The organism is Streptomyces sp. NPDC029152 (assembly GCF_055564355.1).
Window position 1 is genome coordinate 1 of record NZ_JBVHWR010000008.1, and the last position, 55251, is coordinate 55251.

At 70.6% G+C, this 55251-nt stretch carries 55 protein-coding genes, 4 tRNA genes and 1 pseudogene; 35 read left to right on the plus strand and 25 right to left on the minus strand.

Annotated elements, in window-relative coordinates:
- The 4 genes and pseudogenes from ACZ4V6_RS18160 to ACZ4V6_RS18175 all read right to left on the minus strand — a co-directional run.
- Positions 1–368: pseudogene (locus ACZ4V6_RS18160) on the minus strand (2-oxoacid:acceptor oxidoreductase subunit alpha); the annotation flags it as partial.
- 239 nt (positions 369–607) lie between these two features.
- Entirely contained in the window at positions 608–1267 is a 660-nt protein-coding gene (locus ACZ4V6_RS18165; RefSeq protein ID WP_467828964.1) for a LuxR C-terminal-related transcriptional regulator, read from the minus strand.
- 289 nt (positions 1268–1556) lie between these two features.
- Positions 1557–2924, minus strand: a complete 1368-nt coding sequence (locus ACZ4V6_RS18170; protein ID WP_467828265.1) for a sensor histidine kinase — start codon at positions 2922–2924, stop codon at positions 1557–1559.
- 179 nt (positions 2925–3103) lie between these two features.
- Positions 3104–4336, minus strand: a complete 1233-nt coding sequence (locus tag ACZ4V6_RS18175) for a sensor histidine kinase (RefSeq protein ID WP_467828267.1) — start codon at positions 4334–4336, stop codon at positions 3104–3106.
- Between the two features lie 199 nt (positions 4337–4535).
- Between ACZ4V6_RS18175 and ACZ4V6_RS18180 the strand changes: the two genes are divergently transcribed.
- From ACZ4V6_RS18180 to ACZ4V6_RS18235, 12 genes are all read left to right on the plus strand, one after another.
- Positions 4536–4931, plus strand: coding sequence for an NADH-quinone oxidoreductase subunit A (locus ACZ4V6_RS18180; RefSeq protein ID WP_467828270.1), 396 nt, complete (start codon positions 4536–4538; stop codon positions 4929–4931).
- Positions 4922–5536 carry an NADH-quinone oxidoreductase subunit B gene (locus ACZ4V6_RS18185; RefSeq protein ID WP_467828272.1) on the plus strand — a complete coding sequence of 205 codons (615 nt, stop codon included), beginning with the start codon at positions 4922–4924 and terminating at the stop codon, positions 5534–5536. Before ACZ4V6_RS18180 ends, ACZ4V6_RS18185 begins: the two co-directional genes overlap by 10 nt.
- A complete protein-coding gene (locus ACZ4V6_RS18190) occupies positions 5533–6822 on the plus strand; it encodes an NADH-quinone oxidoreductase subunit C (protein ID WP_467828275.1) in 1290 nt (429 codons plus the stop codon). Before ACZ4V6_RS18185 ends, ACZ4V6_RS18190 begins: the two co-directional genes overlap by 4 nt.
- Positions 6819–7787: a complex I subunit 1/NuoH family protein gene (locus ACZ4V6_RS18195; protein ID WP_467828278.1), complete on the plus strand. Its 969-nt coding sequence runs from the start codon at positions 6819–6821 to the stop codon at positions 7785–7787. Before ACZ4V6_RS18190 ends, ACZ4V6_RS18195 begins: the two co-directional genes overlap by 4 nt.
- Positions 7788–7789: 2 nt before the next feature.
- Positions 7790–8557: a NuoI/complex I 23 kDa subunit family protein gene (locus tag ACZ4V6_RS18200; protein ID WP_467828280.1), complete on the plus strand. Its 768-nt coding sequence runs from the start codon at positions 7790–7792 to the stop codon at positions 8555–8557.
- Complete coding sequence (locus ACZ4V6_RS18205) at positions 8554–9204, plus strand: NADH-quinone oxidoreductase subunit J family protein (RefSeq protein ID WP_467828282.1); 651 nt, start codon at positions 8554–8556, stop codon at positions 9202–9204. The genes ACZ4V6_RS18200 and ACZ4V6_RS18205 overlap by 4 nt, the downstream gene beginning before the upstream one ends.
- Positions 9204–9593, plus strand: coding sequence for an NADH-quinone oxidoreductase subunit NuoK (gene nuoK, locus ACZ4V6_RS18210; protein WP_467828284.1), 390 nt, complete (start codon positions 9204–9206; stop codon positions 9591–9593). The genes ACZ4V6_RS18205 and nuoK overlap by 1 nt, the downstream gene beginning before the upstream one ends.
- Positions 9590–11584 (plus strand): NADH-quinone oxidoreductase subunit 5 family protein, encoded by a 1995-nt coding sequence (locus tag ACZ4V6_RS18215; RefSeq protein ID WP_467828286.1) that lies wholly within the window; start codon positions 9590–9592, stop codon positions 11582–11584. Before nuoK ends, ACZ4V6_RS18215 begins: the two co-directional genes overlap by 4 nt.
- A 6-nt stretch (positions 11585–11590) precedes the next feature.
- Positions 11591–13165 carry a complex I subunit 4 family protein gene (locus ACZ4V6_RS18220; protein ID WP_467828289.1) on the plus strand — a complete coding sequence of 525 codons (1575 nt, stop codon included), beginning with the start codon at positions 11591–11593 and terminating at the stop codon, positions 13163–13165.
- Positions 13162–14697, plus strand: coding sequence for an NADH-quinone oxidoreductase subunit N (locus ACZ4V6_RS18225; RefSeq protein WP_467828292.1), 1536 nt, complete (start codon positions 13162–13164; stop codon positions 14695–14697). The genes ACZ4V6_RS18220 and ACZ4V6_RS18225 overlap by 4 nt, the downstream gene beginning before the upstream one ends.
- A 262-nt stretch (positions 14698–14959) precedes the next feature.
- Positions 14960–15823 (plus strand): zinc metalloprotease HtpX, encoded by an 864-nt coding sequence (gene htpX / locus ACZ4V6_RS18230; protein WP_077796819.1) that lies wholly within the window; start codon positions 14960–14962, stop codon positions 15821–15823.
- Positions 15820–16236, plus strand: coding sequence for a YccF domain-containing protein (locus ACZ4V6_RS18235; protein WP_467828295.1), 417 nt, complete (start codon positions 15820–15822; stop codon positions 16234–16236). Before htpX ends, ACZ4V6_RS18235 begins: the two co-directional genes overlap by 4 nt.
- A gap of 318 nt (positions 16237–16554) precedes the next feature.
- Here the strand turns inward: ACZ4V6_RS18235 and ACZ4V6_RS18240 are convergent, their stop codons facing one another.
- Positions 16555–17805, minus strand: a complete 1251-nt coding sequence (locus ACZ4V6_RS18240; RefSeq protein WP_467828297.1) for an APC family permease — start codon at positions 17803–17805, stop codon at positions 16555–16557.
- 141 nt (positions 17806–17946) lie between these two features.
- Between ACZ4V6_RS18240 and ACZ4V6_RS18245 the strand changes: the two genes are divergently transcribed.
- Positions 17947–18213 (plus strand): GlsB/YeaQ/YmgE family stress response membrane protein, encoded by a 267-nt coding sequence (locus ACZ4V6_RS18245; RefSeq protein ID WP_467828300.1) that lies wholly within the window; start codon positions 17947–17949, stop codon positions 18211–18213.
- Positions 18214–18329: 116 nt separating this feature from the next.
- Here the strand turns inward: ACZ4V6_RS18245 and ACZ4V6_RS18250 are convergent, their stop codons facing one another.
- A complete protein-coding gene (locus tag ACZ4V6_RS18250; protein ID WP_077796815.1) occupies positions 18330–18818 on the minus strand; it encodes a YajQ family cyclic di-GMP-binding protein in 489 nt (162 codons plus the stop codon).
- Positions 18819–19054: 236 nt separating this feature from the next.
- On the opposite strand from ACZ4V6_RS18250, the gene ACZ4V6_RS18255 reads away from it, so the two are divergent.
- A tRNA-Tyr gene (locus ACZ4V6_RS18255) sits at positions 19055–19136 on the plus strand.
- Positions 19137–19300: 164 nt separating this feature from the next.
- On the opposite strand, the gene ACZ4V6_RS18260 is transcribed toward ACZ4V6_RS18255, so the two are convergent.
- The 6 genes from ACZ4V6_RS18260 to ACZ4V6_RS18285 all read right to left on the minus strand — a co-directional run bounded on the left by ACZ4V6_RS18260 (position 19301) and on the right by ACZ4V6_RS18285 (position 24294).
- Positions 19301–20668, minus strand: coding sequence for a tyrosine-type recombinase/integrase (locus tag ACZ4V6_RS18260; RefSeq protein WP_467828303.1), 1368 nt, complete (start codon positions 20666–20668; stop codon positions 19301–19303).
- A gap of 70 nt (positions 20669–20738) precedes the next feature.
- Positions 20739–20927 carry a helix-turn-helix transcriptional regulator gene (locus ACZ4V6_RS18265; protein WP_467828305.1) on the minus strand — a complete coding sequence of 63 codons (189 nt, stop codon included), beginning with the start codon at positions 20925–20927 and terminating at the stop codon, positions 20739–20741.
- A 175-nt stretch (positions 20928–21102) separates the two neighbouring features.
- Positions 21103–22257 (minus strand): DUF3631 domain-containing protein, encoded by a 1155-nt coding sequence (locus ACZ4V6_RS18270; RefSeq protein ID WP_467828307.1) that lies wholly within the window; start codon positions 22255–22257, stop codon positions 21103–21105.
- Positions 22254–22682, minus strand: a complete 429-nt coding sequence (locus ACZ4V6_RS18275) for a hypothetical protein (RefSeq protein ID WP_467828310.1) — start codon at positions 22680–22682, stop codon at positions 22254–22256. Before ACZ4V6_RS18275 ends, ACZ4V6_RS18270 begins: the two co-directional genes overlap by 4 nt.
- Entirely contained in the window at positions 22679–23569 is an 891-nt protein-coding gene (locus tag ACZ4V6_RS18280) for a bifunctional DNA primase/polymerase (protein ID WP_467828312.1), read from the minus strand. The genes ACZ4V6_RS18275 and ACZ4V6_RS18280 overlap by 4 nt, the downstream gene beginning before the upstream one ends.
- Entirely contained in the window at positions 23566–24294 is a 729-nt protein-coding gene (locus tag ACZ4V6_RS18285) for a DNA methylase (RefSeq protein ID WP_467828315.1), read from the minus strand. The genes ACZ4V6_RS18280 and ACZ4V6_RS18285 overlap by 4 nt, the downstream gene beginning before the upstream one ends.
- Positions 24295–24405: 111 nt before the next feature.
- Between ACZ4V6_RS18285 and ACZ4V6_RS18290 the strand changes: the two genes are divergently transcribed.
- Positions 24406–24657 (plus strand): hypothetical protein, encoded by a 252-nt coding sequence (locus ACZ4V6_RS18290; RefSeq protein WP_467828317.1) that lies wholly within the window; start codon positions 24406–24408, stop codon positions 24655–24657.
- Between the two features lie 3 nt (positions 24658–24660).
- Here the strand turns inward: ACZ4V6_RS18290 and ACZ4V6_RS18295 are convergent, their stop codons facing one another.
- The 6 genes from ACZ4V6_RS18295 to ACZ4V6_RS18320 form a co-directional block, all read right to left on the minus strand.
- Complete coding sequence (locus ACZ4V6_RS18295) at positions 24661–25110, minus strand: hypothetical protein (protein ID WP_467828320.1); 450 nt, start codon at positions 25108–25110, stop codon at positions 24661–24663.
- A 203-nt stretch (positions 25111–25313) separates the two neighbouring features.
- A complete protein-coding gene (locus ACZ4V6_RS18300; protein ID WP_467828322.1) occupies positions 25314–27440 on the minus strand; it encodes an FtsK/SpoIIIE domain-containing protein in 2127 nt (708 codons plus the stop codon).
- Positions 27441–27543: 103 nt separating this feature from the next.
- Positions 27544–27861: a hypothetical protein gene (locus tag ACZ4V6_RS18305; protein ID WP_467828325.1), complete on the minus strand. Its 318-nt coding sequence runs from the start codon at positions 27859–27861 to the stop codon at positions 27544–27546.
- 40 nt (positions 27862–27901) lie between these two features.
- Positions 27902–28726: a phosphoadenosine phosphosulfate reductase gene (locus ACZ4V6_RS18310; protein ID WP_467828327.1), complete on the minus strand. Its 825-nt coding sequence runs from the start codon at positions 28724–28726 to the stop codon at positions 27902–27904.
- A complete protein-coding gene (locus ACZ4V6_RS18315; protein WP_467828330.1) occupies positions 28723–29634 on the minus strand; it encodes a DUF2637 domain-containing protein in 912 nt (303 codons plus the stop codon). The genes ACZ4V6_RS18310 and ACZ4V6_RS18315 overlap by 4 nt, the downstream gene beginning before the upstream one ends.
- Complete coding sequence (locus ACZ4V6_RS18320) at positions 29631–29900, minus strand: DUF6284 family protein (RefSeq protein ID WP_467828333.1); 270 nt, start codon at positions 29898–29900, stop codon at positions 29631–29633. Before ACZ4V6_RS18320 ends, ACZ4V6_RS18315 begins: the two co-directional genes overlap by 4 nt.
- Before the next feature lie 825 nt (positions 29901–30725).
- Here ACZ4V6_RS18320 and ACZ4V6_RS18325 point away from each other — a divergent pair.
- The gene (locus tag ACZ4V6_RS18325; RefSeq protein ID WP_467828966.1) at positions 30726–31733 is read left to right on the plus strand and encodes an XRE family transcriptional regulator; all 1008 of its coding nucleotides are present in this window, start codon (positions 30726–30728) and stop codon (positions 31731–31733) included.
- Here the strand turns inward: ACZ4V6_RS18325 and ACZ4V6_RS18330 are convergent.
- Both ACZ4V6_RS18330 and ACZ4V6_RS18335 read right to left on the minus strand, forming a co-directional pair.
- A complete protein-coding gene (locus ACZ4V6_RS18330) occupies positions 31717–32505 on the minus strand; it encodes a GntR family transcriptional regulator (RefSeq protein WP_467828335.1) in 789 nt (262 codons plus the stop codon). The genes ACZ4V6_RS18325 and ACZ4V6_RS18330 overlap by 17 nt on opposite strands.
- A gap of 93 nt (positions 32506–32598) precedes the next feature.
- Entirely contained in the window at positions 32599–34830 is a 2232-nt protein-coding gene (locus ACZ4V6_RS18335) for a tetratricopeptide repeat protein (protein WP_467828337.1), read from the minus strand.
- Between the two features lie 379 nt (positions 34831–35209).
- On the opposite strand from ACZ4V6_RS18335, the gene ACZ4V6_RS18340 reads away from it, so the two are divergent.
- A complete protein-coding gene (locus ACZ4V6_RS18340; protein ID WP_467828340.1) occupies positions 35210–35422 on the plus strand; it encodes a hypothetical protein in 213 nt (70 codons plus the stop codon).
- A 7-nt stretch (positions 35423–35429) separates the two neighbouring features.
- On the opposite strand, the gene ACZ4V6_RS18345 is transcribed toward ACZ4V6_RS18340, so the two are convergent.
- Positions 35430–36086 (minus strand): NAD(P)H-binding protein, encoded by a 657-nt coding sequence (locus tag ACZ4V6_RS18345; protein ID WP_467828342.1) that lies wholly within the window; start codon positions 36084–36086, stop codon positions 35430–35432.
- A 222-nt stretch (positions 36087–36308) separates the two neighbouring features.
- Positions 36309–37583: an amidohydrolase family protein gene (locus ACZ4V6_RS18350; protein ID WP_467828344.1), complete on the minus strand. Its 1275-nt coding sequence runs from the start codon at positions 37581–37583 to the stop codon at positions 36309–36311.
- A gap of 242 nt (positions 37584–37825) precedes the next feature.
- Between ACZ4V6_RS18350 and ACZ4V6_RS18355 the strand changes: the two genes are divergently transcribed.
- From ACZ4V6_RS18355 to ACZ4V6_RS18380, 6 genes are all read left to right on the plus strand, one after another.
- A tRNA-Thr gene (locus tag ACZ4V6_RS18355) sits at positions 37826–37898 on the plus strand.
- Between the two features lie 46 nt (positions 37899–37944).
- Positions 37945–38017: transfer RNA gene (locus ACZ4V6_RS18360), tRNA-Met, on the plus strand.
- A gap of 89 nt (positions 38018–38106) precedes the next feature.
- Complete coding sequence (rpmG, locus tag ACZ4V6_RS18365) at positions 38107–38271, plus strand: 50S ribosomal protein L33 (protein ID WP_003948671.1); 165 nt, start codon at positions 38107–38109, stop codon at positions 38269–38271.
- Between the two features lie 116 nt (positions 38272–38387).
- Positions 38388–38840 carry an FAS1-like dehydratase domain-containing protein gene (locus tag ACZ4V6_RS18370; protein WP_467828347.1) on the plus strand — a complete coding sequence of 151 codons (453 nt, stop codon included), beginning with the start codon at positions 38388–38390 and terminating at the stop codon, positions 38838–38840.
- Positions 38841–38847: 7 nt separating this feature from the next.
- Positions 38848–39300: a MaoC family dehydratase gene (locus tag ACZ4V6_RS18375; protein ID WP_467828350.1), complete on the plus strand. Its 453-nt coding sequence runs from the start codon at positions 38848–38850 to the stop codon at positions 39298–39300.
- Between the two features lie 57 nt (positions 39301–39357).
- Complete coding sequence (locus ACZ4V6_RS18380; protein WP_467828353.1) at positions 39358–40413, plus strand: UDP-N-acetylmuramate dehydrogenase; 1056 nt, start codon at positions 39358–39360, stop codon at positions 40411–40413.
- 40 nt (positions 40414–40453) lie between these two features.
- Here the strand turns inward: ACZ4V6_RS18380 and ACZ4V6_RS18385 are convergent, their stop codons facing one another.
- On the minus strand, positions 40454–41086 hold the full coding sequence (locus ACZ4V6_RS18385; protein ID WP_467828356.1) for an NAD(P)-dependent oxidoreductase: 633 nt from the start codon (positions 41084–41086) through the stop codon (positions 40454–40456).
- Positions 41087–41187: 101 nt separating this feature from the next.
- Between ACZ4V6_RS18385 and ACZ4V6_RS18390 the strand changes: the two genes are divergently transcribed.
- Together ACZ4V6_RS18390 and ACZ4V6_RS18395 are read left to right on the plus strand one after the other, a co-directional pair.
- Positions 41188–41802, plus strand: a complete 615-nt coding sequence (locus ACZ4V6_RS18390; RefSeq protein WP_467828358.1) for a TetR/AcrR family transcriptional regulator — start codon at positions 41188–41190, stop codon at positions 41800–41802.
- Between the two features lie 30 nt (positions 41803–41832).
- Positions 41833–42501, plus strand: a complete 669-nt coding sequence (locus tag ACZ4V6_RS18395) for a hypothetical protein (RefSeq protein ID WP_467828361.1) — start codon at positions 41833–41835, stop codon at positions 42499–42501.
- Here ACZ4V6_RS18395 and ACZ4V6_RS18400 read toward each other — a convergent pair.
- Positions 42482–43522: an adenosine deaminase gene (locus ACZ4V6_RS18400; protein ID WP_467828363.1), complete on the minus strand. Its 1041-nt coding sequence runs from the start codon at positions 43520–43522 to the stop codon at positions 42482–42484. The two genes, ACZ4V6_RS18395 and ACZ4V6_RS18400, sit on opposite strands and share 20 nt — an antisense overlap.
- A 129-nt stretch (positions 43523–43651) precedes the next feature.
- Positions 43652–44878, minus strand: a complete 1227-nt coding sequence (locus tag ACZ4V6_RS18405) for a pyridoxal phosphate-dependent aminotransferase (protein ID WP_467828365.1) — start codon at positions 44876–44878, stop codon at positions 43652–43654.
- Positions 44879–45148: 270 nt separating this feature from the next.
- Between ACZ4V6_RS18405 and ACZ4V6_RS18410 the strand changes: the two genes are divergently transcribed.
- The 10 genes from ACZ4V6_RS18410 to rpoB all read left to right on the plus strand — a co-directional run bounded on the left by ACZ4V6_RS18410 (position 45149) and on the right by rpoB (position 55248).
- Positions 45149–45221: transfer RNA gene (locus ACZ4V6_RS18410), tRNA-Trp, on the plus strand.
- 108 nt (positions 45222–45329) lie between these two features.
- Positions 45330–45617 (plus strand): preprotein translocase subunit SecE, encoded by a 288-nt coding sequence (gene secE, locus ACZ4V6_RS18415; RefSeq protein ID WP_467828367.1) that lies wholly within the window; start codon positions 45330–45332, stop codon positions 45615–45617.
- 80 nt (positions 45618–45697) lie between these two features.
- The gene (gene nusG / locus ACZ4V6_RS18420) at positions 45698–46561 is read left to right on the plus strand and encodes a transcription termination/antitermination protein NusG (protein ID WP_467828370.1); all 864 of its coding nucleotides are present in this window, start codon (positions 45698–45700) and stop codon (positions 46559–46561) included.
- 168 nt (positions 46562–46729) lie between these two features.
- The gene (rplK, locus tag ACZ4V6_RS18425) at positions 46730–47164 is read left to right on the plus strand and encodes a 50S ribosomal protein L11 (protein ID WP_006130605.1); all 435 of its coding nucleotides are present in this window, start codon (positions 46730–46732) and stop codon (positions 47162–47164) included.
- Between the two features lie 81 nt (positions 47165–47245).
- Positions 47246–47971 (plus strand): 50S ribosomal protein L1, encoded by a 726-nt coding sequence (gene rplA / locus ACZ4V6_RS18430; RefSeq protein ID WP_077796786.1) that lies wholly within the window; start codon positions 47246–47248, stop codon positions 47969–47971.
- 146 nt (positions 47972–48117) lie between these two features.
- Positions 48118–48906 (plus strand): SCO4651 family lipoprotein, encoded by a 789-nt coding sequence (locus ACZ4V6_RS18435; RefSeq protein ID WP_467828373.1) that lies wholly within the window; start codon positions 48118–48120, stop codon positions 48904–48906.
- A 94-nt stretch (positions 48907–49000) separates the two neighbouring features.
- Positions 49001–49852, plus strand: a complete 852-nt coding sequence (locus tag ACZ4V6_RS18440) for an SCO4651 family lipoprotein (RefSeq protein ID WP_467828375.1) — start codon at positions 49001–49003, stop codon at positions 49850–49852.
- 301 nt (positions 49853–50153) lie between these two features.
- Entirely contained in the window at positions 50154–50684 is a 531-nt protein-coding gene (gene rplJ, locus ACZ4V6_RS18445; RefSeq protein ID WP_003974311.1) for a 50S ribosomal protein L10, read from the plus strand.
- Between the two features lie 114 nt (positions 50685–50798).
- Positions 50799–51182 (plus strand): 50S ribosomal protein L7/L12, encoded by a 384-nt coding sequence (rplL, locus tag ACZ4V6_RS18450; RefSeq protein WP_077796782.1) that lies wholly within the window; start codon positions 50799–50801, stop codon positions 51180–51182.
- A 580-nt stretch (positions 51183–51762) separates the two neighbouring features.
- Positions 51763–55248: a DNA-directed RNA polymerase subunit beta gene (rpoB, locus tag ACZ4V6_RS18455; RefSeq protein ID WP_467828378.1), complete on the plus strand. Its 3486-nt coding sequence runs from the start codon at positions 51763–51765 to the stop codon at positions 55246–55248.
- Positions 55249–55251: the final 3 nt, after the last annotated feature.

The following is a 55251-nucleotide window of genomic DNA, read 5'->3' on the forward strand; positions in this document are numbered from 1 at the left end:
GGCAGATCGGCCACGTTCGCCTTCAACGCCGCCGGATTCATCGCCACCAGCACATCCGGCGCGTCCCCCGGAGTGAGGATGTCGTGATCGGCGAAATGCAGCTGGAAGGACGACACCCCCGGCAGCGTCCCGGCCGGCGCCCGGATCTCGGCCGGGAAGTTCGGCAGCGTCGACAGATCATTGCCGAACGACGCCGTCTCGGAGGTGAAACGGTCACCGGTGAGCTGCATACCATCACCGGAATCCCCGGCGAACCTGATGATCACCCGGTCCAGCCGGCGGACGTCCTTCGCCCCGACCGGTTTGCGCTGCTCTCCTACGACGGATCCGTCGGCCTGCTCCGCTGGGCTGCTGACCTGGCTGGTCACTGAACTGGACCTCCCTCGAGGCGGCTGTCCGGGGACTGGCCTCCCGTCGGCCATCCCAGGATCAACCCTACGTCTGCGAGGGTTGACTTCCAGTGGACATTCGCATGATGGACACGATCGGGAGGCGGCCCGGAACCCTGCCGGTCCACGGTCGCCTCGCCCCCGCACCGGTGCGGACGCTCCCCGGCCGTGCCGCGGTTTCCCCGGGGTCCGGCCGACGAGGTCCCGGGACCGAGGTCTCAGGAATTGAGATAGGTGAGCACGGCGAGCACACGCCGGTGATCGCCGTCGCTCGGGGACAGGCCCAGCTTCAGGAAGATGTTGCTGACGTGCTTCTCCACGGCCCCGTCGCTGACGACGAGCTGCCTCGCGATCGCGGAGTTCGTCCGGCCCTCGGCCATGAGCCCCAGGACCTCCCGTTCCCGCGGGGTGAGCCCGGCGAGCACGTCCTGCTTGCGGCTGCGTCCGAGCAGCTGCGCGACCACCTCGGGGTCGAGCGCCGTACCGCCCTGCGCCACGCGCACCACCGCGTCCACGAACTCCCGCACCTCGGCCACCCGGTCCTTGAGCAGGTAGCCGACGCCCCGGCTGGAACCAGCCAGCAGCTCGGTGGCGTACCGCTCCTCCACGTACTGGGACAGCACCAGCACGCCGAGCCCGGGGTGCGCCTTGCGCAGCTGCACCGACGCCCGCACGCCCTCGTCGGTGTGCGTCGGCGGCATCCGCACGTCCGCCACGACGACGTCCGGCAGCTCACCCTGCGCGTCCAGGTCGGTGATCGTCTTGATCAGCGCCTCGGCGTCACCGACACCGGCCACCACGTCGTGCCCGCGGTCGGTCAGCAACCGCGTCAGCCCCTCCCTGAGCAGCACCGAATCCTCGGCGATGACCACCCGCACCCTGTCCTCCACGCTCCTCGGCCCCCCACAGCCAGACTCCGTCCGCCCCACGGCCCGCGCGGCCCGTGCCGCGTCCACGAACCGTCCGTGCGACAGGTCCAGCATTCCAGTATCGGGGGCCGGATGCGTTCGTGGGCCGGGAGGAGACGGGAAGAAACGGGAAGAGGCGGGAAGAGGGGGGAGGCCGGACCGGGATTCGGACGCTCGGTGGCCGAATCCCGACCGCGCCGACCGGAGCCCGGGGGTACGGGGCTCGGGCCGGCGGTGTGTTCCGGGCGGCGGCGGCCGCTCAGCGGCGTACCGGCTCCGTCCGCCACGGCAGCTCCGCGGTCACCCGGGTGGGGCCTCCGGCCGGCGAGTCCACCACGAGGATCCCGTCCACCGCGTCGAGCCGCTCGGCCAGCCCCGCCAGACCGGAACCGGCGGACACCTCCGCGCCGCCCACGCCGTTGTCCACGACCTGGAGCATCAGCCGGTTCTCCACCCGCCAGACCTCCACGGCGGCCGCCGTGGCCCGCGCGTGCTTGCTGATGTTCTGCAGCAGCTCCGAGACGGTGAAGTAGGCGATGCCCTCGATCGCCGACGCCGGCCGCTCCGCCAGGTCCACCTCCACCCGCACGGGCACCGTGCAGCGCGAGGCCACCGAGGACAGGGCGGCGTCCAGGCCGCGGTCGGTCAGGACGGCCGGATGGATGCCGCGCGCCAGGTCCCGCAGCTCCTGCAGAGCCGTCTTCACCTCGCCGTGCGCGGCGCCCACCATGCGCGCCGCCTCCTGCGGGTCCTCCCGCAGCTTCTCCTTGGCCAGCCCCAGGTCCATGGCCAGGTTGACCAGGCGGGCCTGCGCCCCGTCGTGCAGGTCGCGCTCGATGCGCCGCAGGTCGGCCGCGGCCGTGTCGACCACGACCCCCCGGTCCGACTCCAGCTCCTCCACCCGCGTCGCCAGCCGCGACGGGCCGAGCAGCCCGTGCACCAGCAGCCGGTCCACCGTCGTCAGGGCCCGCACGATCCACGGCGTCGCCAGGGTGACCAGCAGCCCGACCAGCGCGGTCACGGTGATCTCGAAGGGGTTGTCGAGGTAGATCCGGTGCGTCTCGTCGCCGTACAGCTGGAGCCCGTCCTGACCGGTGTACGCCGGGAACACCCAGAACCACAGGGGATACGTCAGCATCGTCCAGCCGGTCGCCCAGAAGGTCACGGCGACGGAGAACGAGAACACCGCCCACGGGAACTGCAGCACCGCGTACAGCAGGCTCCGCCAGGACGAGCCGCTCTTGAGGACGGCCCCCATCCAGGCCATCGCGCCCGGCTTGCTCATCCGCAGCGGCTCCGGCGCGGCCACGTCGATCCCCAGCAGGCCGCGTGCCCGGGCCCGCTCCAGCGCCCCGAACCCCCGGCACCCGGCGAGCGCGGCGGCCAGCACCGGCACGCCCAGGAACGTCACCAGCAGCCCGGCGCCGAGCGACACCATCGTGACGGCGTACACGAAGAGCGTGATCCCGATCGGCAGGCCGAGCAGCACGAAGCCGAACTCCCGCCAGCTGCGGCCCTCGAACGGCGCCCGCAGCCCCGCCGGCAGCCGGTGCCGCCGCGAACCGGCGTCCGCGGAAAGACCGGCCCCGCTCCCGAGCCCGTAACCCTGTCCGTACTCCGTGGCCATCGGTGCCGTCCTTCTCCTCGACGTGTGGCTGTGCTGTCCTGACTCCACCCTCCTCGACCGCAGGTCCCCGGGCCATGGAGCCCGTCGGCGTCCTGGGAGGGGGGTTTTCCCCACCCCCGCCGGCCCGGCGTGCGAACGCCCCGGCGCGTGGGCGCCGGGGCGTGTCCCGGACCGGTCGGTCACCTCGTGCCGGGGGCACCGGCGGCGGCGCCGTCGGCGTCCGAGCGGTCGCGCCACGGCAGCTCGGCCGTGACCGTCGTCGGGCCGCCCTGCGGCGAATGGACCGCGAACAGGCCGTCGACGGCGCTCAGCCGCTCGGCGAGGCCCTTCATCCCCGTACCGCCGTCCAGCCGCGCGCCCCCGCGTCCGTCGTCGCCCACCTGCATGAGCAGCCGGTCGGCCGACCGCCACACCTCCACGGAGGCGGACCTCGCCCCGCTGTGTTTGCTGACGTTCTGCAGCAGCTCCGAGACGGTGAAGTAGGCGATGCCCTCGATCGCCGCCGCCGGCCGCTCGGCCAGGTCGACCGTCACCTTCACCGGCACCGTGCAGCGCGAGGCCACCGAGGACAGGGCGGCGTCCAGGCCGCGGTCGGTCAGGACGGCCGGGTGGATGCCGCGCGCCAGGTCCCGCAGCTCCTGCAGCGCCAGCTTCACCTCGCCGTGCGCCTCGTCGACCATCGCCGCCGCCGCGTCGGGGTCCTCCAGCAGCTTCTCCTTGGCCAGGCCCAGGCCCATGGCCAGGTTGACCAGGCGGGCCTGCGCCCCGTCGTGCAGGTCGCGCTCGATGCGCCGCAGGTCGGCCGCGGCCGTGTCGACGACCGTCCCCCGGTCCGACTCCAGCTCGGCGATCCGCCGCTCCAGCTCGTCGGACGGCGACAGCAGCCCGCGCACCATCGCCCGGTCCACGTTGGTCAGGCCCCGCGCGAGGAACGGCAGCACCGGCCACAGCACGAACAGCGACGTCAGCGTGACGGTGAAGGTGACGACGCCCCAGGGCAGCCGTATGAGCTGGTAGAGGACCGTGCGCCAGCCCACCGGGTCCTTCAGCGCCATCCACAGCTGTGCGAAGAACCCGCCCCGGTCCCGCCCCGGCAACCGGCTCGGCTCCTCCACCCGCACCCCGAGCAGCGCCCGGGCCCGAGCCCGTTCCATCCTGCCCAGCAGCCGCGCCCCGGTGAGCCCCGTCGCCAGCAACGGCAGCCCGATCACGGTGACCGTCAGCCCGAAACCGACGGCCAGCGTCGCCACGACGTACGTGAAGCCGATCAGCGCCACCGGAAGGTTCGCCAGCAGGTGGGCGATCTCCTTCCAGGTGTGCCGGTCGAGAGCGAAACGGGCCGGTGGCAGGCGGTCGCTGTCCGTCTCACCGGCGTATCCGGCGTGCGTCGAGGACGAGAGGCGTTCGGTCATACGGGTCAGCGTGCCGTGCGGCGCGGCGCGGCGCCATGAGGCGGACCGCCGGGCATCACCTGAGGAAAACCCCACCCGGGCGTCTCACGGTACGACGGGCTGCTTACCGTCTCTTTATCAGGCCCTAGACTCCCGTGCGTACACATCGTCGAACAGCAGCGTCCAGGGTCAGGGTTCGGACAGGGAGTGAGGGACGGACGTGCCGGAACCGACTGTCGGCATCGCGGCGGACTACTTCCAGACCTACTCGGTCGTCGGACTGCTCGCCGTCGTCGGCGTGCTCTTCGTGGCCGTGGCCTTCGGCGCCGGGCGTCTGCTGCGGCCCGTGGTCCCGACGCCCGAGAAGCTCCTGACGTACGAGTGCGGGGTCGACCCCGTCGGCGAGGGCTGGGCGCACACCCAGGTCCGCTACTACGTCTACGCCTTCCTGTACGTGATCTTCGCGGTGGACTCGATCTTCCTCTTCCCGTGGGCGACGGTCTTCGCCGACCCCGGGTACGGCGCGACGACGCTCGTGGAGATGTTCGTCTTCCTCGGCTTCCTCGCCGTGGGCCTGCTCTACGCATACAAGAAGGGCGTCCTGTCATGGACGTGAACCCCGAGCCCGTCCCGCTGCCCGAGCCGAAGCGGCTGGGCGCGCTGTCCCGGCTCGCCCCCGAGCCGATGAAGGTCGTCCTCAACTGGGGCCGCCGCTACTCCCTGTGGGTCTTCAACTTCGGCCTCGCCTGCTGCGCCATCGAGTTCATCGCCGCGTCGATGGCCCGCCACGACTTCATCCGCCTCGGCGTCATCCCGTTCGCGCCGGGGCCCCGTCAGGCCGACCTGATGGTGGTCTCGGGCACGGTCACGGACAAGATGGCCCCCGCCGTCAAGCGCCTGTACGAGCAGATGCCCGAGCCGAAGTACGTCATCTCCTTCGGCGCCTGCTCCAACTGCGGCGGCCCGTACTGGGACTCCTACTCCGTGACGAAGGGCGTCGACCAGATCATCCCGGTCGACGTCTACGTCCCCGGCTGCCCGCCGCGCCCCGAGGCGCTGCTCCAGGGCATCCTCAAGCTCCAGGAGAAGATCGCGCGGGAGTCGCTGGGGGAGCGGTACGGCACCTCGCCGCGCCCGTCGGCGGCCGCGCTGCAGAGCGACCTGGTGCGGCCGCCGGCTCCCACGTCGGCTCCCACGGCGGCTCCGGAGGAGGACCGATGACCGCGGCCGGCTGGCTGCCCGCCGATGCCGAGGAGCTCTTCGGGGCCGAGGCCACCGCCGAGGAGTCGTACGACCTCCTGACGGTGGACGTGCCGCCGACGGCCTGGATCTCCGCTCTGGAGACCGCCCGCGACCGGCTGGGCTGCACGTACTTCGACTGGCTGAGCGCGGTCGACGAACCGGGCACGGGCTTCCGCGTCGCGGCGCACGTCGCCGCCCTCGCACCGGTCCGCCGGCTGCTGGTGCGGACGACGGTTCCGCACGAGTCCCCGGTCCTGCCCACCGCCGTCACGGTCTACGCGGGCGCGGCCTGGCACGAGCGCGAGACGCACGAGATGTTCGGCGTCGTCTTCGAGGACCACCCCGCGCTGGACCACCTGCTGCTGCCCGAGGGCTTCGAGGGCCACCCCCTGCGCAAGGACTTCGTCCTCGCCGCCCGCGTCGCCAAGGCCTGGCCGGGCGCGAAGGAGCCCGGCGAGTCCGACCACGGCGGCCCCCGACGCCGTCAGATGCTGCCCCCGGGCGTCCCCGACCCCAACGAGTGGGGCCCGCTGAAGGGCCAGCTCCCCCCTGCCCCGGCCCGCCCGGCCCGGGGCGCCGCCCGCGCGGCGGGCGAACGTCCGGCCCGCCGCATGCGTACGGCCGCCCAGGGCTCCGTCGGCCAGACGGCCCCGGCCACCGGAACGCCGGACACGGAGACCCCGGCCGCCGGAACCCCGGCCACGGGGGCCCCGGCCACGGAGCCGTCGGCGCCACCGGCGTCCGTGCCCCGGCGTACGCGGAGCGCGAGCCAGGGTTCCGCGTCGCAGCGGCCAAGGCCGGCGGCCCCCGGGGATCAGGCGGACACACCCGGTGGGGAGGGCCGGGAGACCACCGGACCGCGCACACCGACCGCGCGCCGCGCCCGGAGTGCGAGCGAGGGCTCGGCGTCCCAGCGGACCGGCTCCACCGAGGACCGGTCCGACGCGGCCGGCCCGTCCGGCGCCGCGGGGGAGACGCCCGCTTCCGGCGAGACGCCCGCCGCCCCGAAGCCCGCTTCCGCGCCCCCGCGCAGTCCCGACGCACCCTGGCACCACGCCCGCCCGGCCTTCGACGAGCCCGCGGAACCTACCGGGGAGTCCGTGGAGCCCACCGACGAGCCCGTGGAGCCCACCGACGAGCCCGTGGAGCCCACCGAGGAGTCCGGCGGCCGGGGGAGCGTGGAGCGCGGGGAGAGCCCGGACACCGACGAGCAGCCCCCCGCCCGCCCGGAAACCCCCGACGACCGCCCAGGAGGCCCGCAGTGAACGACGCCCTCGACGTCACCCTGCGCCTCCTGGTCGTCTTCGTCGTCTTCCTCACCCTCCCCCTGATCGTCGGCCAGACCGAGCACAAGGTGATGGCCCACATGCAGGGACGCCTCGGCCCGATGTACGCCGGCGGCTTCCACGGCTGGGCACAGCTCGTCGCGGACGGCGTGAAGTTCGCGCAGAAGGAGGACGTCGTCCCGGCGGACGCGGACCGGCGCGTCTTCCAGCTCGCCCCCGCCGTGGCCCTGCTGCCGTACCTCCTCGTGCTCCTCGCCGTCCCCGTCGGCCCCGGCGAGGGCGCGGTGGGGCAGGTCGTCGACGCGGGGATCTTCTTCGTCCTCGCCGTCATGGGCGTCGGCGTCCTCGGCTCGCTCATGGCCGGCTGGGCCTCCGCCAACAAGTTCTCCCTCCTCGGCGGCCTGCGCACCGCCGCCCAGCTCCTCGCGTACGAACTCCCGATGCTGCTCACCGCCGCCTCCGTCGCCATGGCGGCCGGCACGGTCTCGCTCGTCGGCATCCTCGACGCCTTCGAGTGGTGGTGGCTGCCCTGGCAGATCGTCGGCGCGGTCGTCTTCTTCGTCGCCGGCCTCGCCGAACTCCAGCGTCCCCCGTTCGACATGCCGGTCGCCGACTCGGAGATCATCTTCGGCGCCTACACCGAGTACACCGGCCTGCGCTTCGCCCTGTTCCTCCTCGCCGAGTACGCCGGGATCGTCGTGCTGTGCGGCCTGACCACCGTCCTTTTCCTGGGCGGCTGGCACGGCCCCTGGGGCGCCGACGGCCTCGGCTGGGTCTGGACCCTGCTGAAGACCGCCGTCCTCGCCTTCGTCGTGATCTGGCTGCGCGTGACCTACCCCCGCCTGCGCGAGGACCAGCTCCAGAAGCTCTCCTGGACCCTCCTCGTCCCCCTCTCCCTCGCCCAGATCGCCCTCACCGGCATCGTCAAGGTGGTGATCCGGTAACCATGTCCCCCGTCCCCGGCTCCGGTCTGGCCAAGGGCCTGGCCGTCACCCTCCGCACGATGACGAGGAAGGCCGTCACCGAGCAGTACCCGGACACCCTGCCCGACCTCCCGCCCCGCTCCCGCGGCGTGATCGGCCTGTTCGAGGAGAACTGCACGGTCTGCATGCTGTGCGCCCGCGAGTGCCCCGACTGGTGCATCTACATCGACTCCCACAAGGAGACGGTGCCGGCGGCCACGCCCGGCGGCCGGGAGCGCAGCCGCAACGTCCTCGACCGCTTCGCCATCGACTTCTCCCTGTGCATGTACTGCGGTATCTGCATCGAGGTCTGTCCTTTCGACGCGTTGTTCTGGTCCCCCGAGTTCGAGTACTCCGAGACGGACATCCGCGACCTCACCCACGAGCGCGACAAGCTCCGCGAGTGGATGTGGACGGTCCCGGCACCGCCCGCCCTCGACCCCGGCGCGGAGGAACCGAAGGAACTCGCCGCCGCCCGCAAGACCGCCGACAAACTGGCCGCCCGGCAGGATGCGGCTCGGCAGGGTGCGGCCGAGGCGTCCGGGCCGGCCGAGGCGCACGCCGACGAGCAGGCCCGCGCCGCCGAGCAGCCCACCCGCCCGATGGGCGACTCCAAGCAGCAGACGGACCAGCCGAGGCCGGACCAGCCGGGACCGGGCCGGCCGGAGTCGGACCAGCCGAGGCCGGACCAGCCGGGACCGGGCCGGCCGGAGTCGGACCAGCCGAGGCCGGACCAGGAGGGCGGGGAATGACCCTCGCAGCGACCGCCGTCCGCCTCGCGGCGACGGACCCCACGACCACGGCCGCCGGATCCCACGGCTTCCTGTCCCCGACCGGCGTCGAGATCGCCTTCCTCCTCGTCGGCCTCGTCACCTTCGGCGCCGCCGTCGTCACCGTCACGACCCGGCAGCTCGTCCACGCCGCCCTGTGGCTGGTGGTGGCCCTCGGCGGCCTCGCCGTCGAGTACCTCCTGCTCACCGCCGAGTTCATCGCCTGGGTGCAGGTCCTCATCTACGTCGGTTCCGTCGTCGTCCTCATCCTGTTCGGTCTGATGCTCACCCGAGCCCCGATCGGCCGTTCCCCGGACGCCGACTCCGGCAACCGCTGGGCCGCCCTCACCGTGGCCGTCGCCGCCGCGGCGGCCCTGGTGTGGGTCGTCGTCGACGCCTTCCGGACCACGTGGATCGACCTGGACGGCCCGGCCGCCGGCTCCACCGCCGTCACCGGAGCGAGCCTCTTCCAGAACTGGGTCCTCCCCTTCGAGGCCCTCTCCGTCCTCCTCCTCGCCGCCCTGGTCGGCGCGATCGTCCTGTCCCGCAGGGCCAAGGCGGAACGAGCGGCCGGCGCCGTCGCCCCGACCACCACCCCGAACGGTGCCGGCAAGGACGGTGTCCGCTGATGCACCTCGCCTATCCCGCCGTCCTCTCCGCCCTCCTGTTCTGCACGGGTCTGTACGGAGTCCTCGCCCGCCGCAACGCGATCCTGGTCCTGATGTCGGTCGAGCTGATGCTCAACGCCGTCAACCTCAACCTGGTCGCCTTCGACGTCTGGCTCAGCAGGGCCGCCGAGGAGACCCTGCACTCCGGTCAGGCCCTGACCCTGTTCACCATCGCCATCGCCGCCGCCGAGATCGGCATCGGCCTGGCGATCGTGCTCGCCGTCCACCGCAACCGCGGCACCGCGGACATCGACCGGCTCCGCGACACCGCCGAGGGCCACGAGCCGGGCGGCCCCGACACCGACGCCCCCGCGACCGGCACGGCCGAGAAGGCTGAGGCCACCGCGTGACCACGACCACCCTCGCCGTACTGGTTCCCCTCCTGCCCTTCCTGGGGGCGGTGGCCGGCCTGCTCCTCGGCCGTACCGCACCCGGCTTCGTCCGCCCGCTCGCCGTCCTGCCCACGCTGGCGGCCGTCGTCCTCGCCGTACTGGTCGCCGCGCGCCAGGGCGGTGGCCGGCCCGTCGACGCCGCCACGGAACTGACACCCACCGGCTCGGTCCCCATCGAGCTCGCCTTGGACATCGACGGCTTCGCCGCCCTGGTGGCCGTCCTGGTCGGCTGCGTCGCCGCCTGCGTGCAGCTCTACTCGACGGGCTACCTGCGCGACGACCCGCGCTACCCCTCGTACGCCGCGCTCGTCTCCCTGTTCACCTCCGCCATGTTCCTCGTCGTCTACTCCGGCGACCTGATGGTGCTGCTGGTCGGCTGGGAGGTCATGGGCATCTGCTCGTACTTCCTGGTCGGCCACTACTGGGAGACCCCGGAGGCGCGTGCCGCCTCCCTCAAGGCCTTCCTGGTGACCAAGCTCGGTGACGTCCCCTTCCTCATCGGCCTGCTCGCGCTGGCCACCGAGACCGGCTCCTTCCGCATCACCAAGATCCTGGGCGCGGTGGCGAGCGGCTCGATCGACCACCCGACCCTGATCGCCCTGCTGCTCCTGGCCGGCGTGGCGGGCAAGTCGGCGCAGTTCCCGCTGCACACCTGGCTCCCCGACGCGATGGCGGGCCCGACACCCGTCTCCGCTCTCATCCACGCCGCGACGATGGTCGCCGCCGGTGTCTACTTCATCGCCCGGCTCCTCCCGCTCTTCGAGGCCTCCCAGGCCGCGATGGTCGTCCTCGCCGTCATGGCCGCCGTCACGATGACCGGCTCGGCGCTCGCCGCGCTCGCCCAGGACGACATCAAGCGCGTCCTCGCCTACTCGACCATCGGCCAGCTCGGCTACATGACCGGTGCCCTCGCCGCCGGCGACCGCGGTGCCGCCGTCTTCCACCTCCTCACGCACGGCGCCTTCAAGGCGCTGCTGTTCCTCGCCGCCGGCGTGGTCATCCACGCCGCCGGCACCAACTCGCTGGCCGCCATGTCCCGCATGCGCGACCTGCGCGCCCGCGTCCCGGACGCCTACTGGACGATGACCGTGGCGCTGCTCGCGCTCGCCGCGGTCCCCCCGTTCAGCGGCTTCTTCTCCAAGGAGGCCGTCCTCGTCGCCGCCGAGCACGCCGCCACCGGCCACACCGAGCACGCACCCGGCGCCGCGGGCTGGACCGTCCTGGTCGCCGGCCTGATCACCGCCCTGCTCACCGCCGCCTACGCGACCCGCCTGTGGCTGCTGGCCTTCCGAGGCCGGGGCACCGAGGCCCCCGACCACGGCAGGCAGCCGGTCGTCATGAACGCCGTGCTCTGGGTGCTCGCCATCCCCTCCCTCGCCCTCGGCGGACTCGCGTTCCGGCTGCTGCCCGACTGGTTCGACGGCGTCGACCTGACCCCGACCCTCACCACGTCCGTGCTCGGCACCGGTGTGGCCCTGGTCGGCGGCATCGTCACCTACGCGGCCTGGCGGCACACCACCGCGCTCGCCGCCCCCGTCCCGCTGGGCGCGGTCGCGGCCCACCCCGACGCCGACGCGGGCCAGGTCGAGGCCGAGGCCATCGCCAGCCACACGCCCGCCTACGGCGACGTGGCCTCCGCACCCGACCCGTCCGACCCCGGGCGGCTGCTGCTCGGTCCGCTGCACCGCCACGCGGCCGTCGGCTTCCACCTGGACGCCGTGTACACGGCCCTCTTCGTCCGCCCGGTCCAGGCCGGCGCGAGCCTCGTCCGGTTCCTCGACCGCGAGGTCGTCGACACCTACGTACGCGGGGCGGGCACCCTGCCCCGCTGGCTCGGGGCCGCCGTACGCCGTGCCCAGACCGGCAATGTGCAGACCTATGTGAGCGCGCTGCTCGCCGGCACCGTCGTCCTCGCGGTCGCCGCCGTCCTCGTCGCCACGGGAGCGTGAGCAGGCGTGATCGATATCAACGAGTCCGTGATGCAGTTCCTTCTGGCGTTCGTCGTCGTCGGCCCGCTCCTGGGCGCCGCCGCGGCTCTCCTGCCCGCCCCGCCCGGACTGAAGGGGAAGTCACCCGAGCAGGCGGTCCTGAGGCACGGCGTCACCGTGACCGGCGCCGTCCTCCTCGCCGCGATCGTCCTCGTGCTCGGCTTCGACCACGGCCATCCGTCGAAGATGCAGGCGAGCACGGACATCAGCTGGATCCCCGCACTCGACGTGCGCATCCACCTCGGCGTCGACGGCATTTCCCTCCCCCTGCTGGTCCTGACCGCGCTGCTGACCTTCCTGTGCGCGCTCTACTCGTACTTCAAGCCGCCCGCGGGCCCGAGCCCGAAGGCCTTCGTCGCACTGGTGCTCCTCCTCGAGTCCGGCACCCTCGCCACCTTCGCCGTCCTCGACCTGATCCTGTTCTTCCTCGCCTTCGAGACGGTCCTCGTCCCGATGTACTTCCTCATCGCCCGCTGGGGCGGCCAGGGGCGGGCCCAGGCCGCCTGGAAGTTCATCCTCTACACGCTGCTCGGCTCCGTCGTCATGCTGCTCGGCCTGCTCCTGATCGGCATCAGGGCGGGCACGTTCGACATGGTGGCACTCGCCACTGACAACGGCCGGTCGCTGACCACATCCATGCAGGTCATCGCCGTATTGGCGATCGGGATCGGGCTCGCGGTGAAGACGCCGATGTGGCCGCTGCACAGCTGGCTGCCCGACGCCCACACCGCCGCGCCGACCGTCGGCTCGGTGCTGCTGGCCGGCGTCCTGCTGAAGATGGGCACGTACGGGTTCGTCCGTATCCTCCTCCCGGTCGCCCCGGACGGTTTCCGCACCTTCGCGCCCTACCTCGCCGCCTTCGCCGTCGTAGGGATCATCTACGGTTCCCTGGCCTGCCTGGCCCTCGCCAAGCGGGGCGCGAAGGGCGACCTCAAGCGCCTCATCGCCTACTCCTCCGTCGGCCACATGGGCTTCGTGCTGCTCGGCATCGCGACCATGACCCCGACCGGCGTCAACGGCGCCCTGTTCGCCAACATCGCCCACGGCCTCATCACCGGCCTGCTCTTCTTCGTGGTCGGCGCCCTGAAGGACCGCACCGGCACCACCGACCTCGACACCCTCGCCGAGGAGTCCGGCGCCGCCCTGTACGGCAAGGCACCCCGCCTCGGCGGCCTGCTCGCCTTCGCCGCGGTCGCCTCGCTCGGCCTGCCCGGCCTGGCCGGATTCTGGGGCGAGATGCTGGCCCTGTTCGGCGCCTTCGACCCCCACGCCGACCTCAGCCGCCCCGCCTTCCTCACCTTCATGGCGATCGCCGCGTTCGGCACCCTGCTGACCGCCGCGTACATGCTGATCGTGGTCCGCCGCGTCTGCATGGGCGCCGTCCCGCGGGAAGCCCCGAAGCTCACCGACGTCCGCACGTACGAGTTCGCCGCCTGGACCCCGCTCGTCGCCCTCACCGTCGTCGCCGGACTGTGGCCCAAGACCCTGCTGGGGCTGACCGACCCGGCCGTGCAGCAGCTCCTCTCAGGAGGCACCCGATGAGCTCCCCGGCCCAGCCACTGGCCGAGCCCCTGGCGCAGAACCTCGTCCAGTCCGTGGACTGGCTCGCCATCGCGCCGCCCACCCTCGCGGCGGTCGTCGGGCTGGTCGTCCTCGTCGCCGACCTGTTCGTCGCGGACGCCCGCAAGGCGCTGCTCGGCTGGGTCGCGGTCGCCGGTCTCGCCGCCTCCGCGCTCATGCTGCTGCCCCTCGTGGGCGACGACCGCTCCACGTTCTGCCTCACCGGCGGCGCGGACGTGTGCAGCTACACCGCGGACACCTTCACCCTCGCCATCCAGTTCCTGGTCCTCGGCGGCGCACTCCTGGCCGCCCTGCTCTCGGTCACCGCCGTGAAGGACGCCGACCGGGGCCTGCCCGAGGGCGAGTACTGGTTCCTGCTGCTCTCCTCCGCCGCCGGCGCGGCCCTGCTGCCCGCCTCCCGCGACCTCGCGACCCTCGTCGTCGCCCTGGAGGTCGCCTCCCTGCCCGCCTTCGCCCTGGTCGGCCTGCGGCACGGCGACCGGCGCTCCTCCGAGGCCGCGCTGAAGTTCTTCCTTTCCTCGGTCACCGCGACCGCGGTCAGCCTCATGGGCATCAGCTTCCTGTACGCCTCCACCGGCACCCTGTACCTCACCCAGGTGGCCGAGCGCGTCCAGCACGTCGACGGGCAGCTCACCACGCTCACCCAGACCGGCGTCGTCCTCACCCTCGTCGGCTTCGCCTTCAAGACGGCCGCCGTGCCCTTCCACTTCTGGGTGCCCGACACCTACGTGGGCGCCCCGCTCCCGATCGCCGCCTACCTGTCCGTCGTCGGCAAGGCGGTCGGCTTCTCCGGCCTGATCCTCGTCACCGTCGTCGCCCTCCCGTCCTACGCCGACGCCTGGGGACCGGCCCTCGCGGTACTGGCCGCGCTCACCATGACCGTCGGCAACGTCGGGGCCCTGCGCCAGCAGGCCACGCGCGCGTACAGCGCGGTACGCCTGCTCGCCTGGTCGTCCGTCGGCCAGGCCGGTTACCTCCTGGTGCCGATCGCCGCCGCCGGATACTCCGACGACCCCGAGCGGTCGGTCGGCTCCACCGTCGCCTACGCCCTCATGTACGCCGCCGTGAACCTCGGCGCCTTCGCGGTGGCCGCACTGGTGGGCCGCACGAGGACGCTCAACCGCGTCGCCGACTACCGCGGCCTGTACGCGTCCCGTCCGCTGACCGCCCTGCTCCTGGCGTTCTTCCTGCTCTGCCTCGCCGGACTGCCGCCCGGCGTCATCGGCCTCTTCGCCAAGGTCACCGTCTTCTCCGCGGCCGTCGACGCGGGCCTCGGCTGGCTGGCCGTCGTCATGGCCGCCAACGTCGTCATCGCGCTCTTCTACTACCTCCAGTGGACGGCCCTGCTGTTCCGCGCGCCCGAGGGCGAGGCCGTGCGGCCCCGCCTCCCCGCCCCGCTCACGGCCGCGCTCACCGCGACCGCCCTCATCGCCGTCGTCCTGTCCGGAGCACCCCAGCTGATCCTCCGCTTCGCCGGCACCGGACTCTTCTGAGCGACAGCCGCGCATCGGCACGCGCGCGCGGGGCACCCGGCCCCCACGCGCGCGTGCCGCATACCGGGCCGTCACCCGGACGGACCACGCGCGCAGCCGTGCCCGCCGGGGAACCGGCGGGCGTCGCCTGGCGTTGACCAGTACGGAAGGGTCCACTGGACGTGACATCACGACACCAGGGGCGTCGAAGACAGGAAGCAACCACAGCGAGCGAGACAAGCAAGCAAAGGGTTCCCCTGCTGCACGACTTGGAGGGCGTACCGTGCACCGCCGGCACAACGGGCTCAGGACCGCAGTACTCCTCGGGGGACTGTCCGCGCTCATCATCGTCATCGGCAGTTTCTTCGGCCGAGCGGGTCTCGTCGTCGCCGTCCTCGTCGCCCTGGGCACGAACGCGTACGCCTACTGGAACAGCGACAAACTGGCCCTGCGCGCGATGCGCGCACGCCCGGTCAGCGAGTTCGAGGCCCCGGCGCTGTACCGCATGGTCCGGGACCTCTCCACGCAGGCCCGCCAGCCCATGCCGCGCCTGTACATCTCCCCGACGGAGGCCCCGAACGCCTTCGCGACCGGCCGCAATCCGCGCAACGCCGCGGTGTGCTGCACCGAGGGCATCCTGCGCCTGCTCGACGAGCGCGAGCTGCGCGGCGTCATCGGGCACGAGCTCAGTCACGTCTACAACCGCGACATCCTGATCTCGTCGGTCGCCGGAGCCCTGGCCTCCGTGATCATGTTCCTGGTCAACTTCGCCTGGCTGATCCCGGTCGGCCGGTCGAACGACGACGACGGCCCCGGCCTCCTGGGCATGCTGCTCGTCATGCTCCTCGGCCCGCTCGCGGCCGGCCTCATCCAACTGGCGATCAGCCGTTCGAGGGAGTACGAGGCCGACGCGTCCGGCGCCCAGCTCACCGGCGACCCGTTGGCCCTCGCGGGGGCACTGCGCAAGCTCGACGCCGGTACGAAGCAGCTGCCGCTGCCGCCGGAGCCCCGGCTCGAGACGGCCAGCCACATGATGATCGCCAACCCGTTCCGCCCGGGACAGGGGCTGTCGAAGATGTTCTCCACCCACCCGCCGATGGCGGAGCGAATCGCCCGGCTCGAGAAGATGGCAGGTCGACGGCTGTGAAGACCATACTCAATGTCATATGGCTCGTCCTCAGCGGTTTCTGGCTGTTCCTCGGCTACCTGGCCGCGGGCCTGCTGCTCTGCATCACGATCATCGGCATCCCCTTCGGCATCGCGGCGTTCCGCATCGGCGTCTACGCCCTGTGGCCCTTCGGGTACACGGCGGTCGAGCGCCGCGACGCGGGAGCGGCCTCCTGTATCGGCAACGTGCTGTGGCTCGTCCTCGCCGGCTGGTGGCTGGCCATCGGCCACATCGTCACCGGCATCGCGCTGTGCGTCACGATCATCGGCATCCCGCTGGGCATCGCCAACTTCAAGATGATCCCGGTCTCGCTGCTCCCGCTGGGACGCGAGATCGTGCGCACGGACCAGCCGTTCGCGGCCACCGGCGGCGCCCAGCGGACCGGTTGGTAGGCCCGGCGAGCCCCGGGGGAGGCAGCCGTTCCTCCACAGCCGCCAGGTTGTCCACAGGCCCGTGCGACGACCGGCGGCGGCTCGCATCATGAACCCATGACCGAGACCGATCAGTTGCCGGCCCAGACGTCGACCGAGCCCCGCAACACCCGGCCGGGGGAGGGATTTCCCTCCCCGAGCCGGTCGACAGGGCGAATCCGTCCCGCCCCCGTCGAGGCATCCGCACCCATGCCCCTCCGGCCGTCAGCGGCACGCGCGTGCGCCCTCCGGCGGGTCGCGCGGCCGGGCCGCCGGGCGGAGCGGTCCTCGGGAGGCGACCTACCGCCGGGCCGGCCGCCCCCGCACCGCGTACGCCACCACACCCACGGCCAGCACCCCCACTCCCGCGATCACCGAAACCGCCGGAAGGGAGAACGCCAGCACCACGCATCCGGCCAGCCCCAGCGCCGGCACGACCCGCGCCCGCGCCGTCGTGGCCGAGTCCAGCGTCCAGGCCGACGCGTTGGCCACCGCGTAGTACACCAGTACACCGAAGGAGGAGAACCCGATCGCGCCCCGCACGTCCACCGTGGCGGCCAGGACCGCGACCGCGGCGCCCACCGCCAGCTCGGCCCGGTGCGGTACCCGGTACCGCGGATGCACCGCGGCCAGCGCCGCGGGCAGGTGACGGTCCCGGGCCATGGCCAGGACCGTCCGCGACACCCCCAGGATCAGCGCGAGCAGCGAGCCCAGCGCGGCGACGGCGGCACCCGCCCGCACGACCGGCGCCAGTTCCGGCACGCCGGCCACCCGGACCGCGTCGGCCAGCGGCGCGGTCGCCCGGCCGAGACCCGCCGGACCCAGCACGGAAAGGACGGCCGACGCGACGCCCCCGTACACGGCCAGCGTGATGCCCAGAGCCAGCGGAACCGCGCGGGGGATGGTGCGCGCCGGATCCCGTACCTCCTCGCCGAGGGTCGCGATCCGCGCGTACCCCGCGAAGGCGAAGAACAGCAGCCCGGCCGCCTGCAGCACTCCGCCGGCGCCGCCCGGCAGCCCGACGTCCAGCCGCCCGGCGCCGGACCCCCCCGACCCCAGGCACACCACCACCACGGAAGCGAGGACCGCCAGGACCACCGCCACGATCACCCGCGTCACCCAGGCCGACTTCCGCACGCCGCCGTAGTTCACCGCGGTCAGCGCCACCACGGCCGCGACCGCCACCGCGTGCGCCTGCCCGGGCCAGACGTACGCGCCCACGGTCAGCGCCATGGCGGCGCAGGACGCCGTCTTGCCGACGACGAACGACCAGCCGGCCAGATACCCCCAGAACTCCCCGAGCCGCTCACGCCCGTAGACGTACGTGCCGCCCGAGGCCGGGTACCGGGCGGCCAGCCGCGCCGACGACGTGGCGTTGCAGTAGGCCACCGCGGCGGCCACGGCGAGGGCGGTCAGCAGCCCCGACCCGGCGGCGTGCGCCGCGGGCGCCAGGGCGGCGAAGATCCCGGCACCGATCATGGAGCCGAGCCCCACGACCACCGCGTCACCCACGCCCAGGGTGCGCCGCAGCTCCGAACCCGCAGGTGTCATGGGTCGCACCCTACTGATCGACGCAACCACCGGGAGGGGCCGGAACGTCCTCCCCGTCAAGAAGACGTGAACACACGCGGAGGTACGAGCCCCCCAGCGCTCGGACAGCGCGGGCACAGCGAGGAAGGGCAGGGTCACGGCATGACCGTCATCAGCTGGATCGTCCTGGGACTGTTGGCCGGAGCCATAGCCAAGTTCCTGCTGCCGGGCCGCGACCCGGGCGGCTTCATCGGCACCACCGTCATCGGCATCGCGGGCGCGTTCATCGGCGGCTGGATATCGGCCCGCTGGCTGGACCACCCGATCAGCAAGGACTTCTACGACGGCGCCACCTGGGCGGCGGCGATCGGCGGCTCGCTGGTCCTCCTGATCGCCTACCGCATCCTGTTCGGCAACTCGCGCGACTGAACGCGTCCGGACCGCACGGGCAGCGAGAAGGGTGGGCACCCGAGGGCGCCCACCCTTCGTCGTACACGGCTGTCGCACGCGGCCGGCTCAGCGGGACGCCAAGGGCGTCCGGCGGGTCACCGGTAGTTCACGAACTGCAGCGCGAAGTCGAAGTCCTTGCCCTTGAGCAGCGCGATCACGGTCTGAAGGTCGTCGCGGCTCTTGGAGCTGACCCGCAGCTCGTCGCCCTGCACCTGGGCCTTCACACCCTTAGGGCCCTCGTCGCGGATGATCTTCGCCACCTTCTTCGCGTTCTCCTGGGAGATGCCCTCCTCGATCGACGCGAAGATCTTGTACTCCTTGCCGGAGAGCTGGGGCTCGCCCGCGTCCAGAGCCTTCAGCGAGATGCCGCGCTTGATCAGCTTGGACTGGAAGACGTCGAGGACAGCGTTCACCCGGTCCTCGGAGTTGGCCTCCATGAGGATCTTGTCCCCGGACCACGAGATCGAGGCGCCCACGCCCTTGAAGTCGTAGCGCTGGGAGATCTCCTTGGCGGCCTGGTTGAGGGCGTTGTCGACCTCCTGCCGCTCGACCTTCGAGACGATGTCGAAACTGGAGTCGGCCATGTCCTGTGGCTCCTTGTATCTGGGTGCGTGTCGGGCCGCGTATCGGGTCCGTACCGGCATACGTGGGCGGCCGCCGAGCCCGGCAGGGGTCCTCGGCCGCATCCGGACAAGCCTAGCCACCCCCCGCCCCCGGGGTGGAGATCAATCGGGTGGCGAAGCACCCCTCCGTATCGGGTATTGTTTACGTCGTTGCCACGGAACACCGCCGCAAGACGGTGTGAAGGGCAGCGAACCCCGGCGGTGTGCCCGAGCGGCCAAAGGGAGCAGACTGTAAATCTGCCGGCTCAGCCTTCCCAGGTTCGAATCCTGGCGCCGCCACACGACCGAAAGGGTCTGTGACCAGCAGCAATGCTGATCGCAGGCCCTTTCGGCGTTCCTGGGCCCGACTTGATCGTCATGGGTGGTTTTTCCCAGTACGTCCCACCCTGGTTCGGGTGCTGACCAGTGCGTGTGGGGCAGGTGTGGGGCAGCTTCTGGGCGTTCTAGCTGCCATTCTTCAGCGCCCGCTCGATGCGGGCGTTCGCCGTGGCGGCGCCGCCGTCCAGGCACTTCGCGTACACCCGGAACAGCACGGCCACGCTGTGGCCGGCGCGAGCGGCCACCTCCTGCGGCTCCACGCCGGAACTGAGCCACGTGGACACAGCGGCGTGACGTAGATCATATGGCCGCTTGGCCAGCGATGACGCGCACTGAGCGGGCGTGAGGGCACGTGCGCGAGCTTCCGCCCACACCTCGCCGTATCCGGTGTCCTGGATGAGCCCGCCGCGCTGCGTGCGGAACAGTCGCCCGTCCGGCGCGACGCCGTACGCCGTGATGTGCCACCGCAGCAGGCTCACGAGGTCGGGCGGGATCGGCACGGTACGGACCGCTTTCCGGGGCCGGTGTTTCAAGCCCCGCCGGTCGTGCGCTTCGCCGTTGTCCGTCCAGGCCGACCCCGACCGCGGACGGGTCTCCCGGAGCCGCAGAGTTCCCCACCCTCGACGGGGCAGGTCGCAGTCTTGCAGGCGCAGGCCGATGACTTCCGCCGGCCGCGCCGCCGCGTAGTACATGCATCCGAAGAACGCGACCAGGCGGCGCCCACGGGCGCTCTGTGTCCGCACGGCGTCGAGCAGTGCGAGCGCCTGCCGGGGGTCGGGCACTGAAGCGGGGTCCAGCTCCTCGGCCACCTGCTCCGGGGCCTTCCACTGAACCTGCGGCAAGGGGTTGTCCGCCAGACGGCCGGCGTCGACGGCATAGCCGAGCGCGTTGTGGAAGATGGCCCGCTTCCGACGGATGGTCGACGCGGACGCCGTGGTGCCGTCCAGTTTCTTGGTCAGGGCGTCCAGGGCGGCGCGCACACGCATCCGGTCGGCCAACGAGGACGTGGGCAGGGACTTCCGCTCGAACCACGCCAGCACGGCGGCCACCTCGTCCGGCGGTTCCAGGTCGCGGCGGCTCACGTTGAACGCCCAGCTGTAGAGGGCCGTCCGTACCGTCTTGGCGTCGGCCATGCCCTTGGTGTCCTTGACGAGAGCGGGCGTGACGGTGGCCATCGCTTCCGCGAGCGTCCGGCGTGTCGAGCCGGGGGAGTGCTGCCACTTCATCTCGATGTACTCGCGGGCGTGCTGGTACCAGTTCACGTCGTTGCGCTGCCGCAGCTCGGAGAGCGGCACCCCGGTGGCCTCGTCGAACGGCTCGCCGTCGTGCGCCGCCCGCAGCAACTGAGCGCGCCGGCCCTCCGCCAGGGTCTTGGTGCGGAACGTCTCGGAGTGCGGGGTGTCGCCCGTCTTCCAGCGCAATTCCGCGGAGGACTGTCCACGATCCTTTCGCTGCCGGACGGACCAGATCCGAACGTCGTACGTCTTCCCCATCGGGGACCTTCCTGCGAAAGGGGCCCGGCATGAGCCGGGCCCCTGGGGCCGTGTCGGTGAGTCGATGCGATCAGTAGGCGGGGGAGTCCAGGTTGCTGAGCCAGTCGTCCAGGTCGTTGCGGCGGACCCGGAGGTGACCGTTGGGCAGCTTCACGAGTCGCGGCGCCTGCCCGCGGGCGCGCAGACGGTAGAAGGCGGCGCGGCTCATGCCGATCTCGTTGAGGACTTCGGGGAGCTTGAGCATCTTGGTGCTGGCCAAGGTGGTGACTCCTTCGCGGGGTGAAGACTCTCGGGGCCGTCTCAGAAGTCCGCTACATCCGCTACACCGCTACATCGCAGGTCAGCGGGTGGTTTTTTGTAGCGGAGGGGTGGCGTGTAGCGGCTACGCACGCGCTACGGCAGTGGCGGCGTAGCCGCTACACGCTTGGGTGCCGCTACAGATTCACCGGCTCTGAGCTGGGCTGTAGCGGCGTAGCGGCTGTAGCGGAGTTCTGGGGTGCGGGGCAGTAGCGGGCCCACGCGTCTTCCAGGTCCGAGGCGTGAAAGCCTTTGAGGACTCCGCCGGCGGTGCGGATGTTGCGGGAGCGGATCGGCTCGTTGTCGGCCGTCATGTACTCCCCGAGCATCCGGGACAGGCGCCGGCTGTCGAGCGGCTTGCCGTCCAGGTCGGCCCAGGGGGCGTCGTCCAGGGCGTTGAGCCGGTCGAGGATGGCGATGGTGGGCAGGCGGTCGATGCCGATCAGGACGTGGTCGCGCAGGTCGGTGAGCAGCCGGATACCGAGACTGTGCTTGTCGGTGTACTGCGAGGCGGTCACCAGCGTCACGCACGCTTCGCGAGCCCGTCGGGGCCAGTCGCCCCCGGCGGCGTCCGCGACGGCGAGCAGCGGTTCCCACACGTCGGCGGGCCGGTCGGTGACCCCGTCCGGCATCTCGGGCCAGGCCCCGACGACGGATCCGCGGGCCTGTTCCGCCCACTGCGCGAGCCGGTCGCGCAGCTTGTGCCCCTCGGCCTCGTGGACGCGGGCCCGGAACGGTTCCACACGTTCGTTGCGGGCTCGGCGGCGCATGCGGACGACGACCGAGCGGGTCAGGATCGTGTCCGGCAGCGAGCCGAGACCGGCGACCGCGACCGCGCAGTACGACGGGAAGGCTTGCACGGTCTGGTTCCCGCCGTCGCCGATGCACCGGTACGTGACCCCGGAGCGACGGTGTCCGGCGTTGAGAAAGCCGCGCAGTTCCTCGTTGTCCCCGGCCTTGGGACCAAAGATCGTGTCGATCTCGTCGAACAGGATCGTCGGCCGGCCGTCGGCTCCCGAGACGGCCCGGAACAGGGCGGCGGCGGACGCGTTGACGGCGACCATGGGGTGCGGCACGAGGGTTTCCACGATCTCCAGCGCCCGGGACTTGCCCGACCCCGGCTCGGGGGACAGGAAGGCGAGGCGGGGGGTGGAGTCGAAGCAGTCGAGCAGGTGGGCGTGCGCGTCCCACAGCGCGACGGCGACGTAGGCGGCCTCGTGCGGGAAGACGTTGAACCGGCGGTGGAAGGCTTCCACCTCGTCGAGCAGCGCGGCCCCGTTAATGGGGGTCATGCGGCGGTCCTCCCTTCACACGGTGCGTCGGGTGTGCTGGTGCAGAAGTGCTTGTGGGCGGCGTACTCGGTGACCAGCGCGGCCACGGCGTCCTGTCCGCGGGCGGTGCGGGTCTGGCCGCAGGGGCAGGCGTAGGCGGCGGTGGGGGCGGTGCCGTAGCGCTTGGACCAGCGGGCGCCGTCCCAGTGGTGGCGGTAGACCGGCGGGGCGTAGACACGAAGGCCGGGCCGCTCCGGCGTCGGGTCGGCACTGGGGCGTACGTCCGTGGCCGGGAACCGGTCAGAGCGAAAGGCAGTGACGACGCCCTGACGGGCGGCGCCTTTCGGCTCGCCTACGGCCGCCGGCGGCGGGGCCGGTCGGGCGGCGTGCGGGCCGGTGGGTGCGGTCGGTTGGCCTTCCAAGCGGGGGCGGCCGGGGGTGTTCATGCCGCCTCCCGGGGTCGGGCGGTGCGCAGGGAGCTGTCCAGGGCGCTGCGGATGGTGGTGCGGCACTCGGCCGCGGTCAGTCCCACGGCCTCCCCTGCCGCTTGGAAGGCGTCCTCTGCCACCTGGCGGGGGAGGTCGCCCCATGCGACGAACCGCCCTACCTTGAAGGCGCTGCGGTTCAGGGTGACGTTGCGCAGCCCTTCCGGGGCGGCAGCCACGTTCGCGCATTCGGCGTCCAGCGCCGCCACAGCCGCTCGGCTGCCGTTCACCGCCGGGAGCCTCAGCGACCTGGAAGGGCGCGCGGGGGCGGGACGCAGGACGGTCAGCAGCCACTCGGGCAGCGCGGCCGTCTCCGTGCCGGACAACGGCTCATAGGTGCCGGTGGGCAGGGTGCTGCCGGCGGCGACGACGTAGCCGCCCCAGGCGCGGGTGTCGACCGCGTCGGCGACCGTGCCCGCGGTATTGGCCAGCCGCACCCCGGACGGCACGGTGAAGTACAGGTGCTGCCCGCCGCTCGCGGTCCGGGTGCGGTAGGTGTCGGGGACGGCGTGTCCGGCGCGCTCGCAGAGCGCCTTGAAGGTCGTCGCGCCGCAAGGCGCGTCCACACTGCTGTTGTCCTTGGGCACGTCCAGGTCGACCACAAGCAGCCCGGAGGGGCCGGTGGCGATACCGACGTTGAACGGCGCCCGCGCCCACGCGGCGCGGATACGGTCGGGATCGGTGGTGGCCCGGTCCTCCCACTTGCGGTGTCCGCCGGCGCACGGCCCGGTGCTGGAGCAGGCCGTCTCGCCGTGCAGGGCGGGGCGCTTGGTGCCGGGACGGAGCGGGAAGACGTGCCAACCGCGTTCGGCCGCGGCCAGGGCGGCGCGCATCAGAGCCTCGCTCATGCCGCCACCCCCAGTGCGGCCGTGGCGAGGAACGCGGCGCCGATGTGCTCGGTGTAGGCGGGCGGGATGGCCTCGGTCAGTTCCTCGCGCACGTCGGTCCAGTCGATGCCCATCGCCGCTTGCAGCTCCGGGATGCTGGGCTTGCCGCCGCCTTTGCCGTACGCGGCCACATAGGGGCCGTCGTAGAAGCGGCCGTGCCGCCAGCCGCGCACCCGTCCCCGGTGCGGGACGTGCGCTGGCTGCGGAACGGTCCAGCCGCCAGCCTCGAAGTTGCGGTGACGGATGACTCCGAGACCGAACATCTCGCCGCACAGGGTCAGGTCTTTGCGGATCTTCGCGCGGCCGTTGGGCTGCTCGATCACGTACGGCAGGCCGGACGCGTCCAGCAGTTCACGTGTGGGGGCGACGAGGTCGACGTGCGTACGTCCCCAGCCCTGCGAGGCGTTCGTGCCCACCGTGAGCGCGCAGCCGTGCTGGCAGGGCGGGGAGGCGTGCACGAACGCGTATCGGCGGATCTCGCCCGTGGCGATGAGGTGGGCGAGGTGGGCGAGGGCGTCGCCTCGGTGGCGGGGGAAGGGGTAGTTGGGTCGGTCGGCGATGTCGCAGCCGTCGACGGCGAAACCGGCGCGGGCGTAGCCCATGGCGGCGCCGCCGGCGCAGCAGAACAGACCCAACAGGCGCGGCCGGTGGCTGCGCACTCGCCGGATGGTGGTGGGTTGCGTCATGCTGGGAGACCTCCACAGGTCAGGTGATGGCAGGTGGACAAGGGCGGCCCCGTGTTCTTGGCGGATCGGGGGCCGCCCTTGGCGTAGCGGTGAGCGGGTAACCGCTGAACCATGACGGGTCGTCAGCGAGCGAGTGGTGAGGCTTCTACCGCGCTGTGGCACCGCTACCGGTTCGTGCGGTGGCTGGTGGTGCTGGCCTATGCGGGTGTCGTGTTCGGGCTCGGTGCGGTGGTGTGGCATTGGGTGATGGGCAAGTCGTGGGACGACTCGTTCTCGTTCGCGCTGACGGTGACCGTGAGCGCGGTGGTCGGCCAGTGGATAGCCGCTGTCATCCTGCGGAGAGCCGGGCGCGGCGACGGCTGAGGATCAGCCGTGGAAGTGGTTGCGCTTGAAGACGGCCCGACGGATGTTCACCGTGGTCCCGCCCCTCTGGCGGCTCGCACTGAGCACCTGGACGGCGATCCATCCGCCGAAGATGACGGCGGCCAGGATGATGAGCTGACCGATGAACGCGGTCAGGGCGGCGATGAACGAGGTGAGCAGCAGCAGCCCGCCGCACACTGCGAGGAAGCCGACGCCTCCGAGGGCGACGTTCACCGCCGTCCGTGAGACGGCCGGCTTGACGGTGACCGGCTCGGGTCGGGTGGGGTCGATGGCGTAGCCGGTGACGACGCGGCCGTCGGGCAGGACGATGCTCGCCACCGCCGGGACCATGCCCGGCTGCACCGGCACGGCGACGGCGGGCGGTATCGGGGTCGGGCGGTGGACCTCCACGGCCCGCTGCGCGGGGGCGTGGTGGGTGTGGTCGGGGTACATGCGGAATCCCTTTCGGACGTGGGTCAGGGAGGCGGGGACACCCCCTGCTGGGGTGCTGGGGAGGGGCGTTTCGAGGGTCTGACCTGCATGCCTCCCTGACTCCCTGATGGATCATTTATGCAGGTCAGGGCCAGGGAGGCGGGTCAGGGAGGCGGTCAGGGAGTTCTCCCTTCCTCCCTGACCCGGCGGGGTGCGGCTCCCTGTCATCCGTCGGCGGAGGCGGAACCGTCGGTGTCGCGGTCGGCGAGGGCGCGGGCGACGCGGTCGCGGCCGACGACCATGCGGCCGTCGGACTTGTACGGCTCCGCGCCGGCGGCGTCCAGCACGCGCTTGAGGTCGATGAACGACCAGCCGGCGTAGGCGTCCGCGCTGAGTGCGGCGAGCCGGGAGATGACCTCCTGCGTCCGCACCCGGGGCGCGTCGCCGATGACGGCGGCGATGTCGGCGAGCGGGTCACGTTCCTCGCCGCGGTCGATGGCGTGCAGGGTGGTGACGCCGTCGCGCAGGGCCTTGGCCCGGTCGGTGATGGCCACGGCGGCTTCGTCGTCGATGTAGTGCGTGCGCACGGTGATGGACGCCTGTCCGGCGGGGATCTCGATGCCGTCGGAGGCGACGACCAGCGTGCCCTTGTCCAGGCCCTGGCGCAGCAGGTGCGGGGCGGCGCCGCCGTCCACGGCCTTGTCCCCGAGGGCCATGCGGGCCTGCGACTCGGTACCGAGTGCGAGGGAGGCGCGGGTGTGGGCGCCCTCGCGGACCAGCTTGGGGAGGTTCTGGTCGGTGGGGTCCTGGGTGCCCTCCCACAGCAGCACGTCGACCACCCGTCCCTGGTTGTGGACCTTGCGCACTGCCATGAAGTAGCGGGAGGTGGCCTTGGAGCCGCCGTAGGGGCGGCCGTCCTCGTCCTTGACCGGGCACATGAACGCCACCTGCGCTTCGTCCACGATGCCGATCAGCGGGGCGAAGACCGCGCTCGGGTCGCGGCGGCGGATCTCGATGCGCCGGTTCATCTCGTCTACCAGGCCCTCGACCATCTCGGTGGCCTCGATCACCTGCTCATCGGCCGGCCCCTGAATCAGGACGGTGGCGAGGCCGTCGAACATGGCCCAGTCACCGGCGCCTTTGAGGTCGGCGATCCGGAACTCCACCCGACGGTCCAGGCAGGCCCACAGGGCCAGCGCCCGCAGGGCGGCCGTCTTGCCCTGGTTGGACAGGCCGGTGATCAGCAGGTGGCGCTGGTAGAGGCTCAGCGCGGCGGCGTCGCCGCGCAGATCCTGCCCCCACGGCGCCCTGCCCTTGGCGTAATCGGCGGTCAGGGTCTCGTCGGTGACCAGCGGGGACGGGCCGATCGGCTCGTCCAGCGCCCCCGAGTCGGCGATCCACAGCCGCACCGTCCGCGCGGCCTGCGGGATGGTGATGAACACCTCGTGCTCGTGGCGGGTCAGGTTCTCGGCGAGCTTGCGCCGCCGGTTCTGCACTTCGACCGTGGACACCCCGGAGGGGAGGGTCACGTCGACTTCCATGCCGCATCCGGCGATCCGGATCGGCCCGAGCATGGACGCGCCGGCGTCGCCCATCTCCTTGATGGCGCGCGCCAGGGCGGGCACCCCGAGGTCGCGCAGGGCCTTGACCACGATGGACGGCGTGATCGGCTCCCCCTCACCGTTGCGCACGTTCGCGGGCAGGGCCCAGGCAGGGGCGGCGTGCTGGTTGCGGCCGACCGCCCACAGGGCGAGCAGCGCGAGGAACGGGCCGATCGTCAGCGCCGGCCCCCACACGATCTGCACGATCCGGATGAGCAGGGCGATGAAGTCGATCGTCGCCGACAGCGGCGTGACCACGTCCCCGACCTGTCCCGTGTTGATGGCCATGACGATGCCGAGGGCGACCAGGACGCCGACGCTCATGCCGGTGCCGACGGCCACGCCCTTGGCCGCATCGGCCGGGGAGTGGAGCAGGTCCATGCGGCGGTGGTGGCGGGCGGCGCGGAAGCGCGTCAGCCGCTCCTCCCACTCCTCGGCCGCCTCCAGGTTCCCCGCCGCCTCGGCGGCGCGGATCATGCGCTCGTAGCGGGCGCCGGTGCGGCCGTCCCACGCGCGGCGGGCCACGATCCGGCCGCCGTTGAGGGTGTAGAGGCCGTGCCGGGCCGTCGCCCGGACGACCGTCTTGGTCCGCTCGTGCGTGGCGACGTTCTTCACGGCGCGGCCGGAGCGGACCCACAGCGGCACGGGCCGGGCGGGCGGCGCGTCGGGCACGACGGTGAGCACGGTGGGTGCGGTTTCCGGGGGCAGGGGGTCGGTGGGCTTGTGGAGGTGGACGACGTTCTCGGACATGCTGGGAGTTCTCCTGACTGCCCCCAGCGGGGGCGGGAGCAAGGGGAAGCCGGGGTGGCCGGGTCCGTGGAAAGCGCGGCCACCCCGGTACTGAAACGGCGGGTCAGAACCAGCCGGACGACTTCTTGGCGGCCTTGGCGCGGGCGGCCTCGGTGAGCAGCCGCTGCCGCTCGGCGTGCAGGGCGGTCAGTTCCGCGGTCAGCCGCATCTCCGCGCTGTTGCCGGTGGCGTCCATGCGCTGCTCTTCACGGCCCGCGCTGCGGCCCCGGGCCACCTTGTAGGCGCCGCCGGCCAGGGCACGGGCCATCGCCCGGCGCTCACTGCCGGTCAGCGGCCACCACTCGCCCCGCCGTACGGCTTCCAGCTTCTTCGTGGTCGCCAGGATCTCGCGGTCCAGGCGGCGTATGTCGGCGTTGCGCATACGTGACTTCCCCTCGTGAGATTGGGCGGATTCGTTGAGGTCAGGTCATGCACCAGCCGGAGTCACACCCGGAGTCCCACTCGTCGAAGGGAAGAGTGTCGACGCCGTCCAGGATGGCCTTACGTAGCGGCCGGTTGAACCGGGTCAACCAGACGTGATCCTTGCCGAGTTCGTCGCGGCGGCGGTTGAGGAGTTCTTCGAGCCGGCACGCCTTCTCGAACAGCTCCGGCTCGTCCCGGCGCATGTCGTGCCAGGTCTCGGGCCGGTGGAAGGGGCAGAACCAGCACGACGATTTCGGCGGCACGGGAAGACCCGCGGCGCGAATGATGCGGGCGCAGTCGACGCGGCGGATGCCGCGTTCGAGCAGCGGGTATTCGATGCGCTCGTGCGGCTCGCAGCGCCGGTTGTTCGCCCGGTGGATCTCGTCCAGGCTGATCCCGATACCGACGGTGGCCGGCGCGGCCTTGGTGGCGCCGCGCCGTTTGAGTTCGTCGGCGATGACCTTGATCTTGAACTGGGCCGTGCAAGAGCGAGTGCCGGGGGCCCCGTTCGACATGCGCACCGGGATCTTCAGCGACCGCGAGCCCTCCCGGGTCAGGTCCTGGTACAGCGTGCGGACCTCACCGGAGCGCTTCATTACGCGGTCCAGCACGACCAGCTCAAGGCCGTGCTCTTGGGCGTAGGGGATGGCGTACTGGCGCAGGTAGGTGAGGGTGCCGGGGTATTCGGAGTCGTCCCCGACGTTCGCCATCAGGAAGGTGCGGTAGTCCAGCACACCCTGGGCCGCGAGGACCAGGGCGGCCGTGGACTGCACCCCACCGCCGAAGCTGAACGACTTCACCGTGCCCGTCGTGGTTGTCGTCATTCCGCCACCCCCAACGCGGTGCGGGCCCGCTCCGCGAGGATCGTGTCCCGCAGCGTCCGGGCGTTCGCCGGCGACGTGCGCACCTCCCGGCGGATGCCCTCCGCGGTCACCTTCGCGTCCGGCCAGTCGGCCGTCACCTTGCGTGCCTCGGCGAGTAGCTCGTCAGGGGTGCGCTTGAGCCGGGTCGACTTCGCCACCTCCGGGACACGGCCGGTGGCGCGGCGCGGTCGGGTCGATTCCGCAGCCACTGCGCGCCGCTCGATCGGAGTGACCGGCGCGACGGCGGGTGGGGCGATCGAGGGCACAGGCTTGGTGGGGAGGGTCGACTTCAGGAAGCCGACGGCCACCGGCCGGGGCAGCACGGTGACGTTCGGGGTGATCGGCTCGGGGGTCGATACTGGGAGGTCAGTCGTAGACCGTTTCGCCTCGGTTCCAGTTGATTCCTTCGTCTTCGTGACCACTGCCGGGGTAGGGGCGGGTCGGTGGTGGAGCACCTTGGCGACCAGATCGGAGCCGAAGTAGATCGACCCGACCGGCAGCGAGGTGGCCAGCAGCACGAGCGCCCAGTTCGCCGGGTCCCAGTCGGCCAGCCGTGACCAGTCGACCGTGCGGCCGTGCAGCTCGGGCACGAGCCCGTGCACGTAGTTGAGGACGAGCGAGGCGATCGTGTACGCCCCGAGCACCCGCAGGGCGAAGCGGCGGGCGTCGTCGGCGAGCACGAGGGTGGCGACCAGGGCGAGGGCCATCAGGCCGTCGACCACGAACGGGTACAGCGTCGCCGCCGTGGCGTCCGCGCCGACCGCGCCGGCGATGTCCCGCAGCGCGTTCCACGACACCCGGAACGCCATGGCAACCACGGCGACCAGCGCGAGCACCAGGGCGGCACGGCCCTTGCGGTGAAGGCTCATGCCGCACCCCCGGTGAGGCTCGCCCCGGCGGTGCGGTTGAGCAGCGCGACGCGGGCGGCGAGGGCGCGGCGGCGGGCCCGGCGGATGCGGCGCTCGTCCAGCTCGGTCGGCGTGCGGTCGAGGGTGACGATGTGCGCGTCGAGCAGGTCGACGTCCGCCAGGATGACGGGCATCTCCCGCTCGATCGCGTCCAGCTCCGCGTCCGTCGGCTCCATGAAGTCGGCGAACGCGGTAACAGCGTCCTGAACAGTGACGATGTGGTCCATTGGGTCGTGTTCCTCTCACAGGGTGGAACGGCCCGAACAGCGCCCCCGGAGTTGCCGCTCCGGGGGCGCGCGCCGTTGAAGTCGGAACATCCGGCTCCCCGCGCTCCCGCCCGTACGTCCTCACGCGGTGCGCGGAACGGACGGGCGGGAGAGGCAGCCGGCCGCAGCATCAGGGCTGCGGACGAGAACGGACCGAGTGGTCTTACTGGCGCCGCCGGTCGGTCCGTCGTAGCGGCGTCCAGATTCTTCGTTGACTGCGCATACAGGCCCCTCGTCCGGAAGCGGATGCGTATAGGTCTCCTTCGAGAACACGAGCTCTCGTTTCAGGCGTATGGAGACGTGACCTTTCGGTCTAAGCCCTCCCGAGTGCAAAGGGTCGGGTGCGCCCTCGGCCCGCCCTGTCCCGGGCCCCTTGGCGCCGCACTCAGAAGCGCGACGCCCGTTGCATGCACACCACGAATCGGAAGCGTCCCCGTATTTGGTGCGCACCAGAAGATTGCATCTGGTGCGCACCAGAGTCAAGGTGGTTCGCCATTTCGAGTGGCGGTCACTCCCTGCGGTGCCTCTTCAGGAGACCGCTTGAGGCAGGGTGTTCGGTAGCCAGCAGGGCTCAACTGCCGTCCTGTTAACCCCTGTTGACCTGCGGCAATGTGCGGCATGCTGAGAGGGTCAGTGAGGGCATCTACCGCCGGACGGTGATCTGTGAGCGCAGGACTTCGAAGCGCGCGGACGGCACGCGGCTGGTCTCAGGAGCGACTGGTTCATGAGATCGAGCAGTACGCTCGGCGCAACGTCACGGACGTCGCTTCGACCGCCAGTTTGCGGGTGTACGTGTCCGAGTGGGAGAACGGCAAGCGCACCATCTCCGACCGATACGCGCGTGTTCTGCGACAGCTCCTCGGCGTCACGGACGCAGAACTACGGGATAACGCCCCGGCGCCGCCAGCACCGACCGCAGACGGCTACGACGACCTTCTGAGCCGGATCGACTCGGCTAGCAGCGTCAGCGAGTCCATGGTGAAGACGTTCAACGACCAGACCGAGCTACTGCGCACCATGGACCGCCAAATGGGTGCCGCGGCATTGGTCGACCAGATGACCGGCCACCTTTCCGCCCTCGAAGACGCACTCAACTTCGCCGTACTGCCTGCCGCGCGTCGGCCCGTGGCACTCGCGCTCGCCGGCGCATCGACCCTGGCCGCGTGGCAGGCGATCGATTCGGGGGCGATCGAGCGGGCATGGCGGCACTACGAACTCGCGAAGCGCGCAGCGCGCGACGCTGAGGCACCCATGTACCTGGCCCACGCCATGGGTGAGCAGGCGTACGTGCTCTGCGAGGCGGGACGGCCAGCGCTCGCCGTCGACCTCGTGCGCGACGCGCGGCGCATCGTCGAGCAGTCCGGTTCCGCTCGGCTCTGGGCGTGGCTGTACGCCGCGGAAGCGGAGATGTGCGCGCACGCCAGAATGCCGGACGACTGCCGACGGGCGCTGGACGCGGCCATGGCAGTCATTCCGCCGGGCCCCGAGGACCGGGACCCAGACATGCTGAGCATCTTCCTGAACGGCGCCCACCTCACCCGGTGGCAGGGCAACGTGCTCGCCTTGCTCGGGGAGGAGTCGGCGGTCACCAGCCTTTACAGCGCGCTTGAGGTCATGGACCCGACCTTCGTGCGCGCCCGGGCCGGACTCCATGCTGACCTGGCCCAGGCGCATCTCATCCGAGCCGAGTACGACGACGCCGGCACACACCTGCGGCAGGCTCGCCTATTGGCAGGCCGGACCGGTTCGGTCCGGCAGCGCCGCCGCGTCGACATGCTCAGCGCGCGACTGTGACCCCTTGCGCGCGCCGATTGGCCAAGATGTGCAGCAGGGCAACGAGGGTGCCGGACCCCATCAGCTCACCGCGGGCCATGAGCCCGGGGATGTCCGATAGGGGAACCCACTCGATGTGGCCAGCTTCCTCCAGGTCGGTCGGTTCACCGACTCTCTCCGCCCCGTGGCCGACGAAGATTTCATGGGGCGAGTCGACCATGCCGACCATGGGCTGATAGCTCACGACGTGTTCCAGCGTCTTCGGGCGCCATCCGGTCTCTTCGACTACTTCCCGCAGCGCTGTGTCCGCCGGTTCCTCGCCGGCGTCGACAATGCCCCCCGGCAGCTCCCAGCCGAACTGCTGGGGCACAAAGCGGTACCGCCACATCATAAGCACGCGGTCCTGGTCGTCCAGAACGGCGGTGATGGCCACGTGGTGCAGCTTCACCACGTGATGCTCGAAGGACTCCATGCCGGGCGGTTCCACATCCCAGAGCTGTAGCTTCACCCACCGGTTGTCGTACAGGTTGCGCTCACCGTGGATGCGCCACGGCTCTACTCCTTCGGGGCGCCGGACGCTCACCGCGCCGGGCACCCGGTACGAACTGCGCCCCCGTACCTCCAATGCACCTTCGGTAACGAGACGTGCGAGCACCTGCCGCAGTGCCGTCCGACCGATGCCGAGTTCTTCGACTAGCGCGCGTTCTGAAGGAAGCTTGTCACCGGGGGAGTACTCGCCTGCGGCGAGTCGCTCCCGAAGCGTCTCGTAGACCTTGGTCGTCTTCGGTCCCATGCGCGGAGCACTCTCCGTTCTGCCGTGGTGCGTACCAGGGTAGGCGGAGAGCCATCTTGCCTCGGTTGCTGAAGCGGGCAGTGCACAACTTCCCTAGGGTTCTTCTGGCCGGGCGGGAGGGTCCGCGAGTAGGGCTGCAGCGTCACGTCGACCAGCTCGTGCAGCACGTGCCCACCAAGCGTGTGCCTCTTCGACTGCGCCTAGTGTCCTGAGCTCATGCCCGAGCACAACAGCAAACACAGGACCCTCAACTTCCATCCCTCGTTGCCACCAAATGCGAGCTTCGTCGAGGTTTCCGCTTTGGAAGAGCTTGAATCCAATACCTTGAGCTGCTAATGCGCCGCCTAGCTGTACTGCACGGTCCCACCATATCCGCGCTTCATCAGGGTCCTCCAAATTGTGAAGAGTATCCCCAATTATTGTAGCTGAAAATGCCCCGTCTATCTCTACAGCGCGTTCCCACCATTTCCGCGCCTCTTCGAGATCACCCTTAGTTGTTAAGGTTTCTCCGATAGTTATCGCGGTGGGCGTTCCGCCAATCTCTATAGCTCTTTCCCACCAAGTGCGCGCCTCGTCGAAATTTCCTCTATCGAATAGTTCTTGGCCGAGTACTGCAGCTGTCGCGCTCCCTCCGATTGCGACAGCCTGTCGCCACCAAAGTCGGGCCTCATCCAGGTCTTCGAGCTGTAGAAGTGTGTTGCCTATGCTCAGTGCTGTGGAGCTTCCCCCAAGCCCGACAGCACGCTGCCACCAGTCTCGGGCCTCGTCGAGGCTGCCATACTCGTAAACCCACCTGCCAATAATGGCACCACTACTGGCCCCGTCAATTTCGAGAGCGCGATCCCACCATGCGTATGAATCCTCGATTTGCCCTGTGAAATAGAGTAGAAGACCGAGTGGGGCTGCGACATTAGTTTCCCCGCCGTAGAAGGCTCTTTTCCAAGCATTCTCGGCGTGGGTGACATGCCCCTGTGTGTAAGCGGCCAACCCCAGTGTCGTACATGCACTTGGTGCAGCGTTCTCAGCAAGCAACGCCCATTGGCTGTCCGGGATGGGGGAGTCGTCCAAAATGCTATGGCGATGCTGAACGAGGATATCTGACACGCTGTAGCCGTCTAAATGCCCTATTGTTGCTGCGTAGGGTGAGATGGGTGCCGCAGAGCCGCGCACTGGTTCGCAAGCCCATTGCAAAGCATCAGTTAGCCACTCGGCATCGGCATGGGCCCGCTGGGCACCGCTCAAGTGCACTATTGCTAGGGACTCAAGCAGTTCGAGCGGAATCGGTTCGGGGTGCCCACAAACACGTGCATCCACTCCAGCGCTTATGAGGGCTGCTCCGTACGGGTTGGCGGCCTGCTGCCATCTGTCCATGAGTTCGGGAGCGGCGGCAAGGATCTCGGTTAGTCGAGCGCCATCTTGGTCTTGAGCTACCGCCTCTGCGATCCGAGGGTCTGCCTGGGATATATCCCTGGCGCGCTCTTGCTCGGCAGCGCTGAAATCTTTCAGTGTGAACTTACGTGCAAGTTTCAAAATTTCCCGGGAATCCCAGTCGAAATCTTGATCACTTTGTTGTGTGGGTGTGGCGCTTAGTCGGTCGTACTCGGTTGCCCATAGTGTCCCTATTAGGATCACAGGACGCTGGCGATCGATTAGGAGTTGCCTAACTGTCTCGCTCCGTAGACGTCCCGGACCAAGGAAAATCTGTGCCTCATTGATCCATATAACTGTACGTGTCAGGTCGGTGCCGCTATCGACCAAGCTCTTGATGTGTTCGGCGTTGGTGGGCATGCAAAGGCGCCACTCTGCAAGCACGGCCCTTATTGCTTCATAAGCACAGCGTGTCTTACCCGAGGCTGCAGGGCCGACTAGGAGTATGAATCCTCCTGTAGTGCTAGCCCTCCGGATTGCGGCGTGCAGATCCGCGTCGATGTCTCGGGGTATATATGTAGGGAGCTCTTCGGATAGCTCCGGGTTGGCCCCAGGGGGCAGAGGGATGGCGGGATGAATGCCCAGCAACGCGCGATCATCCATTTCGCCGACTGAGCGAAAATCTCCCTCCGCTCCGACAAGCGGTTGCCGCGCAGCCTCCTGCTGGCGCGTGCGCTCCTCAGCTAACTGTGCGTGTTGAGTCATGCTGTCGAGACGCGTCTGCATCAGGTGACTCGCGACAAGGAGAAACACGCCTCCAAGGGTGACCACGGCCGTGGTCACCCAAGCCGCCCCAGGCAGCTTCACGATGTTCAAAACTGCTGGCCCGACGGTGAAGAGTGTCACGCCCAGCAGCGGGCCGATCAGTGCGACCCATCCAGTCTTGCGCCACCGCATGCAGCAGATCATGCCGTAAGCCGCGACCTGCGTGCAGAGACTTGATGGGGTAGGGATGGGGCAAGGTGGTATGAACGCAGCGTTCCCCGAGCTCGGTGCGCTATGACGCGCAGACTGTAAATCTGCCGGCTCAGCCTTCCCAGGTTCGAATCCTGGCGCCGCCACGCGACCGAAAGGGTCTGTGACCAGCAGCAATGCTGATCGCAGGCCCTTTCGGCGTTCCTGGGCCCGACCTGATCGTCATGGGTGGTTTTTCCCAGTACGTCCCACCCTGGTTCGGGTGCTGACCAGTGCGTGTGGGGCAGGTGTGGACCCGCGTGGCCCATGGCCGTCCGGCCGTCTCATCGGCCCCCGGGCCCATGCGCCCTACGCTGGGGTCATGTCGTCGCGCCGCAGGACCTGCCCCGAGTGCCGTCGGGAGATCGCCGTCGTCGCCGGGCGCTTCGCGCGGCACGATCCGCCCGGGGCACGGGCCGCCGGTGCGCTCGTGTCCTGCCCCGGCTCCCGGCGGTCCGCCGAGCCGGACGCCGCCCAGCCCACGCTGGACGGTTACGTCGTCCCGGAGTTCCCCGGTCAGCTGCCCCTGTTCTGAGTGGCCGTCAGTTCCCGGCCACCGACTTCACCGCGACCGACACCGGCGCCGAGCCGCTGATCAGTTCGAGGGTCAGACCGGCCGTCGCCGGGGTGTCGACGAGTTCCGCCAGTACGGCCGCCACGTCGTCCCGGGGAACCGGCCCGCGGCCGGTGTGCGCCTCCAGGCGCACGAGGCCGGTGCCGGCGTCGTCCGTCAGCCGGCCGGGCCGCAGGATCGTCCAGTCCAGCGCGTCCTGCGCGCGCACGTACGCGTCGGCCTCGCCCTTGGCGCGCAGGTACGCGTCGAAGATCTCGTCCCCGGCGTGCTCCGGGTCGGCGCCCATGGACGACACGATCACGAAGCGCCGTACACCCGCCCGGACGGCCGCGTCCGCGAAGAGGACCGCGGCCGCCTTGTCCACCGTCTCCTTGCGGGCCGCCCCGCTGCCCGGGCCCGCGCCCGCCGCGAACACCGCCGCGTCCGCGCCCCGCAGCCGCTCCGTGACCTCCTCGGCCGAGGCCGACTCCAGGTCCAGCACGAGCGGTTCGGCGCCCGCCGCACGCAGATCACCGGCCTGCTCGGCCTTGCGGATGATGCCCGCCACCTCGTCGCCGCGCGCGGCGAGCAACCGCTCCAGCCGCAGCGCGATCTGACCATGACCACCAGCGATGACAATGCGCATGTCTTCGACCGTACGCCCCGACGGCAGCCCGCGCCGCACGACTTCGGTCACGCCCCGGCATGCCTCGCGGGTCCCGCGCCGGCGCGGGACCCGGCTCCCGTCCGGAGGGACCCGCACGGCGCCCCCCGGTGGAGAACCCCGGCCGTCCGCCCGGCTCCGCCCCGCACGGTCCCGGCCCCCGGGCCGGGTCCCCTGCGCGCCCGCTCGAGCCCGCCCCGCCCCTCAGGGCCGTTCCCCGCGACCCTGCCGGGGCAGTCCCGGCTCCGCCGGGGCCGTCGAGTCGCCGTACTCCCGCACCGCGCTCGTCCGGGCCACCACCCGCCCCCGGTGCACCACGATCCGGCCGTAGGCCAGCGACAGCGCGCCCGCGAGCCGGTCCCCGCGGACCGCGAGGAGCTCGGCCGGGAAGCCCGCCTCGACCCGCACCTCGGGCAGGCCCAGCGTGGCCCGTGCCGCTCCGCTCACCGCGTCGTAGGCATCCTCGGGCCGCAGCCCGTGGCGTGAGGCCAGCAGGTACGCCGCCTCCAGCGGGTCGCCGCGGCCGACCGGGTTGGACACGTCCCGTAGCGCCCCGCTCCCGGCGGCGACCCGTACCCCCGCGGCCCGCAACAGCCGTACCGGGGCGGTGCCCTCGCGGTGGTCGGCACCTCCGTCACCGCCCTGGGCGCAGGGGCCCTGCGGCAGGCACAGCACGGCGACTCCGGCGGCCGCCAGCCGGTCCGCGGCCCGGGAGGCCACGTCGGGGGGCAGGCGGCCCAGGCCGTCGCAGGGCCCGAGGGTCACCCCGGGGCGCAGTCCGCCCGCCATGGCCGCGAGCCGGGCCAGCCGCGCCGGGTCGGCGGCGTCCGTGTGCAGGTCGACGGGGCAGCCGTGCTCGGCGGCGACCTCCAGGACCGCCTCCACGTACCCGGCCGGATCGGGGTCCAGGTCCGGGCACCCGCCCACCGCGTCCGCGCCCATCTTGACCGCGTCCCGCAGCATCGCCAGCCCGTCGGCCCCGGCCACCCCGGTCAGCACCCTCGGCATGGCCACCGCCGTCAGCTCGGCCAGCCCGCGCAGCGCGCGCCGCGCCCGCAGTACGGCGACCAGGGCGCCCAGCCCCAGGACGTCACCCACCCGCACATGGGTCCGCAGCGCGGTCGCCCCGTGCCCCAGCTGGAGCAGGGCGGCCTCCGTAACCCGGCGCTGGACGTCCTCGGGCTCGTGGGAGACCGGGCCGGGGGCGTCGGCCGTGAGCGCCGTGTCGCCGTGGGCGTGGGGTTCGGCGGGGGCGGGCAGGAGCAGGTACCCGGTGAGGTCGACCCGCGTGCCGGGCCCGGACGGGTGGGCCACCGTCAGGCTGCCGGCCGTGCCGACCGCCTCGATGCGCCCGCCGTACAGCCGTACGTCCACGATCCGGCCGTCGGGGAGCCGCGCCCCCGACAGCAGCAGTGAGCCGTGGCCGGCCGGGCCCGGGGGGAAGGACGAGTGGGGCGGCTGCGGCCGGCTGTCGGGCATCGGGCTCCTCTGGACTCGGGACTGCGCAGTGGCGAACGCAAGATCACGCAGAGTGCGGTCGAGCCTAGGACGGTGATCCGCCCGTGGCGCGGAGGAGCGCAAAAGTCGTACCGGCGCCCGCCGCGCGCCGCACGGACCGGTGTGCCGGGGGGCGTCCGGGGGGTCCCGGGGGCGGGACGGGGCAGGGTCGGCGAAACGGATTTGGGCGAACGGCGGGCGACCGTGTAATGTCTTCATCGCTCGCCCCAATAGCTCAGTCGGCAGAGCGTCTCCATGGTAAGGAGAAGGTCAACGGTTCGATTCCGTTTTGGGGCTCTGGTGTGAGAGGTTCCCGCCGCGAGGCGGGGCCCGATCGCATCACAGCGGTGTAGCTCAGTCGGTAGAGCAAGCGGCTCATAATCGCTGTGTCACCGGTTCAAGTCCGGTCACCGCTACTTCTGGTAGCCGATTGCGGGGTCGGTCCTTCAATCGGCTACTCTTTCCTGCGTTAATACCATCAATCCGTTCGTCAAGGAGCACTCACGTGGCTGCCACCGACGTCCGCCCGAAGATCACGCTGGCCTGCGTGGAGTGCAAGGAGCGGAACTACATCACCAAGAAGAACCGGCGTAACAACCCGGACCGTCTTGAGATGAAGAAGCACTGCCCGCGTTGCAACGCGCACACCGCGCACCGCGAAACGCGATAAATCAGGCTCGTACGCGAGGCCGTCCCCGTAGTTTGGGGACGGCCTCGCGTCGTTGTGCCCGACGGTAGCCGCCCGGACAGCAGCAGTAGTCGCAGACAGCAGGAGGTTGCGAGCCCATGGCGCTCGACCAGTCGTTCGTGGGGCGGACCTATCCGCCCACCGCGCCCTACGAGGTGGGCCGGGAGAAGATCCGCGAGTTCGCGGAGGCGGTGGGGGACACCAATCCGGCGTACACGGACGCGGAGGCGGCGAAGGCGCTCGGCCATCCGGACGTCATCGCCCCGCCGACCTTCGTGTTCTCGATCACGTTCAAGGCGGCGGGCCAGGTCATAGAGGATCCGCAGCTCGGCCTGGACTACAGCCGGGTGGTGCACGGCGACCAGAAGTTCGCCTACGCCCGCCCGGTGCGGGCCGGTGACCGGCTCACCGTCACCTCCACCATCGAGGCGATCAAGTCGATGGCCGGCAACGACATACTGGACATCCGCGGCGAGGTCCACGACGAGGCCGGTGAGCACGTCGTGACCGCCTGGACCAAGCTCGTGGCCCGCGCGGCCGAGGAGGCGTGAGCACCCCATGACGCAGCCCCACACGCATCCCGCGACGGCGAAGGTCGCCTACGGCGACGTCGAGGTCGGCACCGAGCTGCCCGCGCGGAGCTTCCCCGTGGACCGCGCCACACTCGTGCGCTACGCCGGCGCCTCCGGCGACTTCAACCCGATCCACTGGAACGAGAAGTTCGCCAAGGAGGTCGGCCTGCCGGACGTCATCGCGCACGGCATGTTCACCATGGCCGAGGCGATCCGCGTGGTGACCGACTGGACCGGCGACCCGGGCTCGGTCGTCGAGTACGGCGTCCGCTTCACCCGGCCCGTCGTCGTCCCGAACGACGACCGGGGCGCCGTCGTCGAGGTCAGCGGCAAGGTCGCGGCCAAGCTCGACGACAACACCGTCCGCGTCGACCTCACGGCCACCAGCGGCGGCCAGAAGGTCCTCGGCATGGCTCGCGCGGTCGTACGGCTGGCCTGACGGGACGGCGCGCACGCGTGCACCGGTGTGTGCACGCGTGCACGTACGCTGGGGCCCGTGCAGGAACTCCACGACGCCCCCCTCGCCCCGCTGACCACCTTCCGGCTGGGCGGTCCCGCGACCCGGCTGATCACGGCCACCACCGACGCCGAGGTGATCGCCGCCGTCCGCGAGGCCGACGACACCGGCACTCCCCTGCTGCTCATCGGCGGCGGATCCAACCTGGTCATCGGCGACAAGGGCTTCGACGGCACGGCCCTGCACATCGCCACGCGCGGCCTCTCGCTGGACGGCACGACGCTGGAGCTCGCGGCCGGCGAGGTGTGGAGCGACGCCGTCGCCCGCACCGTCGAGGCCGGACTCGCCGGTGTCGAGTGCCTGGCCGGCATCCCCGGCTCGGCGGGCGCCACCCCCATCCAGAACGTGGGGGCGTACGGCCAGGAGGTCTCCGCCACGATCACCGAGGTGATCGCGTACGACCGCGGGAACCGCGAGACGGTCACCCTCGCCAACGCCGACTGCGCCTTCGCCTACCGCCACAGCCGCTTCAAGGCCGAACCCGAGCGGTACGTCGTCCTGCGCGTCCGCTTCGCCCTGGAGGACGCCGGCGGACTCTCCGCACCCCTGCGCTACGCCGAGACGGCCCGCGCCCTCGGCGTCGGACCCGGCGACCGGGTGCCGCTGGCCGTCGCCCGCGAGACCGTGCTGAAACTGCGCGCCGGCAAGGGCATGGTCCTGGACCCCGAGGACCACGACACCTGGTCGGCCGGGTCCTTCTTCACCAACCCGATCCTCACCGACGAGGAGTTCGCCGCCTTCCGCGCCCGCGTGGACGAGCGGCTCGGCGCGGACGCCGAGCCGCCCGCCTTCCCGGCGGGGGAGGGCCGGGTCAAGACCTCCGCGGCCTGGCTGATCGACAAGGCCGGCTTTACCAAGGGCTACGGCACCGGCCCCGCGCGCATCTCCACCAAGCACACCCTCGCCCTCACCAACCGCGGCGGGGCGACGACGGAAGACCTGCTCGCCCTGGCCCGTGAGGTCGTCGCCGGTGTCCACGAGGCGTTCGGCGTCACGCTGGTCAACGAGCCGGTGACGGTGGGCGTCAGCCTCTAGCGGGCCACGCCGGGCCGGGGCCGCGAGGGGCCCCGGCGGCTCAGTAGGCCACGCCCACGCCCTGCTTCACCGTCCCCGCGTCCGCGGTCAGGGCCAGCATCGCGTGGGCCACGTCGGCCCGTCCGATGAACCGGCCCTTGGCGGGGAAGCCGCCGACGACGGTCCGGTACCGGCCGGTGACCGGCTTGTTCTGCAGGCGCGGCGGCCGTACGACCGTCCAGTCCGTGGCGCTGCGGGCCAGCTCGGCCTCCATCTCCCGCAGGTCGGCGTAGATGTCCCTGAGGACCGTCGACACGATGCCGCGCACCCCGCGGTCCAGCAGCCCCGCGCCCTCCGGCTCCGGCCCGACCGGAGCGGCGCTCACCACCAGCAGCCGGCGCACGCCCTCCGCCTCCATCGCGCCGAGCACCGTGCGCGTCAGCCGGGCGGTGACCCCCGCGTCCTTCCGGCTGCGCGCGCCGAGCCCGGACAGCACGGCGTCCCGGCCGGCCACCGCGGGCCGCACCGCCGCCGGATCGCCCAGGTCGGCGCGGAACACCTCCAGGCCCTCGCCCGTGACCGTCAGGCGCGCGGGGTCCCGGACGACCGCCGTGACCCGGTGTCCCGCGTCCAGCGCCTGCCGGACCACCTCCTGTCCGATCCCGCCCGTGGCTCCGAAAACCGTCAGTCTCATGACGTGTCCGCTCTCCCGAGGGTGGGTGAGTGCTTACTCACCCCGGCTTCCTCTAGGGTGAGTAAGCACTCACCCGTCCGTCAAGCCCGGTTGGAGCCGCCATGCCGCCCGGCACGCCGACCCGCGAGCGCATCCTGGACGCCGCGCAGCAGCTGATGCTCACCCTCGGTCTCGCCCGCGCCACCACCAAGGAGATCGCCAGGGCGGCCCACTGCTCCGAAGCCGCGCTCTACAAGCACTTCTCCGGCAAGGAGGAGCTCTTCGTCCGGGTCCTCACCGAGCGGCTGCCCCGGCTCACCCCGCTGCTCGACTCCCTCGCCGCCGAGCCCGGCCGCGGCACCCTCCGGGAGAACCTCACCGAGATCGCCCGCCAGGCCGCCCTGTTCTACGAGCAGAGCTTCCCGATCGCCGCCTCCCTGTACGCCGAGACACAGCTCAAGCGGCGGCACGACGACGCGATGCGGCAGAGGGGGTCCGGGCCGCACGTGCCGATCCAGGGCCTCGACGCCTACCTCCGCGCCGAACAGGACGCCGGCCGGATCCGTGCGGATGCCGACACCTTCGCCGCCGCATCCCTCCTCCTCGGCGCCTGCGCACAGCGCGCCTTCGCCTACGACGCCGCCCCGGACGGCGGCCGGCCCCCGGCGGACGAGTTCGCGCACCGGCTCGTGGCCACGCTGCTGGGCGGAATCTCCGTTGCCGACGGGGCCTCCTGACCGGCACGCTCGGACCATGAGGCGTCCCCCATGCGGCTGAGACTCACCGAGTTCCGCCCCCGCACCGGCCCGCACACCCACCGTGTCGTCCAGCCGCGCACACCCCTGCGCCACACCTCGCTCCGCGACCCGGAGAACGCCTACGGCATGCTCGTGGGCGACCACGACGGCCTGAACAGGCTCGCCGGACTGTTCTCCTTCGCCGCCTGCTCACGCCGCACGATCGTGCACGTCCCGCTGCGCTACGGCGTACCGCCCGACGAGGGACAGGGCGACCTGGTCGACCTGGTGCTGGCGCACCCGGAGGCGGGCCTGCGCCCCACCCGATGGCCCGAGCTGCGCCGCCGGCTGGGACACGGCGCACCGCTCACCGTCCGGACCGACGAGGCCCGCACGGCCCGCGACGCACGGGCCCGGTCCGACCGCCCGCACGCCCGCGAGACGCTGCGGCACACCACGTACGCGCGCACGTACTTCCTCATCGGCGGGCGGAGCGCCTTCGCCTCCGCCGCGACCGCTCTCGCCGAGGCGGCCGGCCGGGGCCCGTGGCAGAAGGGCGTCACGAAGGGGCGCGCGGCCTTCGTCACCCGTCTGCACGGCGAACTGGCCCCGGACCCCGACCCGTGGCGGCACCCGGAGATCGTGATCGCCTTCAAGGCCTACCCGCCGTACGCCCACTTCAGGCGGCCGGGGCGCTGAGCCAGGCGTCGATCCCCGCCAGCAGCCCGTCCTTCACGTCCTCGGGCGCCGCCGAGCCCCGCACCGACTGCCGGGCCAGCTCCGCCAGCTCCGCGTCCGTGAAGCCGTGGTGCTCCCGAGCGATCTCGTACTGTGCCGCGAGCCGCGAGCCGAACAGCAGCGGGTCGTCCGCGCCGAGCGCCAGCGGCACCCCCGCCTCGAACAGGGTCCGCAGCGGCACGTCCTCCGGCTTCTCGTACACGCCGAGGGCCACGTTCGAGGCCGGACACACCTCGCAGGTCACCTGCCGGTCCGCGAGCCGCTTCAACAGCCGCGGGTCCTCCGCCGCCCGCACGCCGTGCCCGATCCGGTCCGCCTCCAGGTCGTCCAGGCAGTCTCGCACCGACGCCGGCCCGGTCAGCTCACCGCCGTGCGGCGCCGACAGCAGCCCGCCCTCGCGCGCGATCGCGAACGCCCGGTCGAAGTCCCGGGCCATGCCGCGCCGTTCGTCGTTCGACAGCCCGAAGCCGACCACGCCCCGGTCCGCGTACCGCACGGCCAGCCGGGCCAGCGTGCGCGCGTCCAGCGGATGCCTCATCCGGTTCGCGGCCACCAGCACCCGCATCCCGATCCCGGTGTCCCGGACCGTCGTCTCCACCGCGTCCAGGATGATCTCCATCGCCGGGATCAGTCCGCCCAGCCGCGGCGCGTACGACGTCGGGTCCACCTGGATCTCCAGCCAGCCCGAACCGTCCCGCAGGTCCTCCTCCGCGGCCTCCCGGACCAGCCGCCGGATGTCCTCCGGCTCCTGGAGGCACGACCGCGCCGCGTCGTACAGCCGCTGGAAGCGGAACCAGCCCCGCTCGTCCGTCGCCCGCAGCTTCGGCGACTCCCCGGCGCCCAGCGCCTCGGTCAGGGACTCGGGCAGCCGCACACCGTGTTTGTCGGCCAATTCCAGCAGGGTGGCGGGCCGCATCGACCCGGTGAAGTGCAGGTGCAGATGGGCCTTCGGCAGCTCAGAGAGATCACGTACGCGCTCCATTCCGTGATCCTGCCGCACGACACGCCCGGCCCGACAGCACTTTCCCCGTACGTGGTCTTGCTCGCACGAACAAACGGCGGAGGCCCACACCTCGACATCGAGGTGTGGGCCTCCGCCGAAAAGCGAGCCTCAGGCCTTGGCCTCCGCCAGCAGCTTCTGGATCCGGCTCACGCCCTCGACGAGGTCCTCGTCGCCGAGCGCGTACGACAGCCGCAGGTAACCGGGCGTGCCGAAGGCCTCGCCGGGCACCACCGCGACCTCGGCCTCCTCCAGGATCAGCGCGGCCAGCTCGACGGTGTCCTGCGGACGCTTGCCGCGGATCTCCTTGCCGAGCAGGTCCTTCACCGACGGGTAGGCGTAGAACGCGCCCTCCGGCTCCGGGCACAGCACGCCGTCGATCTCGTTGAGCATCCGCACGATGGTCCGGCGGCGCCGGTCGAACGCCTCCCGCATCTTCGCCACGGCGTCCAGGTCGCCGGAGACCGCGGCGAGCGCCGCCGCCTGGGCGACGTTGGACACGTTGGACGTGGCGTGCGACTGGAGGTTCGTCGCGGCCTTGACGACGTCCTTCGGGCCGATGACCCAGCCGACCCGCCAGCCGGTCATGGCGTACGTCTTGGCGACGCCGTTGACGACGATGCACTTGTCGCGCAGCTCGGGCAGGATCGCCGGCATGGACACCGAGGAGGCGTCGCCGTAGACCAGGTGCTCGTAGATCTCGTCGGTCAGCACCCACAGGCCGTGCTCGACGGCCCAGCGGCCGATCGCCTCGGTCTCGGCCTCGGTGTACACGGCGCCGGTCGGGTTCGACGGCGACACGAACAGGACGACCTTGGTCTTCTCCGTGCGCGCGGCCTCCAGCTGCTCCACGCTCACCCGGTAGCCGGTCGTCTCGTCGGCGACCACCTCGACCGGCACGCCGCCGGCCAGCCGGATCGACTCCGGGTACGTCGTCCAGTACGGCGCCGGGACGATGACCTCGTCGCCCGGGTCGAGGATCGCGGCGAACGCCTCGTAGATGGCCTGCTTGCCGCCGTTGGTGACCAGGATCTGCGACGGGTCGACCTCGTAGCCCGAGTCGCGCAGCGTCTTCGCGGCGATCGCGGCCTTCAGCTCCGGCAGTCCGCCGGCCGGGGTGTAGCGGTGGAACTTCGGGTTCTTGCAGGCCTCGATCGCGGCCTCGACGATGTAGTCCGGAGTCGGGAAGTCGGGTTCACCGGCGCCGAAGCCGATCACCGGTCGCCCGGCGGCCTTGAGGGCCTTGGCCTTGGCGTCCACGGCGAGGGTGGCGGACTCGGAGATCGCGCCGACTCGGGCGGAGACCCGGCGCTCGGTGGGAGGGGTTGCAGCGCTCATGGGTCCCATCGTTCCAGACCGGAAACCTCCCCGGCACACGGGTTTCACGGACTGAACAGGACCGGGTGCGGGCCTGAACGCCAGTCCGGATCCGCGGCGCGGACCGGGTGATCTCCGGCCGGCGACCGCCGGTGGAACGCCCCGCGGACCCTTTCTGTTCGACGCCCGGCCCGCGAGCACGTACACTCTCACCTCGTTGGCCTTCAGCGGGCCGCGCGCACTCGGTGCCCACGGGCATCCGGGCGGATGCGGTACGTTGGGGACACACAAAGGGTCGTAGCTCAATTGGTAGAGCACTGGTCTCCAAAACCAGCGGTTGGGGGTTCAAGTCCCTCCGGCCCTGCTACACACACCTTCGCCAGGATGTGTGCGCATGTACGTACAGCAATGCAACGCCGTGCGGCTCAAACCGGGCGCGGCACGGCCACGACCCGGAATCAGGTGAGGACGAGTGACGGACGCCGTGGGCTCCATCGACATGCCTGATGCCCAGGACGAGGCGCCGGACTCCAACAAGAAGCCCCGCAAGGGCGGCAAGCGGGCCAAGAAGGGTCCGCTGAAGCGTCTCGCGCTCTTCTACCGCCAGATCGTCGCGGAGCTGCGCAAGGTCGTCTGGCCCAGCCGTAACCAGCTGACGACGTACACCGCCGTGGTGATCATGTTCGTGGTCATCATGATCGGCCTGGTGACTCTGATTGACTATGGCTTCAGCCACGCCGCCAAGTACGTCTTCGGCTGAGCCGAGAGCGAAGGGCGCCGAGGTACCCGGCGCCCCTTTCGCGTGTTCCACCCCTATGTATCCAGGAAGAAGCAGCCACCGTGTCTGATCCGAACGTGAACGACGCCGTCGAGCCTCGCGGGGAGGCTGTCGAGTCCGTCGAGGACGAGCTCGGCATTGTCGAGGGCGCGGACAACGAGGACACCGAGACCTCCACCGAGGTCGAGGCTGCCGACGCCGTCGCCGAGGACGAGACCGCGGAGGACGCCGAGGCCGCGGAGGACGCCGAGGACGAGGCCGTCGACGCGGAGGACGAGGGTACGGAGGCCGCGGAGGCCGAGCCCGAGCTCGACCCGGTCGAGAAGCTCCGCCAGGAGCTGCGCGTCCTGCCCGGCGAGTGGTACGTCATCCACACCTACGCCGGTTACGAGAACCGCGTGAAGACCAACCTCGAGCAGCGCGCCGTCTCGCTCAACGTCGAGGACTACATCTTCCAGGCCGAGGTGCCGCAGGAAGAGGTCGTCCAGATCAAGAACGGCGACCGCAAGACGATCCGCCAGAACAAGCTGCCGGGTTACGTCCTGGTCCGCATGGACCTGACGAACGAGTCCTGGGGCGTCGTCCGCAACACCCCCGGTGTCACCGGCTTCGTGGGCAACGCCTACGACCCGTACCCGCTGACGCTGGACGAGATCGTCAAGATGCTCGCCCCCGAGGCCGAGGAGAAGGCCGCCCGCGAGGCCGCCGAGGCCGAGGGCAAGCCGGCTCCGCAGCGCAAGGTCGAGGTCCAGGTGCTGGACTTCGAGGTCGGCGACTCGGTCACCGTCACCGACGGCCCGTTCGCCACGCTGCAGGCCACGATCAACGAGATCAACGCCGACTCGAAGAAGGTCAAGGGCCTCGTCGAGATCTTCGGCCGCGAGACCCCGGTCGAGCTGAGCTTCGACCAGATCCAGAAGAACTAGCACTTCTTCGGACGTACCGCTTCCGACCAGGTCAGGCGAACGCTCGCGCGTCGTCTGACCTGCTCGGTTTTTGGCCGCGCATCCATACCCGTTATCGTTGTGCGGTATGCCTGTCTCCGGGTCGCTCCGGATGCGGGCAGGACCCGAATCGAAAGGACCCGGAGAGCTATGCCTCCCAAGAAGAAGAAGGTCACGGGGCTCATCAAGCTCCAGATCCAGGCCGGTGCCGCCAACCCGGCTCCGCCGGTCGGCCCCGCGCTGGGTCAGCACGGCGTCAACATCATGGAGTTCTGCAAGGCCTACAACGCCGCGACCGAGTCGCAGCGTGGCTGGGTCATCCCGGTGGAGATCACGGTCTACGAGGACCGCTCCTTCACCTTCATCACCAAGACGCCGCCGGCCGCCAAGATGATCCTCAAGGCCGCGGGCGTGGAGAAGGGCTCCGGCGAGCCGCACAAGACCAAGGTCGCGAAGATCACGCGTGACCAGGTCCGCGAGATCGCCACTACCAAGATGCCCGACCTCAACGCCAACGACCTGGACGCCGCCGAGAAGATCATCGCCGGCACCGCGCGTTCCATGGGCGTCACGGTCGAGGGCTGACCTCCACCCCCGTAAGCAAGCAGAAGTGGCAGGGCCTGCTCGGCCCGGACCACGACTCCTAAGAAGCCAACAGGAGCAGTAGTGAGCAAGCGCAGCAAGTCTCTCCGCGCTGCGGACGCCAAGGTCGACCGGGACAAGCTCTACGCCCCGCTCGAGGCCGTCCGTCTCGCCAAGGAGACCTCCACGACCAAGTTCGACGGCACCGTCGAGGTCGCCTTCCGCCTGGGTGTCGACCCGCGCAAGGCCGACCAGATGGTCCGTGGCACCGTGAACCTCCCGCACGGCACCGGTAAGACCGCCCGGGTCCTGGTCTTCGCGACCGGCGACCGTGCCGAGGCCGCGCGTGCCGCGGGCGCCGACATCGTCGGCGCCGACGAACTGATCGACGAGGTGTCGAAGGGCCGTCTGGACTTCGACGCCGTCGTCGCCACCCCGGACCTCATGGGCAAGGTCGGCCGCCTCGGCCGCGTGCTCGGTCCCCGTGGTCTCATGCCGAACCCCAAGACCGGCACCGTGACCCCGGACGTCGCCAAGGCTGTCAACGACATCAAGGGCGGCAAGATCGAGTTCCGCGTCGACAAGCACTCGAACCTGCACTTCATCATCGGCAAGACGTCGTTCGACGACACCAAGCTGGTGGAGAACTACGGCGCGGCGCTGGAGGAGATCCTCCGTCTGAAGCCGTCCGCCGCCAAGGGCCGCTACATCAAGAAGGCCGCCATCAGCACCACGATGGGCCCCGGCATCCCGGTCGACTCCAACCGCACCCGCAACCTCCTCGTCGAGGAGGACCCGGCCGCGGTCTGAGCCGACGGCTCGCCCCACCGGTTCACGGGCCCCGCACCTTCCGAGGTGCGGGGCCCGTCCCCGTCTCCGGACGGGGCTTTTCCGGTACGGGGGCCGGGCGGCCGGGTTAGCGTGCGGGCAGGCGACGCGCACAGGGGTGGGACGACATGACGAGCACGACGGCACGCCGTACGGCCCTGACGACCGCGGTGACGGCCGTGCTGGCGTGCCTGACCGCCTGCATGCCCTCCGGCCCCACCGAGGACGACCCCGTCCCGTGGGCGGAGCCGCTGCGCGCCGTGCAGCGCGCCACCGGCCGGGCGGGCTCGGCGTGGGTCACCTCCACGACCGTCGTGGGCGACGAGCTGTCCCTGGAGGCCGCGGGCGCCCTCCGCTGGAGCGACGGTCTCACCGGCACCCTGACGCTCACGTACACCGGCGGGACGACCGCCGACGCGATGCGCCGGCTCGGCATCACCTCCATGGAGGCCCGCTACCTGCCCGACGCCTACTACGCGAGGATGGGCGACGCCTTCGCCGCCCGGGCGGGCGGCAGGCACTGGATCAAGTACGTGTACGCCGACCTGGAGAACCTCGGCGAGGACGCGGGCGCCGGCTCGGCGGACCGGATGCGCGACACCGCCCCGGACGAGGCGGTGGAACTGCTGCTCGCCTCCGACGACGTGCACGAGGTCGGCGAGGAGACGACGCGCGGGCGGTCCACCACGCACTGGTCCGGCACGGTGGACGACGGCACCGGACGGACCGTCGACATCTGGGTCGACGGACAGGACCTGCTCGTGAAGAAGACCGAACGGGGACGGACGGAGGCGGGGGAGCTGTCCCAGACCGCCTACTACAGCGACTACGGCGTCCCCGTCCCCGTCGAGCGGCCCCCGGCCGCCGACACGGCGGACTTCAAGGAACTGCTGAAGACGCCGGACGACGGCTCCTGACCCGGAAATCACGAGATCATTCGAACCGCCTCGGATACTCTCGCGTCCTTGTCGTGTGACGGCTGTCCACTTCCTGTGTCCCGTGGGGGAATCCATGACGAAGACTTCTGTGCGCGTGCCCGTGGGCGCGGGCCTGGCCGCGCTGCTGCTCGCCGCCGGAGCGGTGGGCTGTTCCAAGGATGAGGGGACGGACAAGTCCCCCGAGATGACGCCGGCGGCGGCCGTCGCCAAGGCGGCGAAGAACACGGAGGACATCAGCTCCCTCCGCTATCGCATGACCGGCAAGACGCCCGAGGAGGGTCGCGTCGAGGCCGAGGCCGAGATGCAGCTCAAGCCCGCGGTCGCGATGACCATGAAGATGAAGGCGCCCGACCGGGGCGTCGACGCGACCGCCGAGATCCGCCTCGTCGACAAGGCCCTCTACCTCAACGGCGGCGCCGAGGCGGCCAAGGAGATGGACGGCAAGAGCTGGATCAAGTTCGACCTGTCCGCGATGGGTGCCGACGAGGAGCTCAACCAGCTCGGCAGTGCCTCCCAGGCCGACAAGAACCCGGCGGCCGAGTCCACCTTCCTCACTGGCGCCGAGGACGTGGAGAAGGTCGGCACCGAGACCGTCGACGGCGTGAAGACCACGCACTACAAGGGCTCCGTCACCCTCGACGCCCTGGAGAAGTCCCTCGCGGACGAGGACGAGGCCACCCGGGACCAGCGCCGCAAGAGCATCGAGCAGTACAAGAAGATGGGCGTCGACAAGCTCACGATGGACATGTGGATCGACGGCGACGACCAGGCCAAGCAGTTCCGCATGCGCGGCGACGCCGCCAAGGGCCCGCTGGACATGACCGTCACCTTCCTCGACTTCAACGAACCCGTGAAGATCACCGCCCCGCCGGCCGGGGAGACGGCCGACCTGGCCGAGATGATGCAGGAGGGCCAGACGGGCTGAGACCGGCCGGGTCGCCGTACGGGCGGATTTGCTTGAGACTGCCCCGTTCACGTACGCTCCTACAGAAGCCAAAGACCGCTGGTCGTTGCCGTGTGCTCGTGAGAGGGCACGGTGGCCGAAGGATCCGCTGAACTGCGGACGACCCGCGTAGGTGACAGTGGATGAGCTCCCGCACTGCACGCCTCGAGCGTGTACGGCCGGTCGAGCCACGCCCCGTGCGCCTGCGCCGGGGCGTTTCGTTTTCCCCAGTCCTCCTTCGGGTCCGCGCGGTCCGAATCACCCGGAAGGAGGCCGAGGCTCTATGGCGACGCCCGAAAAGGCTGCCGCGGTTGCCGAGCTGACGGACAAGTTCCGCAGCTCCAACGCCGCCGTGCTGACCGAGTACCGCGGTCTCACCGTGGCGCAGCTCAAGACGCTGCGCCGGTCGCTCGGTGAGAACGCCCAGTACGCCGTGGTGAAGAACACGCTGACCAAGATTGCGGCCAATGAGGCCGGGATCACGCTCGACGACCAGCTCTTCGCTGGTCCGACGGCCGTCGCCTTCGTCACCGGTGACCCGGTGGAGTCGGCGAAGGGTCTGCGCGACTTCGCCAAGGACAACCCGAACCTCGTCATCAAGGGCGGTGTCCTTGACGGCAAGGCGATGTCCGCCGACGAGATCAAGAAGCTCGCGGACCTCGAGTCCCGCGAGGTTCTGCTCTCCAAGCTGGCGGGTGCCTTCAAGGGCAAGCAGTCCCAGACTGCTCAGCTCTTCCAGGCGCTCCCCTCGAAGCTCGTCCGCACCGTGGACGCGCTCCGTGCCAAGCAGGACGAGCAGGGCGGTGCCGAGTAACTCGGCTCGCTTTACGGCTCTCGCCGCCTGAGGCGAGAGCCGATGCGGGCCCGACGTACGCCCGCCTCACCCCGTACATCCGGCACCTGCCGAATTAGTGGAAGGACCGCCATCATGGCGAAGCTCAGCCAGGAAGACCTGCTCGCCCAGTTCGAGGAGATGACCCTCATCGAGCTCTCCGAGTTCGTGAAGGCCTTCGAGGAGAAGTTCGACGTCACCGCCGCCGCCGCCGTGGCCGTCGCGGGCCCGGCCGGTCCGGCCGCCCCGGCCGAGGCCGCCGAGGAGAAGGACGAGTTCGACGTCATCCTCACCGGCGCCGGCGACAAGAAGATCCAGGTCATCAAGGTCGTGCGTGAGCTGACCTCCCTGGGTCTGAAGGAGGCCAAGGACCTCGTCGACGGCACCCCGAAGCCGGTCCTCGAGAAGGTCAACAAGGAGACCGCCGACAAGGCCGCCGAGTCCCTCAAGGGCGCCGGCGCGTCGGTCGAGGTCAAGTAAGACCTCACGGGTTCCTCGGGACCTGTAACGCGCAAGCACCGAAGAGCGATCATCCATCCGGGTGGTCGCTCTTCGGCGTTCCGAGGGTCCGGCAGCGGCTGCCTTGCACGGCTGACGGCGGAGAGTATGGTGATCTTCGTCGTGCCGTCTCGGGGGCCCTGAGAGTCCCTGGACGGCAGCCGGTTTGGACAAGGGGGGCCTTGACGAACCGCACGCAGCGCGCAATTCTCAGGACGCGTCGTCACAAGGATCCGAATCCGAGGCATGGATCCACGGCGAAGAGGGCAGTATCACGGTGCGTTGAGGGCGAGGCCTTGCCGCAGGTGGTGAGTACAACGAGGAGCGGACACGGTTCGGGAAACCCGCACTGGACATCAGTGGGCCAAGTGGCTACACTGTCCCTTTGCGCTGCCTGTTAGCTGCCCCCTGCCCGTCACCAGGGGTCTACCCTCGCCCGAGCACTGACGACCAGAGCACGTCTGACCTGGCTCTTCAGCCACATCAGACACTCCCTGTCTCCGTGTGAGGAAGAGGGGCCGGTACGCGCGTAGTGAGTCCGAGCCCTCGGAAGGACCCCCTCTTGGCCGCCTCGCGCAATGCCTCGACCGCGAATACGAACAACGCTGCCAGCACCGCCCCGCTGCGCATCTCCTTTGCAAAGATCAAGGAGCCCCTCGAGGTTCCGAACCTTCTCGCGCTGCAAACCGAGAGCTTCGACTGGCTGCTCGGCAACGACGCGTGGAAGGCTCGCGTCGAGTCGGCTCTGGAGTCCGGTCACGACGTCCCCACCAAGTCCGGTCTGGAAGAGATCTTCGAGGAGATCTCCCCGATCGAGGACTTCTCCGGGTCGATGTCGTTGACGTTCCGCGACCACCGTTTCGAGCCTCCGAAGAACAGCATCGACGAGTGCAAGGAGCGCGACTTCACGTACGCGGCCCCGCTCTTCGTCACCGCCGAGTTCACCAACAACGAGACCGGCGAGATCAAGTCCCAGACCGTCTTCATGGGCGACTTCCCGCTCATGACGAACAAGGGCACCTTCGTCATCAACGGCACCGAGCGTGTCGTGGTGTCCCAGCTGGTCCGCTCGCCGGGCGTCTACTTCGACTCCTCCATCGACAAGACGTCCGACAAGGACATCTTCTCCGCCAAGATCATCCCGTCCCGGGGTGCCTGGCTGGAGATGGAGATCGACAAGCGCGACATGGTCGGTGTGCGCATCGACCGCAAGCGCAAGCAGTCCGTGACCGTCCTCCTCAAGGCCCTCGGCTGGACCACCGAGCAGATCCTCGAGGAGTTCGGCGAGTACGAGTCCATGCGCGCCACCCTGGAGAAGGACCACACCCAGGGCCAGGACGACGCGCTGCTCGACATCTACCGCAAGCTGCGTCCGGGCGAGCCCCCGACCCGTGAGGCCGCGCAGACGCTGCTCGAGAACCTCTACTTCAACCCCAAGCGCTACGACCTCGCCAAGGTCGGCCGCTACAAGGTGAACAAGAAGCTCGGCGCGGACGAGCCGCTGGACGCCGGCGTGCTCACCACCGACGACATCATCGCCACCATCAAGTACCTGGTGAAGCTGCACGCCGGTGAGACCGAGACGGTCGGCGAGTCGGGCCGTTCGATCATCGTCGAGACCGACGACATCGACCACTTCGGCAACCGCCGCATCCGCAACGTCGGCGAGCTGATCCAGAACCAGGTCCGTACGGGTCTCGCCCGTATGGAGCGGGTCGTGCGCGAGCGCATGACCACCCAGGACGTCGAGGCGATCACGCCGCAGACCCTGATCAACATCCGGCCGGTCGTCGCCTCCATCAAGGAGTTCTTCGGCACCAGCCAGCTGTCCCAGTTCATGGACCAGAACAACCCGCTGTCGGGGCTGACGCACAAGCGTCGTCTGAACGCCCTCGGCCCGGGTGGTCTCTCCCGTGAGCGGGCCGGCTTCGAGGTCCGCGACGTGCACCCGTCGCACTACGGCCGCATGTGCCCGATCGAGACGCCGGAAGGCCCGAACATCGGTCTGATCGGCTCGCTCGCCTCGTACGGCCGGATCAACCCGTTCGGCTTCATCGAGACGCCGTACCGCAAGGTCGTCGACGGCCAGGTCACCGACGAGGTCGACTACCTGACCGCCGACGAGGAGGACCGCTTCGTCATCGCGCAGGCCAACGCGCCGCTGACCGACGAGTTCCGCTTCGCCGAGAACCGCGTGCTGGTCCGCCGCCGCGGCGGCGAGGTCGACTACGTCCCCGGCGACGACGTCGACTACATGGACGTCTCGCCGCGCCAGATGGTGTCGGTCGCGACCGCCATGATCCCGTTCCTCGAGCACGACGACGCCAACCGTGCCCTCATGGGCGCGAACATGATGCGTCAGGCCGTCCCGCTCATCAAGAGCGAGTCGCCGCTCGTCGGCACCGGCATGGAGTACCGCTCCGCGGTCGACGCCGGCGACGTGGTCAAGGCCGAGAAGGCGGGCGTGGTCCAGGAGGTCTCCGCGGACTACATCACCACCACCAACGACGACGGCACGTACATCACGTACCGCCTGGCCAAGTTCGCCCGTTCCAACCAGGGCACCTCGGTCAACCAGAAGGTCATCGTCAACGAGGGCGACCGGGTCGTCGAGGGCCAGGTCCTCGCCGACGGTCCGGCCACCGAGAACGGCGAGATGGCGCTCGGCAAGAACCTGCTGGTCGCCTTCATGCCGTGGGAGGGTCACAACTACGAGGACGCGATCATCCTGTCGCAGCGCCTCGTGCAGGACGACGTCCTCTCCTCGATCCACATCGAGGAGCACGAGGTCGACGCCCGTGACACCAAGCTCGGCCCCGAGGAGATCACCCGGGACATCCCGAACGTCTCCGAGGAGGTCCTCGCCGACCTCGACGAGCGCGGCATCATCCGCATCGGTGCCGACGTCGTCGCCGGCGACATCCTCGTCGGCAAGGTCACGCCCAAGGGCGAGACCGAGCTGACGCCCGAGGAGCGCCTGCTGCGCGCGATCTTCGGCGAGAAGGCCCGTGAGGTCCGTGACACCTCGCTGAAGGTGCCGCACGGCGAGATCGGCAAGGTCATCGGCGTCCGCGTCTTCGACCGCGAGGAGGGCGACGAGCTTCCCCCCGGTGTGAACCAGCTGGTGCGCGTCTACGTCGCGCAGAAGCGCAAGATCACCGACGGTGACAAGCTCGCCGGCCGTCACGGCAACAAGGGTGTCATCTCGAAGATCCTGCCGATCGAGGACATGCCGTTCCTGGAGGACGGCACCCCGGTCGACATCATCCTCAACCCGCTGGGTGTCCCGTCCCGAATGAACCCGGGACAGGTCCTGGAGATCCACCTCGGCTGGCTCGCCAGCCGCGGCTGGGACGTCTCCGGCCTCGCGGACGAGTGGGCGCAGCGCCTCCAGGCCATCGGCGCCGACCAGGTCGAGCCCGGCACCAACGTCGCCACCCCGGTCTTCGACGGTGCGCGTGAGGACGAGCTCGCAGGTCTGCTGCAGCACACCATCCCGAACCGCGACGGCGAGCGCATGGTGCTCCCGTCCGGCAAGGCGCGGCTGTTCGACGGCCGCAGCGGTGAGCCGTTCCCGGACCCGATCTCGGTCGGCTACATGTACATCCTCAAGCTGCACCACCTGGTCGACGACAAGCTGCACGCCCGCTCGACCGGCCCGTACTCGATGATCACCCAGCAGCCGCTGGGTGGTAAGGCCCAGTTCGGTGGCCAGCGCTTCGGTGAGATGGAGGTGTGGGCGCTGGAGGCTTACGGCGCCGCGTACGCCCTCCAGGAGCTGCTGACCATCAAGTCCGACGACGTCACCGGCCGCGTGAAGGTCTACGAGGCCATCGTCAAGGGCGAGAACATCCCTGAGCCCGGCATCCCCGAGTCCTTCAAGGTGCTCATCAAGGAGATGCAGTCCCTGTGCCTCAACGTGGAGGTGCTGTCCTCGGACGGCATGTCCATCGAGATGCGCGACACCGACGAGGACGTCTTCCGCGCTGCGGAGGAGCTCGGCATCGACCTGTCCCGGCGCGAGCCGAGCAGCGTCGAAGAGGTCTGACGG

Bases quoted from the DNA above. Each gene is read 5' to 3' on its own strand.
- ACZ4V6_RS18170 (WP_467828265.1), bottom strand. From the start codon at position 2,924: ATGGCCACGGAGTACGGACAGGGTTACGGGCTCGGGAGCGGGGCCGGT.
- ACZ4V6_RS18175 (WP_467828267.1), bottom strand. From the start codon at position 4,336: ATGACCGAACGCCTCTCGTCCTCGACGCACGCCGGATACGCCGGTGAG.
- ACZ4V6_RS18185 (WP_467828272.1), top strand. From the start codon at position 4,922: ATGGACGTGAACCCCGAGCCCGTCCCGCTGCCCGAGCCGAAGCGGCTG.
- ACZ4V6_RS18190 (WP_467828275.1), top strand. From the start codon at position 5,533: ATGACCGCGGCCGGCTGGCTGCCCGCCGATGCCGAGGAGCTCTTCGGG.
- ACZ4V6_RS18200 (WP_467828280.1), top strand. From the start codon at position 7,790: ATGTCCCCCGTCCCCGGCTCCGGTCTGGCCAAGGGCCTGGCCGTCACC.
- ACZ4V6_RS18205 (WP_467828282.1), top strand. From the start codon at position 8,554: ATGACCCTCGCAGCGACCGCCGTCCGCCTCGCGGCGACGGACCCCACG.
- nuoK (WP_467828284.1), top strand. From the start codon at position 9,204: ATGCACCTCGCCTATCCCGCCGTCCTCTCCGCCCTCCTGTTCTGCACG.
- ACZ4V6_RS18225 (WP_467828292.1), top strand. From the start codon at position 13,162: ATGAGCTCCCCGGCCCAGCCACTGGCCGAGCCCCTGGCGCAGAACCTC.
- ACZ4V6_RS18240 (WP_467828297.1), bottom strand. From the start codon at position 17,805: ATGACACCTGCGGGTTCGGAGCTGCGGCGCACCCTGGGCGTGGGTGAC.
- ACZ4V6_RS18245 (WP_467828300.1), top strand. From the start codon at position 17,947: ATGACCGTCATCAGCTGGATCGTCCTGGGACTGTTGGCCGGAGCCATA.
- ACZ4V6_RS18250 (WP_077796815.1), bottom strand. From the start codon at position 18,818: ATGGCCGACTCCAGTTTCGACATCGTCTCGAAGGTCGAGCGGCAGGAG.
- ACZ4V6_RS18260 (WP_467828303.1), bottom strand. From the start codon at position 20,668: ATGGGGAAGACGTACGACGTTCGGATCTGGTCCGTCCGGCAGCGAAAG.
- ACZ4V6_RS18270 (WP_467828307.1), bottom strand. From the start codon at position 22,257: ATGACCCCCATTAACGGGGCCGCGCTGCTCGACGAGGTGGAAGCCTTC.
- ACZ4V6_RS18275 (WP_467828310.1), bottom strand. From the start codon at position 22,682: ATGAACACCCCCGGCCGCCCCCGCTTGGAAGGCCAACCGACCGCACCC.
- ACZ4V6_RS18280 (WP_467828312.1), bottom strand. From the start codon at position 23,569: ATGAGCGAGGCTCTGATGCGCGCCGCCCTGGCCGCGGCCGAACGCGGT.
- ACZ4V6_RS18285 (WP_467828315.1), bottom strand. From the start codon at position 24,294: ATGACGCAACCCACCACCATCCGGCGAGTGCGCAGCCACCGGCCGCGC.
- ACZ4V6_RS18290 (WP_467828317.1), top strand. From the start codon at position 24,406: ATGACGGGTCGTCAGCGAGCGAGTGGTGAGGCTTCTACCGCGCTGTGG.
- ACZ4V6_RS18295 (WP_467828320.1), bottom strand. From the start codon at position 25,110: ATGTACCCCGACCACACCCACCACGCCCCCGCGCAGCGGGCCGTGGAG.
- ACZ4V6_RS18300 (WP_467828322.1), bottom strand. From the start codon at position 27,440: ATGTCCGAGAACGTCGTCCACCTCCACAAGCCCACCGACCCCCTGCCC.
- ACZ4V6_RS18305 (WP_467828325.1), bottom strand. From the start codon at position 27,861: ATGCGCAACGCCGACATACGCCGCCTGGACCGCGAGATCCTGGCGACC.
- ACZ4V6_RS18310 (WP_467828327.1), bottom strand. From the start codon at position 28,726: ATGACGACAACCACGACGGGCACGGTGAAGTCGTTCAGCTTCGGCGGT.
- ACZ4V6_RS18315 (WP_467828330.1), bottom strand. From the start codon at position 29,634: ATGAGCCTTCACCGCAAGGGCCGTGCCGCCCTGGTGCTCGCGCTGGTC.
- ACZ4V6_RS18320 (WP_467828333.1), bottom strand. From the start codon at position 29,900: ATGGACCACATCGTCACTGTTCAGGACGCTGTTACCGCGTTCGCCGAC.
- ACZ4V6_RS18330 (WP_467828335.1), bottom strand. From the start codon at position 32,505: ATGGGACCGAAGACGACCAAGGTCTACGAGACGCTTCGGGAGCGACTC.
- ACZ4V6_RS18335 (WP_467828337.1), bottom strand. From the start codon at position 34,830: ATGCGGTGGCGCAAGACTGGATGGGTCGCACTGATCGGCCCGCTGCTG.
- ACZ4V6_RS18340 (WP_467828340.1), top strand. From the start codon at position 35,210: ATGTCGTCGCGCCGCAGGACCTGCCCCGAGTGCCGTCGGGAGATCGCC.
- ACZ4V6_RS18345 (WP_467828342.1), bottom strand. From the start codon at position 36,086: ATGCGCATTGTCATCGCTGGTGGTCATGGTCAGATCGCGCTGCGGCTG.
- ACZ4V6_RS18350 (WP_467828344.1), bottom strand. From the start codon at position 37,583: ATGCCCGACAGCCGGCCGCAGCCGCCCCACTCGTCCTTCCCCCCGGGC.
- ACZ4V6_RS18370 (WP_467828347.1), top strand. From the start codon at position 38,388: ATGGCGCTCGACCAGTCGTTCGTGGGGCGGACCTATCCGCCCACCGCG.
- ACZ4V6_RS18375 (WP_467828350.1), top strand. From the start codon at position 38,848: ATGACGCAGCCCCACACGCATCCCGCGACGGCGAAGGTCGCCTACGGC.
- ACZ4V6_RS18385 (WP_467828356.1), bottom strand. From the start codon at position 41,086: ATGAGACTGACGGTTTTCGGAGCCACGGGCGGGATCGGACAGGAGGTG.
- ACZ4V6_RS18390 (WP_467828358.1), top strand. From the start codon at position 41,188: ATGCCGCCCGGCACGCCGACCCGCGAGCGCATCCTGGACGCCGCGCAG.
- ACZ4V6_RS18395 (WP_467828361.1), top strand. From the start codon at position 41,833: ATGCGGCTGAGACTCACCGAGTTCCGCCCCCGCACCGGCCCGCACACC.
- ACZ4V6_RS18400 (WP_467828363.1), bottom strand. From the start codon at position 43,522: ATGGAGCGCGTACGTGATCTCTCTGAGCTGCCGAAGGCCCATCTGCAC.
- ACZ4V6_RS18405 (WP_467828365.1), bottom strand. From the start codon at position 44,878: ATGAGCGCTGCAACCCCTCCCACCGAGCGCCGGGTCTCCGCCCGAGTC.
- rplK (WP_006130605.1), top strand. From the start codon at position 46,730: ATGCCTCCCAAGAAGAAGAAGGTCACGGGGCTCATCAAGCTCCAGATC.
- ACZ4V6_RS18435 (WP_467828373.1), top strand. From the start codon at position 48,118: ATGACGAGCACGACGGCACGCCGTACGGCCCTGACGACCGCGGTGACG.
- ACZ4V6_RS18440 (WP_467828375.1), top strand. From the start codon at position 49,001: ATGACGAAGACTTCTGTGCGCGTGCCCGTGGGCGCGGGCCTGGCCGCG.
- rplJ (WP_003974311.1), top strand. From the start codon at position 50,154: ATGGCGACGCCCGAAAAGGCTGCCGCGGTTGCCGAGCTGACGGACAAG.
- rplL (WP_077796782.1), top strand. From the start codon at position 50,799: ATGGCGAAGCTCAGCCAGGAAGACCTGCTCGCCCAGTTCGAGGAGATG.